Here is a 57671-nt window from a genome sequence, read left to right as displayed (position 1 = left end):
TGACCGAACGGACCGTCGAGAGGGACCGAGCGCTCGGCGCTCGGTCCCTCTCGCCGCGTCGGCGCACTCGTCCAAAGCGCTCGCGCTCTCCTGCAAGGTGTCGCGGCCCCGCAACCTTTCCCGAGACGGGAAACGATGCGAGTGAGCTGCCCGCTACGATATGGCGCGAGACGAACGAGGAGCGCAGTTGGTCGAGCACAACCCCGCCGAGACCGGGATCATGATCGACGCCGCCACCACGGTCGATCGCGACGACGCCATCTGGATCGAGCCCCACGGCGACGGCTTCGACGTCTGGGTCCACATCGCCCGGGTCGCCGACCACGTCACCACCGGCGGCCGCGCCGACACCGAGGCCCACCGCCGCGTCCACACCCGCTACCGGCCCGAGCACACCAAGCACATGCTCCCCGCGCCCGTCGTCGAAGCCGCCTCCCTCGAACCCGGCCGCGAGAACGACACCTTCGCCGTCCACCTCAGACTCGACGCCGCCGGCCGCGTGCTCACCGCCGAACTCGGCCCCGGACGCCTCACCCGGTCGTGGATCATGACCCACGGCGAGGCCGCGACCGCCGCGAACGACGACACCCACCCCCTCCACGGCACGCTCGCGCTCGCCCTGCGCTTCGCCCAGACGATGCTCGCCGCCCGCCGCAACGCCGGCGCACTCGCGTTCTACGACCTCCTCTCCGGCTTCGCCACCAACGAGGAGGGCCAGCTCGTCCGGCTCGACAGCTCGATGCGCAACTCCGGCTACATCATCGTGCAGGAGTTCATGATCGCCGCCAACGCGCAGATCGCCTCCTGGGCCGTGCGCGAGGACCTGCCGATCCTCTTCCGCAACCACCGCCTCGCCGCCGTCGCCGGCGACCCCGCGGAACTGCGCGCCGAGCTCGACTCGATCGCCGCCAGCGGCGACGGCGCCGCCTTCGAGATGCTCCGCGCCCGCATGCGCATGGTCGCCCGCGCCGCGACCTACGGCCCCACCGTGCACGGCCACCACGGACTTCAGCTGCCCGCGTACACGCACGCGACCAGCCCCATCCGCCGCTACCCCGACCTCGTCGTCCAGCGCATCCTGCTCGCCGCCGCCCTCGGCCGCCCGAGCCCCTACCCCGCCGAAGAGCTCGACGCCATCGCGGCGCACGTGAACGAGCGCGTCGAGGAGGAGCGCCGCGCCAAAGCCGAGTACTTCAAGCAGAAGGCCCACGAGCAGACCGCGAAGCACGCCGCGGCCGCCGACTTCACCGCCCTGCCCTACAAGCAGTACGCCCGCGTCCTCCAGTTCGCCGTCGAGCGCGGCGAGCACCCGGCCGGGCTCGCCGAGGACACCGCCCGCCGCCTCGACGCCCGCGAACTCCAGCTCCGCGAGTTCGCCTCCGTCTACCTCTACGGCCGCGGCGAGTTCGAACCGCTGCGCGAGCGCATGAACCGGATGCTCGCCGACGAGCCCCAGCAGGCCCAGTCGATCGTCAACGTCTACCTCCAGGACCGCCTCGGCGGCCCCGTCAGCAACGAGACGAACGTGCTCTGGACCGTCGAGGACGAGCCCGGCTTCGAGGGCCCGCTCTTCTCCGCGCAGGTCTCCATCCGCTACGGCGACGAGCAGGTCGACTCGCCGAAGCGCCTGCAGCGCAACAAGAAGGAAGCCCGCAACCAGGCCGCCCTGGCGCTCGTCGCCGCGCTGGCGGGCCTGCCCGACCCGTCCTCTGACGCGGTGGCCAAGCCGCGCACTGAGGGCCCGAAGAAGCTCCTCGTGGACGCCGCGGTCAACCCGGCCGAAGCGGTCCAGATCTACGCCGCACGCGGTCTGATCAAGCCGCTCACCTGGGATTTCTCGGTCGACGGCCCCTCGCACGAGCGGGTCTTCACCTGCCGTGCGGAAGGGCGGCTGCAGGTCTCCGACGAGCACGTCGCGGCCGAGGGCAAGGGCCCGACCAAGCAGGTCGCGAAGACCAATGCGGCCCTTGAGCTGCGCGTCCAGATCGAGGTCGCGCTGGCGCTCGGCGAGGCGGGGCGGCACGCGGAGGCCTGACGGCAGGGTCACGACCGGCCTCGGAGCCCGAAAAGCGCTTCGCCCGCTAGGGCACAATGAGGGCGTGCATATTCTCGACGACTTCGCATGGCGCGGCCTCATCCAGGACTCCACCGGCATCGACGCTCTCCGCGAGCACATCGACGCGGGCCAGGTGACCTTCTATGTGGGCTTCGACCCGACCGCGGTCAGCCTGCACGTCGGCCACCTCATGCAGGTCATCACCGCCCGCCGCCTCCAGCAGGCGGGCCTGAGGCCGCTGCTGCTCGTGGGCGGCGCGACCGGCCAGATCGGCGACCCCAAGGAGGCGGGGGAGCGCAGCATCAACCCGCCCGAGGTCGTGGCCGGATGGGTCGAGAAGATCCGGGGGCAGCTCGCCCCGTTCGTCACCTACGACGGCGAGAACGGCGCGATCCCGGTCAACAACCTCGACTGGACCAGCGAGATGGGCGTCGTGGAGTTCCTCCGGGACGTCGGCAAGCACTTCCCGGTCTCGAAGATGCTCGCCCGCGAGGTCGTGAAGGCCCGGCTCGAATCCGGCATCTCCTTCACCGAGTTCTCCTACCAGCTGCTGCAGTCCAACGACTTCTACGAGCTGCACCGCCGCCACGGCTGCTCCCTCCAGTTCGGAGGGTCCGACCAGTGGGGCAACATCACCGCGGGCGTGGACTTCGTGCGCCGCAAGGCCGCCGAGCACGTCCACGCCTTCGTCACCCCGCTGGTCCTCAAGGCCGACGGCACGAAGTTCGGCAAGACCGAAGGCGGGGCCGTCTGGCTCGATCCCGAGCTGACCAGCCCGTACGCGTTCTACCAGTTCTGGGTGAACTCGGCCGACGCCGACGTGGTGGGCTACCTGAAGTACTTCTCGTTCAAGTCCCATGAGGAGATCGAGGAGCTGGAGCGGGCGACCGCTGAGAAGCCCGCCGCGCGTCTCGCGCAGAAGGCGCTCGCGGAGGAGATGACCTCGCTGCTGCACGGCGCCGAGGAGACCGCGCATGTCGTGGCCGCCTCGCAGGCGCTGTTCGGCCGCGGCGAGCTCGCCGAGCTGCCCGAGTCGACGCTGCGCGCCGCGCTCGTCGAGGCGGGCCTGGCGGAGTTCACGAAGCCAGGCGTCACGGTGGCCGAGGCCATGAAGGAGTCCGGCGTGGTCGCGAGCCTGGGCGAGGCCCGCCGCGCCGCGAAGGAGGGCGGGGCCTACCTGAACAACGTCCGGGTGAGTGATCCTGCGGCCGTTATCGACCCTTCTGACCTGCTTCACGGACGGTACGGAGTGATCCGGCGCGGCAAGAAGACCGTCGCCGGGTTCGAGGTAGTCGGCTGAGGCATACACTTGGCTGGTTTTGTCGCGGTGAATAGAGGGGGAGAATCGAGTGGCTGAAGACGGCCGCGCCCGCAAGGGTGAAGATGACCGACGAGGCGGCTACGGCCGTCGCGAGGGCGGCGGCTACGGCGACCGTTCGGGCCGCAGCGGCGGGTACAACCGCCAGGACGGCCGAGGGGACAGCCGGGGCGGCTACGGCCGCAGTGAAGGCCGCGATGACCGCCCGCGGCGCTACGATGACCGGGACGACCGTCCTCGCCGTGAGGGCGACGGGGGCCGCAGTGGCGGCTACAACCGCGACAACCGCAGCGGCGGGTACAACCGCGACGACCGGGGCGGCCCGCGCCGCTTCGAAGGCAGCCGTGATGACCGGCCGCGCCGGGACGGCGACAGCCGTGGCGGTGGCTTTAACCGCGACAGCCGCAGTGGCGGCTACAACCGCGACGACCGCCCGCGCCGTGACGGCGACGGGGGCCGCAGCGGCGGCTACAGCCGTGACGACCGCGGTGGCCGCAGTGGCGGGTACAACCGCGATGACCGCGGCCCGCGCCGCTTCGAAGGCAGCCGCGACGACCGCCCGCGCCGCGATGGCGACGGGGGCCGCAGCGGCGGCTACAGCCGTGACGACCGCGGCGGGCGCAGTGGTGGCTACAACCGCGACGACCGGCCGCGCAGCGGCGGGTTCAACCGCGATGACCGCGGCCCGCGCCGCGACGGCGACAGCCGCGGTGGTTACAACCGCGACGACCGCGGACCGCGCCGCGACGGCGACGGCGGCCGCAGCGGCGGCTACAACCGGGACGGCCGCAGCGGTGGTTACAACCGCGACAACCGCGGTGGTGGTTTTAACCGCGACGACCGTCCGCGTCGTTTCGAAGGCAACCGCGATGACCGCCCCCGCCGTGACGGCGACAGCCGCGGTGGCTACAACCGCGACGACCGCGGACCGCGCCGCTTCGAAGGCAACCGTGACGACCGTCCCCGCCGCGACGGTGACAACCGCAGTGGCGGCTTCAACCGCGACGACCGCGGACCGCGCCGCTTCGAGGGCAACCGGGACGACCGTCCCCGCCGCGAGGACGACCGTCCGCGCCGGTTCGAGGACCGTTCCGACCGACCGGCCCGCGATGACGACCGCCCGCGCAAGTTCGAGAACCGCGAGGGCCAGGGCCCGCGCCGGTTCGAAGGCAGTGAGGACCGCCCGCGCCGCGACGGCGACGACCGTCCCCGCCGCTTCGACCGGGACGACCGTCCCCGCCGCTTCGACCGGGACGACCGCCCCCGCCGCGACGACGACCGGCCGCGCAAGTTCGAGAACCGCGAGGGCCAAGGCCAGCGCCGGTTCGACCGCGACGACCGTCCGCGCCGTGACGACCGGGGCGACGACCGCTTCGGCCGCGACGGCAAGGAGCGCCGCGGCAAGGACAACCTGCGTCCGCTCGAGGAGCGCGAGGCCGGGCACGAGGGCCCGATCCGCATGGGCGAGTCCGACGAGGCGCCCGACCTCCCCGAAGGCGTCGAGTACGGCTTCGACCAGCTCGACAAGGAGACCAAGGCCGGGCTGCGCAGCTTGAACAAGCAGCTCGCCGAGGCCGTCGGCAACCGGCTCCTCGCCGCTGCCGCGCTCCTCGCCGAGGACGACATCGAAGGCGCGCTCGAGCAGGCCCGCTACGCCCGCCGCAAGGCGTCCCGCGTGGCCGTGGTCCGCGAGGTCACCGGTGTGGCCGCGTACGGCGCCGAGGAGTGGCAGCTGGCCGTCAACGAGCTGCGCGCCGCGCAGCGCCTGGGCGGCACGCACGACCACGTGGCGCTCATCGCCGACTGCGAACGCGCCCTTGGGCACCCCGAGCGCGCGATCGACCTCTACCGCGAGTTCGGCAGCGACGAGAGCGTCGACCCCGAAGTGCGGGTCGAACTGCTCATCGTCGCCTCCGGCGCCCGCCGCGACATGGGCATGGGCGAGGCCGCGACCGCGATGCTGAAGGTCGGCGGGCTCAACTCGCCGAAGACCGAGCCGTGGGTCGCCCGCCTCCGCTACGCCTACGCCGAGGGCCTGCTGGCCGACGGCCGTGAAGACGAAGCCCGCGAATGGCTCTCGAAGGCGGTCGCCGCCGACGAGACCGGCGACACCGGCGCCGCCGAGCGCCTGCTCGAGCTCGAAGGCATCGTCGTCGAAGAGTACGACGAGGACGACGAGGAATTCGACGACGAGGACGACGACGACCTCGATGACGACGACGACGAGGACGACGAGGACGACGACCTCGAGGACGAAGACGACTACGACGACGACGATGGCGACGACTTCGACGACGACGAAGAAGACTTCGAAGACGACGAGGAGTCCGAGGCCGACGTCAAGGACGACGTGAGGACCGAGACGACGCCCGCGCCGCCTTCGACCACTCCGTTCGCGACGCCGGCGTCCTCCAGCGCCGGGTCGACCCCTGACGCTGAGGAATCTGATGACCCGACTGAAAGGCGCGCCTGAGGCACTCGCCGGCGCTTACGACCAAGCGCTGCTCGACCTCGACGGTGTCGTCTACCTGCTCAGTCAGCCGATCCCGGAAGCGGCCGCGACCCTCGCGGCCCTTCCGGGGCTCGACTGCGACCCGGTGTTCGTCACCAACAACGCCTCCCGGAGCCCGCAGGTGGTCGCCGAGGCCTTGCGCGGCATGGACATCCCAGCCGAGGAGTCCCAGGTGCTCACCTCGGCGCAGGTCGTGGCCGAGATCCTGCGCGAGCGCCTCGGCGAAGGCGCCCTGATCCTCGTGACCGGCTCTGAGGCGCTGCGCAACGCAGTAGAGTCCCAGGGCCTGGTCGCGACGACGGACCCCAAAGCGGCCCAAGGCATCGGCTACGGCATGATCCCGTCGCTGACGTGGCGGGACCTCGCGGACCTGACCATCGCCGCCCGCAACGGCGCGCTCTGGGTCGCCACGAACCTCGACGCCACCCTGCCCACACCGGACGGTCCGCTGCCCGGTACGGGCGCTCTGGCGGGCGCGATCGCCACGGCGCTGGGCCGCGGGCCCGATGTCGTGGCAGGGAAGCCCGAGCCGGGGATCTACCGGTCCGCGCTGGCGCGCAAGCCCGGTGCCCGCGCGGTCATGGTCGGCGACCGGCCGGACTCGGACATCGAGGGCGCCAACCGGGCGGGCATCGACTCCCTGCTGGTGTTCACCGGTGTCGCCTCGCCGCGTTCGGCGCTGGCGCTGCCGCCCGAGCAGCGGCCGACCTACCTCGGCTGGAGCCTTGCGGCGCTGACCGAGCCGCACCCCGAGCCCGACTGGAACGACGCGGTCGACCGCATCGAGTGCGGCGGCTGGACGGCGACCTTGGAGGGCAAGAAGATCAGCCTCAGCGGCGAGGGCGCCGACCTGGACGCGTGGCGGGCGCTCTGCGAGTTGAGCTGGGCCGCAGCCGATATGGCGGGCTACGACCCGACCTCGGCGCCGGTCCCGGTGGGCGCGGCCGCGGAGAAGCTCCTGTCGATCTAGCAGGGGACAAGCATGAAGCCCGGACTGCCGCAGTCCGGGCTTCGTTTTCTTCGGCGGCGCTGTGCCGGTGGGGCGCAGCGCCTTACGTCGATGGCGGGTGCTTAGTCGACCTTGAGGGCCTTGCGCAGCTTGGCGAGGTCCTTGACGGAGGCCTTGATCTTGATCTTGCCGGTCAGGATCGCCTTGGCGGGCTTGAGTTCCTTCTTCGACAGGGCGATCAGGTCGTCAGAGGCGATCAGGATGCGCACCTCAGCGTCGGGGGCGTCGCCGTCGAGCAGGTCGGTGAGCTTGTTGCCGGAGAGCTTGGCGCTGAAGGCCTGCTTCAGGTCGGTGATCTCAACGGCCAGCGTGCGCTCGAAGCCCTCTTCGAGCTCGAGCTCGTCGGACTTCCTGGCGACCTTGCCCGCCATCTTCTCCAGCACATTGCGGCATTCGTCAACAGTGGCCATACGGTCCTCCCGGAATAGTTCTTGAGCTCGAAGCGCTCGACTGCCGAGAGATTACAACGTGGCTCGAATGCCGTTGCGTCCGACCGGGACGCATTGGACCATCCGGACTCTGCCGTGGGGCCTTACGGCTCGCAGCTCTGGGCATGACCGCGCGGGACGGGCCTCACGGCCCGTGCCCGCGCACCTCACGTGCAAGCGGCCCAAAGCGAACCGGAGCCGAGTGGCTACAGCACGCCGCGGAGCTTCATGAGGTCCATCATGTTCGCCTTGATCTTGACCTGGCCCCCGGTGAAGGCCTTCATGAAGTCGAGCTCGCCGGCGACGAGCTTGAGCAGGTTGTCCGAGGAGGTGATCATGCGGATCTCCGCGTCGGGGTTGTCGCCGTCGGTGATGCCGGTCAGCTTGCCCTGGTCGAACTTGCCGTTGAAGGACACCGAGAGGTCGGTGATGTCGGCGGCGAGCGACCGCTGGAAGCCCTGGAGCTTGCGCACCGACTTCGGGTTCGAGGAGAGGTTCTCCGCGAACTGCTCGAGTGCGGTCCGGCATTCGTCGATGGTGGCCATGGGCCCTCCTGTTTCGATCGGCGCGGGCGCGGCGGTGCGCCCCGTCAGAATGTTACCGGCCAGTACGGCCGTGCGGGCACGGCCGGGGACCGGTAGCTTGGCAGTACCGTTGACGCCAGAGCCAGACTACGGCTCGCGAGCCTCACCGAGGCGGGGACGCCAACCCGCGGACTCGGCAGACCCTGAAGGGAGTGGGACCGCCATGACGGACTCCGCCCGCGCGTACTTCGACTCATTTCTAGGCATGGCCGGCGAACCCGGCCGCCGCGCCCGCGAATTCGCGGGCAAAGTCCGCGAGGACCTGCGCTCGGGCTCCGAGCAGATGCGCGAGCACGGCACGCGCACCGCCTCCGACCTCGGCCGCCTCATCCGCTCCGAGGTCGACGCGGGCCTCACCCGCCTCGGCGTCGCCACCCATGCCGACCTCGACGACCTCAACCTGCGCCTCGAGCACTCCGAAGAGCAGATCCGCGACCTCCGGATCCGCCTCGCCGAAGCCGAGGCCCGCGCGAACGCCGCCGAGAAGAGCCCCGGCCGCCCGGCCCCCGCCGAGACCCCCTCGTCCGCCTCCGCCGCCACCATGGAGCCGATCGACGACGAGGAAGAGGACGCATGACCGATACGCCGAGCCCGGGGGCCCTGGCCGACCGCCTGCAGCCCTCCGCCGACACCGACGATGTCGAGATGGAGGTCGAGGAGGCCCTGGGCCGCCTCGAAGCCCTGCCGGACCTGCCCGTCACCGAGCACGTCCAGGTCTTCGAAGGCGTCCAGCAGCGCCTCTCCGAGATCCTCAGCAACGTCGACGACGCCTAGCCTCCAGACCCACTAGAAAGCACCGATCCCGCGCCATGCCGACGCGCTACCGACTCGACGCCGAACTCGTGCGCCGCAAGATCGCCCGCTCCCGCGAGCACGCCCGCGAACTCATCGCGGCCGGCCGCATCCACCTGCGCGGCATCCCCGCCACGAAACCCGCCACGAGCGTCACCGGCGACGACTCCATCCGCCTCGTCGGCGACGTGGACGACTACGTCTCCCGCGGCGCCCACAAGCTCATCGGCGCCCTCGACGCGTTCGGTGCGGACCCGAAGGGCCTGCGCGTGCTCGACGCCGGGGCCTCCACCGGCGGCTTCACCGACGTCCTGCTGCGCCGCGGCGCGGCCGAGGTGCTCGCCGTCGACGTCGGCTACGGCCAGCTCGCCTGGAAGCTCCAGACCGACGAGCGCGTGGTCGTCCACGACCGCACCAACGTCCGCCACCTCACCCCCGAACTGCTCGGCGGGCAGGTGGACCTGACGGTGGGGGACCTGTCGTTCATCTCACTCGAACTCGTCCTGCCCGCGCTCGCCGCGTGCACGAAGCCCGGCGGCATGATGCTGCCGATGGTCAAGCCGCAGTTCGAGGTCGGCAAGGGCCAGGTCGGCGCGGGCGGGGTCGTGGCCGACCCCGCGCAGCGCGCCGCCGCCGTCTGGAACGTCGTCGAGAAGGCCGGACAGCTCGGCTGGACCACCACCGCGGTGGCCGCGAGCCCGCTGCCCGGCCCGAAGGGGAACGTAGAGTTCTTCTGCCGCATGGTCGTCGGCGGCGAGCCGATCGACCGCGCCGGCGTCGACGCGGCCTGCGGCGTGCCCGCCTAGCGAAGGCCCCTAAGCGAAGTCGGCGGCGAGGATCGCCTCCAGGTTCCGCTCCGCCAGCGCCGTGATCGTCACCAGCGGGTTCACGCCGAGCGAGCCGGGGATGAGCGAGGAGTCGGTGGCGTACAGCCGCTCGTAGCCGTTCAGGCGCCCGTACGCGTCCGTGGCCTCGCCGAGGACGCAGCCGCCGAGCGGGTGGTAGCAGAAGTCGGCGGCGAAGGCCCGATGGTCGCCGAACAGGTCGTACCGGTACGACGTGCCGTGCTTCCTGTTGATGCGGTCGAACAGGGACTTCGCGGCGGCCACGCCCGGCTCGGACTGCTCGCCGCTCCAGTTGAGCACGGCCCTGTCGGCGTCGGCGTCGTACGTGAAGTGGCCGCGCTCGGGGTTGTCGGTGATCGCCAGATAGAGGCTGATCCAGGTCTCGATCCCGGCCGGGAGCGGCGCGAGCTCGGCGAAGACCCGCGCCGCGGGGTTGTCCCAGTCGTCGATGCCCATGACGGGGATCGTGGACTGCTTGAGACCCGTGGGGTTCCACGCGTGGTTGGCGCGGGCGGTCATGACGTTCCCGTTGGGGCCCCAGCCGGCGCCGACGGACTCGTCCAGGTCGGGGAGCGCGCCGGTCTCGCGGGCGCGCAGGAGCAGTTCGGTGGTGCCGAGGCTGCCCGCGCCGAGGAACAGGTGACGGCAGGTGAGCCGCTTGGACTCGATGAGCTCGTTCGCGTCGCCGCGGTGCTCGACGGTGAGCACGTAGTTGCCGTCGGCGTCGAGTTCGATGGCGGTGACCTGGTGGCGGGCGGCGATGGTGACGTTCCCCGTCGCCAGCGCGGAGGCCAGGTAGGTCTTGTCGAGGCTCATCTTGCCGTGGTTGTTGCCGTACATGACCTCGACGTCGAGGGCGGACTTCTCGGCGGTGCCGGCGGCCTCGCGCTCCATGTAGTCGAAGTCGTACACGTCCGGCACGAACACGGTCTTCAGGCCTGCGGCCTCGGCCTGGGCGGCGGCCACGCGGCTGAACCGGTAATAGGGGGTGGTCCGGTAGAACTCGGGGTCGATGGTGTTGACCTGGAGTTCGGCTTGCGCGAGCGGGAAGTAGCGGTCGTACATCAGGTCCGCGTCGAGGCCGGGGAGGACTTCGGCGAGGTAGTCGCGGCGGGGGACGACGGCCATGCCGCCGTTGACGAGCGAGCCGCCGCCGACGCCGCGTCCGACGTAGACGGACATGTCCGCGTAGTTGATGCGGTCGAGCACGCCCGGGTAGGGGTCGATGTCGCGGTTGACGACGTCGAGCCAGAGCAAGGTGGAGAGGGGCGCTTCGGTGCGGCGCTTGAACCACATGCTGCGCTCGTCGGGGCTGGTCATGTTGCAGAAGACCTTGCCGTCCCCGCCCGGCTCGTTCCAGAGGCGGCCCATTTCGAGGACGAGGGTCTGGACGCCGGTTTCGCCCAGGCGCAGGGCCGAGACGGCCGCGCCGTAGCCGGACCCGATGACGATGGCGGGGACGTGGGCGCCGTTCGCGGCGGCCGCCCGGGGGCCGACGGTGGCGAGCCCGGCCGCCGCTGCGGCGGTGAGCGCCGAGTAGCCGAGGAGTTGTCTGCGTGTCGCCATAATGGCTCCCTTGGTTCCGGTGGTGTTGGGGACACATTGTGCCGCAATGGATCACACCTGGCCAGATCGCTGAGCGGCTTGCCGCCCAAGGGAAGCCGGGGGCAGGTCTTTCATGCCGAACCGCTCGGTGCAAGCGTTATCCTGGGTATGCTCTCCGATACTCCCGGTGAAGGCGCCTGGAGTACAGTTCGAGGCCCTGTAACCGTCTGAGTAGGAGCGCGAGTGGAGCCGCAGCAGAAGCCGAGCCGAGTCCTCGTGGTGACGCACCCGCTCCGCCAGGACGTGGCCGAGCTCGCGGGCAAGCTCGCGGCCGCCCTGCAGGCGGAAGGCGTCGCCGTGAAGATCTGCTCCGGCGCGACCCGCTCGCTCCTGCGCCCCGACGCGCTCGTGGTCGGCGACGACGTCACCGGCGAGAACGCGGACCTCGTGCTCGCCCTCGGCGGCGACGGCACCGTGCTGCGCGCCGCGAAGGTCGCCGCGGAGGCCGACGTGCCCCTGCTCGGCGTCAACTTCGGCAAGGTCGGCTTCCTCGCCGAGGCCGAGACCGGCGAACTCGAGACCGTCGTCTCGCGCCTCCTCGCCGGCGAGTACACCGTCGAGGAGCGGACCGCGCTGGGCGTCGAGGCCATGGGCACCGACGGCGAGCAGCACCGCTCCTGGGCGTTCAACGACATCGCGGTGGAGAAGGCCGAGCCCGCGCGGATGCTCGAGCTGTACATCGAGATCGACGGCACCCGCATCTCCCGCTACGGCTCCGACGGCGTCGTGGTCGCCTCGCCGACCGGCTCGACCGCGCACGCGATGTCGGCCGGCGGCCCGGTGGTCTGGCCCGATGTGGACGCCCTCGTGGTGGTCCCCATGAACGCGCACGCCCTGTTCGCCAAGCCGATGGTGGTGCACTCCTCCTCGGTGATCCGCATCGGCGTGGAGTCGGTCGGCACCGAGGGCGCGCTCATCGCGGACGGCAAGGAGCTCACCCGCCTCACGAGCGGCTCCACCGTCACGATCCGCCGCTCGGACCGACCGGTGCGCCTGGTGCGCATGTCCGGCCAGCCCTTCGCCTCCCGCCTGGTGTCGAAACTCTCTCTGCCCGTTGACGGTTGGCGTCACGGCCGCATCTGAGACGCATCCGCCGCCGCTCGGCCGCCGATTGTCAGACGGACCGGCTAGGCTTCGAAGCGTGTTGGAGGAGCTTCGCATCCAGAATCTGGGCGTGATCGCTGACGCCACCTTGCCGCTCGATTCCGGCCTGACCTGCATCACCGGTGAAACCGGCGCCGGTAAGACCATGGTCGTGGCCGGTCTTGGTCTGCTGTTCGGCGGTCGTGCCTCCCGTGCTCCCCTCGGTGCTGACCGAGCCCTTGTGGAGGGTCGCTTCGCCGTGGGCGAGCACGCCCTCGAACTGCGGGAGCGCGCCATCGAGGCCGGGGCCGACCTCGAGGACGGCGAGCTGCTGCTAGCCCGCTCAGTGTCCTCTGAAGGCCGTTCGAAGGCCTGGGTCGGCGGCCGCTCCGCGCCCGTCGGCGTACTGGCCGAACTCGGCGAGCTGGCGATCTCGGTGCACGGCCAGTCGGACCAGATGCGGCTGCTGCAGCCCGCCGAGCAGCGGGCCGCGCTCGACCGCTTCGCCGGGGCCGACCACGGCAAGGTCCTCGAGGCCTACCGCGCCGTCTTCCATGAACTCGGCGCCTGCGCCGCCGAGCTCTCCCGCCTGCGCACCAGCGCCCGCGAGATGGCCCGCGAGGCCGACATGCTGCGCCTGGGCCTCGACGAGATCACCGCCGTCGACCCGCAGGAAGGCGAGGACGCCGAACTCGCCGAAGAGGCCCGCCGCCTCGAGAACGCCGAGGCCCTGCGCCTCGCCGCCGCCACCGCGCACGGCGCGATCAGCGGCGACCCGGCCACCGGCGAAGGCGGCGCGACCGACACCGTCGGCGCCGCTGCGCGCGCTCTGGAGCACGACGCCCACGCCGACCCCAAGCTCGCCGAGTTCGCCGAGCGCCTCGCCGAGGCCGGCGCACTCCTCGCCGAAGCCGCCGTCGACCTCTCCGCGTACCTCGACGACCTCTCGGCCGACCCGCAGCGCCTGGAGGAGATCTACCAGCGCCAGGCCGCCATGAAGACCCTGTTCCGCAAGTACGCCGAGGACCTCCCCGGCGTGCTGGCCTGGGCCGAGAACGCCACCAAACGGCTCGGGGAGCTCGACGTCTCCGACGAGCGCGTCGCCGAACTCGAATCGCAGCACGCGGAGCTCACCGCGCGGGCCGCCGAGCTCGCCGGGCAGCTGCGCGCCTCCCGCCGCGCCGCGGCCGAGCGCTTCTCCGCCTCGGTCTCGGCCGAGCTCAAAGGCCTCGCGATGCCGCACGCCGAGGTCACGGCCGCGGTCGAGCCGCGTCCGGCCGGCCGCGGCGGCATCGACCTCACGGTGACCGGCGGCGACGAGATGACCGTCTCCGGCGCCACTGAGGACGGCGCCGACGAGGTCGAACTTCTGCTGCGCCCGCACCCGGGCTCCCTCCCCGCCGCCCTCCACAAGGGCGCGTCAGGCGGCGAGCTCTCCCGCGTCATGCTCGCGATCGAAGTGGTCTTCGCCGAGATCGGCGGCCCGCCCGTCCTCGTGTTCGACGAGGTCGACGCCGGGGTCGGCGGCGGCGCGGCGATCGAGATCGGCCGCTGCCTCGCCAAGCTCGCCCGCCGCCACCAGGTGCTCGTCGTCACCCACCTGCCGCAGGTCGCGGCCTTCGCCGACCGCCACCTGGTGGTCTCGAAGGACACGTCAGGGGCCGTCACGGTCTCGGGCGTGCGCGTGGTCGACGACGCGGCGCGCGCACGTGAGCTTGCTCGCATGCTCGCCGGCATGCCCGATTCGCACCTGGGCGTGGCCCACGCCGAGGAACTGCTGGCAGAAGCGGCGAAGATGAAGTCCTAGCAAAGCGTCGCTCGCGGTGCCCGCCCCGGCGAGCCGTCGCCGCGGCGCGTGCGATCGGATGGCATGATGATGCACGATGCGTGTACCTAGCTTGCGTTTGCCCGGGCGGAGCCCGGAGGGCGACCCCTCCGATGATCGGCTGGTCGGCACCGCCCGCCTCGACCGCCGTACGAAGCGGCTGTGCGGCCGGCTCGAACCCGGCGACATCGCCATCATCGACCACGTCGACCTCGACCGGGTCGCCGCCGACACTCTGGTCGGCACCGGCGTCCCGGTGGTCGTCAACGCCTCGAAGTCGATCTCGGGCCGCTACCCGAACCTCGGCCCCGAAGTGCTCGTCAAGGCCGGGATCGTCCTCATCGACGGCGTCGGCGACGAGATCTTCGACCGCGTCCGCGAGGGCCGGTCCGTCTCGGTGGACATCGAGACCGGGGAGATCTTCTCCGGCGGCGACCTCATCGCCGAAGGCGCGGTCCAGACCGAGGCCACGGTCGGCGCCGACATGGAGGCCGCCAAGGAAGGGCTCTCGATCCAGCTCGAGGCCTTCGCGGCCAACACCATGGAGTACCTCAAGCGCGAGCGGGACCTCCTGCTCGACGGCGTGGGCGTGCCCGATGTGAAGACCTCCTTCAACGGCCGCCACGCGCTCATCGTCATCCGCGGCTACAACTACAAAGAGGACATCGACGTCCTCCGCCCCTACATCCGCGAGTTCAAGCCCGTGCTCGTGGGCGTCGACGGCGGCGCGGACGCGCTCCTGGAAGCCGGCTACACGCCCGACATGATCGTCGGCGACATGGACTCGGTCTCCGACGACGCCCTGCGCTGCGGCGCCGAGATCGTCGTCCACGCCTACGCCGACGGGCGCGCCCCCGGCATGGAGCGGATGGACAAGCTCGGGGTCCCCGCGATCCCGTTCCCGGCCGCGGCCACCTCCGAGGACATCGCGATGCTCATGGCCGACGAGAAGGGCGCCGAGCTCATCTGCGCCGTCGGCACCCACGTCACCATGGTCGAGTTCCTCGACAAGGGACGCGGCGGCATGGCCTCCACGTTCCTCACGCGCCTGCGCGTGGGCGGCAAGCTCGTCGACGCCAAGGGCGTCTCGCGCCTCTACCGCCAGGACATGTCGATCTCCGCCCTGCTCCTGCTCATCGTCTCCGGGCTCGCCGCGATGGCCACCGCCGTGGCCATCTCCACGGTCGGCCGCTCCTTCGTCGACGTCATCGCCGACTGGTGGGACGGACTGCTCTTCCAAATCCAAAGGCTGTTCTCGTGATCAACTTCCGCTACCACCTGGTGAGCCTCACCGCGGTCTTCCTCGCCCTCACCGTGGGCCTGATCCTCGGCACGGCCGCCCTCAACGGCCCCGCCATCGAGGCCTTCGAGAGCAACATCCAGAGCCTGCGCGACAGCAACGAGCAGCTGCGGGACCAGGCCGAGCAGATGGAGAAGGACCTCGAGGACGACCAGGCGTTCGCGAACGCCGTCGCCCCGTCCTACCTCGCCGGGCAGCTCACCGCGAAGAACGTCCTCGTCGTCGCCCTCCCCGGCGCCGACACCGCCCAGGTCGACGGCACCGTCGAGATGCTCGGCTACGCCGGGGCCACCGTCTCCGGCCGGATCTCGATCCTCGACGACTTCTTCGACCCGGCCAACACCGGCACCCTCGGCGACCTCGCCGAGCGCACCACCCCCGACACCATGACCACGCCCGTCACCTACGACGGCGTGACCGCGATGAGCTACGTGCTCGCCGCCGTCACCACCGGCGAAGCCGCCGGGACGACCGTGACGGTCGCCCCCGCCGACATCACCACGGTCATCACCGGCCTCAACGAGCTGGAGATGCTCACCGTCGAGACCGCGCCCACGGGCGTCGCCGACGGCGTCATCATCCTCGCCGGACCCGGGTCCACCGACTCCGACGCCGTCGAGCGCAACGCCGGCATGGTCGCCCTCACCAACGAGTTCGCCGCCGACGACCCCACGGTCTACGCGGCCACGACCGACACCGGCGACGGCAACCCGATCAAGACGCTCCTGGCCGAGAACGCCGACACCGTCGCCACCGTCGACAACGTCGCCATCACCCAGGGTCAGATCGCCGCGGTCGCCGCGCTCGCCGATTTCATCAATACCGGCACGGTCAACCACCTCGGCACCGGGGAGGGCGCTTCAGACCTGCTTCCCGGCGCGGCCTAGTATCGCGCCCATGAGCCAGCTAACGCGCACGGTAGGGCGGGCGTTCATCGGAGGCCTCGCCGCGGGCGGCACGATCGCCGCGATCAGCGCCGTACGCCGCTCCAAGTGGGCGGCCGAACTGGAACGCGTCAACCACAAGGGCGACACCGTGTCCCTGGCCGAAGGCCCGGGGATCACCGTGGGCGCCACCGCAGGCGCGGTGCTGGGGGCGAACTCCCCGGCGTACGCCGCTGCCGCGGCCGCCGCAGGGCTCACCGCCGGAGCGGTCGGCCTTTACGACGACATCGCCGACGCCAAAGGCGAGAAGGCCAAGGGCTTCAAAGGCCACGTCGGCGCGCTCCTCAAGGGCCGCTTGAGCGCCGGCTTCATCAAGATCCTCGGCATCTCCACCGCCGGCATCGCCTCGGCCGCCCTCATCGACCTGCAGAACGGCGAACTCACCGACGAGCGCCGCCCGCTGGTGCGCCGCCTCTGGAACGTCGGCGTGGGCGGCGGCGTCATCGCAGGCGCCGCCAATGTGATCAACCTCTTCGACCTGCGGCCCGGCCGCGCCCTCAAGGTCGTCACCCTCGCCTCCGCGCCCCTGTCGCGCTCGGTCGGCGAGAACTCCCGCCGCCGCACCGCCGCGGGCGGCGCCAACACCGCGCTCGCGGTCTCCGCGGCCGCGGGCGCCGCGATGGCCGACGACCTCGACGGCAAGACCATGCTCGGCGACGGCGGCGCGAACGCCCTCGGCGCGCTCCTCGGCCTCGCCTACATCGCCCGCACCGGCATGATCGGCCGCCACGTCGCCCTCGCGGGCGTCGCCGCCCTCATCGCCGCCTCCGAAAAAGTGAGCTTCACGAAAGTGATAGCCGAGACGCCCGTGCTGCGGGAGTTGGACGAGCTGGGTCGGACGAAGTCTTGACCGAGACCCGACGCGAAGTCGGTCGTGCCGCCTCGGTCATCGGTGCGATCACCGTCGCCTCCCGCCTGGCCGGATTCGGCCGGACGATGGTGTTCACGTGGGCCATCGGCCTCGGAACGCTCGGCACCGCCTACCAGACCGCCAACTCCATCCCGAACATCATCTTCGAGCTCGTCGCCGGCGGCGCCCTCGCCGCCCTGGTGATCCCGCTCCTCGCCGCCCCGCTCGCCCGGAACGACCCCAAACAGGTCAGCCATATCGCCTCGGCGCTGATGACCTGGGCGCTGACCATCCTCATCCCCGCCGGTCTGCTCGTGGCGGCCTTCGCGCGCCCGATCATCGTCCTGCTGATGCCGGACAACAACGCGGTCGCCGACCCGATCGCCAGAGAAGCGACGATCGACGCCGCCACCGAGATGCTCGTCCTCTTCGCCCCCCAGATCCCGCTCTACGGGGTCGCGGTCGTCCTCACCGGCATCCTCCAGTCGCACCGCCGCTTCGCCTGGCCCGCCCTCGCACCGCTCCTCTCCAGCGTCGTGATGGCCCTGGTCTACGTGATCTACGGCGGGATCTCCGGACGCGAGTTCGAGGTCGAGAACCTGGGCCAGAACGGCATCGTGTTCCTCGCCCTCGGCACCACCTGCGGCGTCGCCGTCCTCGCCGGCTGCCTCATCTTCCCGCTGCGCGGCCTCGGCCTCCATCTGCGGCCCGCCTGGCGGCTCGACACCCACGTCGCTTCCGGCCTGAAATCCCTCGCCATCGCCGGGGCCATTACCGTCGGCGCCCAGCAGCTGTGCCAGGCCCTGCTCATCCGCCTCGCCAACGGCAGCTCCGACCCGGGCGCCGTAGCGGTCTTCACCGTCTCGCAGACTTTCTTCCTCCTGCCCTGGGCCATCCTCGCGGTCCCGCTCGCCACCGCCGCGTACCCCGTACTGGCAGAAGCGTTCTCACTCGGCGAGCATGACCGGTATCAGCGCCGCCTCTCCCAGACCGGCCGCGCGATCCTCCTGCTCTCCGGCCTCGGCGTCGCCGCGCTCGCCGGACTCGCCGAGCCCATCGCGACCGTCCTCTCCTCGGTGTCGGCCGACAAGAGCGACAACACCCAGATGCAGATCCAGGGCACCCTCACCGGCCTGGCATTCGGCCTCTTCGGCTACTCGGTCTTCGCGATCTACTCCCGCGGCCTGTACGCCATCGGCCGCAACAAGTACGCCGCCGGAGCTACCTCGATCGGCTGGGCCGCCGCCGCCGTGGCCGCCGTCGTCCTCTCCGAGAACATGCCCCTCGCCGACCGCACCCTCGCCCTCGCGATCGCCTGGTCGATCGGCATGACCGTCATCGGCTTGGCGCTCACCGCCGCCATCGCCCGCCACACCGGCGCCGCGAGCCTGAGAGGCATTCCCAGGGCCGCGCTGGCCACTGTCGTGGCCGCAGTCGCGGCCGTCCTGGCCTCCCGCGAGATCATCGCGCTGTCGGGCCATGCCGGCAACTTCTACTCGGCCCTCTGGCAAGGCGTCGTCGTCGGCGGCGCCGTCGCCGTCGTCTACCTCGGGGTCGCCGCGCTCATCGGCGGATCCGGTGTGGTGCGCCCCGTCTTGCGACGCGCTGGCATAATCCGAGCGTCTGAAGAACCCGACGACAGCGCACTCGACGACAGCGCACCTGACGACCCAGTGCACGACGAGACCAGTGGAGCAGACAAGTGAGCCATCGCCGAATCGCCTTGGTGCTCGGCCCCTCGACAGGCGGCATCGGGACGCACGTCGCGTCGCTCGCGGCGGGCCTGGTCGAACGCGGCGACGCCGTCCTGGTCGTCGGCCCGCCCGAGACCGAGGAGCGCTTCGGCTTCCGCGCCAAGGGCGCCCGCTTCGCGTCCGCGCCGATCACGGCCAAGCCCTCGCCCGAACTCCCGCTCGCCTGGTGGTCGGCCCGGAACGCCCTGCGCGGCATCACCGGCCGCGGCGTCGACCTCGTGCACGCCCACGGCCTCACCGCCGGGCTCACCGCGCTCGCGGCCCGCCCCAACGGCGCCGCCCTCGTCACCACCTGGCACAACCAGCTCATCACCACCGGGATCAAGCGCCGCGTCTCCGACCAGATCGAGAAGCGCCTCGCCCGCGGCGTCGACGTGGCCCTCGCGGCCTCCTCGGACCTCCACGAGCACCTGGTCGACCTCGGCGCCCGCGACGCCCGTCTCGCGCCCGTGGCCGCCCCGCCGCGGGTCGCCGTGAGCGGCGCCGGCGCAGTCCGCGCCGAACTCGGCATCGGCGACCGCCCGCTGCTGCTCTCCGTCGGCCGCCTGCACCCGCAGAAGGACTACGACACGCTCATCAGCGCCGCGCAGCGCTGGACCGCGCTCGACCGGCAGCCGGTCGTCGTGATCGCCGGAGACGGCCCCGAGCGGCCGCGCCTGCAAGGCCTCATCGACGCCTCCGGGGCCGACGTGCGCCTGCTCGGCCACCGCACCGACGTCGCCGAACTCCTCGCCGACGCCGACCTGGCCGTCATCTCCAGCCAGTGGGAGGCCCGCCAGCTCTTCGCGCAGGAGGTCATGCAGGCCGGCGTGCCGCTGGTGACCACCCGCACCGGCGGCATCCCCGAACTCGTGGGCGACGCCGCCCTCTACTTCGAGGTCGGCGACGTGGACGGCCTCGACCGGGCCGTGAGCGACCTCCTCGACGACCCCGCCCGCCTCGCCGCCTACGGGGAGAAGAGCCTCGCCCGGGCGGCCACCTGGCCCGACGAGGCCCAGATGCTCGACTCGCTCGACGCGCTGTACCTGGAACTGACGGGAAGATAGCGCCGCCGTGTCGCGAAAACTCGATGCCGGGCGCTTGACCCGCAAAGCCCGCAAGGCGGTCGCCCGCGGCATCACCGAGAACCTGGGCCCGATCGGGGCCTGGTTCGCCGTCGCGGTCCTCGCCTTCGTGGCGATCTTCCAACTGCTCCCGGAGGACGGCGAGGAGGCGCTGCCCACCACCGTCGACTCGGTCGTGCTCCTGGGCGTCAGCGGACTCACCTGGACCGACATCGACTCCGAGACGACCCCGAACCTCGCCGAACTGGCGAAGGACGGCTCGCTCGCCGAACTGAACACGAACTCGGGCCGCGGCTTCACGTGCGCCCTCGACGGCTGGCTCACCCTCTCGGCCGGCGCTCCCGCCGTGAGCGACCCGTACGGGCAGGGCGCGCAGTGCGACCCGGTCTCGTCCGACCAGATCAGCGTCGAGGACGGCACGGCGACCGTGGGGGACATGACCGACCTCGTGACCCTCAACCGCGACCTCGAGCAGGGCACCCAGCTCGGCACGCTCGCCGCCGGCACCACCTGCGCGACCGCGATCGGACCCGGCGCGGCGTACGCCACGGCGAACTCGGTCGGGCGCGTCGGCGAGTACTGGCCGGGCGTCCCCAGCGGCGACGACCTGGCGGACGCCCTGACCGAATGCCCGCTCACCGTCGTGGACGGCGGCATCCTGCCGGTCGAGACCGCCTCCCGGACCGCGGCGCTCGCGAACCTCGACGAGACCGTCGGCGAGCTGCGGGCCGCCCGCGGCGAGGACTCGGCGCTCATCATCACCGGCATAGGCCAAGTGGCCGAGCCGAACCGACTGCTCGCCACCATCGCGAACTTCGCGACCGAGGAGGGCCACAACCTCCTCGACCTGCCCGCCGAGCGGCCCGGCTACCTCCGGCTCACCGACCTGACCGCGACCGTCCTGACGCTCCTGGACTCGCCGCCGCCGGACACGGTGACCGGCACGGCCGCCGGCGCCGCCGCCGACTCGAAGACCTATGAGGACCGGCAGGCGGTGTTCGACGACACCGACTCGCGGCTCATGGCCGCCGCCGTCGCGGCCCCGGCCACCCAGTGGCTCCAAGTGCTCCTGTTCCTCGCCCTGACCTTCGTGGCCTGGCCGCTGCTGCAGCTGCTGCGCCGCGCCGGGCAGCCCGGCGTCAAGCCGCCGCCGCTGTGGCTCATGCGGCTCAACATCGTCTCGGCGCTCGTGTGCGCCCTCTTCGTGGCCGCCGCGATCCTCGCGGACTTCTTCGGCTGGTGGTCGGCCGCGCACCCGGGCATCGTCGGGCCGCTCACCGCGCTCGGCATCGCCGTCGTGTGCGCGTTCCTCGCGATCGTCCTGCCCGGCCGCCACGGGCCCGCCGGCCTCATGGTCTCCGTGTCGGCCTTCGGGATCATCGTCACGGTCCTGGCGATGCTCCTGCACACCGAGGACCCGCTCGGGACCCTCCTCGGCGACTACACGGTCGCCGACTCCGCCTCGAACGAGCTCGGGCCGGTCGCCACCGGCATGTTCATCGCCTCGCTGTGGCTGCTCGCCGCCACCGTGTCCTGGCGGCTCCCGCGCCGCTTCCAATCCCCGGCGATGGCCGGGATCGGCTGCGTCGGCGTGCTCATCGCCTCGGCCGGGGTCCTCGGCGACTCCGTCCCGGCGGCCGTCGCCATCATCGTCGGCACCTGCCTCGCGGCGGCGCTGGCCACCGGCGGCTGGGTCACGTTCCCGCGCTTCGTGTGGTCGGGCCTCGCGGGCGTCGCGGTGCTCTTCGGCCTCTCCTGGATCGACTACCAGCGTCCTGAGGCCGAGCGCGGCGAACTCGGCTCGTTCCTGGGCGACATGCTGGGGGACACGAACGGGGTCATCGCCTCCGGCATCGGCTCGAACATCGTGGCGGTCTTCACCTCGCCGCTGAGCGTGCTCACCGTCATGGCCGGCGCCTACTGCTGGCTGATCCTCCTGCGCCCGGGCGGCGGCCTGCGCCGCGCCTTCGGCCTGTACCCGCCGCTGCGCGCCGCGTTCTCCGCCGCCGTGGCGGGATCGGCCGTCGCGGGCCTCCTCCTCGGCAAAGGCCTCATGAGCCTCGGCGCGGCCCTGGCCGTGATGGTTCCCTTGGCGGTCATCATGAGTCACCGCGTGCTGGCCCGCGCGCACGTCAAGGACGGCCAGTACTCGGACATGATCGTCGACGCACCGTCGTGGGTCGATGAGGAAAACGACGGTGAAAGTGTTAGTGTGGAATCCCGTGGATGATGCGATCCACCGGTTGCGTTCGACGAAGCTTGCAAGTCGAACAATGGGCTTAGCCCCAGCAGCTCGTTCGCCACGAACATCACGGGAGTCCGCCTTGGCCAGCGCCGCTAATGGTCAGATCCGTTCCACGAAGCACCTCTTCGTCACCGGTGGGGTCACCTCCGCACTCGGCAAGGGCATGACCGCCGCCAGTCTCGGCAACCTGCTGACCGCGCGCGGCCTCTACGTCGTGATGCAGAAGATCGACCCGTACCTCAACGTCGATCCCGGCACGATGAACCCGTTCGAGCACGGCGAGGTCTTCGTCACCGATGACGGCGGTGAGACCGACCTCGACATCGGCAACTACGAGCGGTTCCTCGACCGGAACCTGTCGAAGCAGGCCAACGTGACCACCGGCCAGGTGTACTCCGACGTCATCGCCAAGGAGCGCCGCGGCGACTACCTCGGCGCGACCGTGCAGGTCATCCCGCACATCACCAACGAGATCAAGTCCCGCCTGGCCGCGATGGCCGATCCGGACCCCGAGACCGGCCGCGTCCCGGACGTGGTGATCACGGAGGTCGGCGGCACCGTCGGCGACATCGAGTCGCTGCCGTTCCTCGAGGCGATCCGCCAGTACCGGCACGACATCGGCCGCGACAACTGCTTCTTCCTCCACGTCTCGCTCGTGCCGTACCTGGCCGCGTCCTCGGAGATGAAGACCAAGCCCACGCAGCACTCGGTGGCGCAGCTGCGCAGCATCGGCATCCAGCCCGACGCGATCGTGTGCCGCTCGGACCGGCCGCTGCCGGACGGGCTGAAGGGCAAGATCGCCGGGTTCTGCGACGTGGACGACGCGGCGGTCGTCTCCGCGCCCGACTCGAAGTCGATCTACGAGATCCCGAAGACCCTCCACTCGGAGGGCCTGGACGCCTACGTGGTCCGCAAGCTCGACCTGCCGTTCCGCGACGTCGACTGGACCGCCTGGGACGACCTGCTCGACCGCGTCCACAACCCGGTCGCCACCGTCGAGGTCGCGATCGTCGGCAAGTACGTCGAGCTGCCTGACGCGTACAAGTCCGTGGTCGAGGCGCTGAGCGCGGCCGGCTTCGCCAACCGCGCGAAGGTCAAGGTCCGCTGGGTCGTCTCGGACGACTGCGACACCGCCGAGGGGACCGCGAAGGCCCTCGCCGGGGTCGACGCCGTGGTGGTCCCGGGCGGCTTCGGCGACCGGGGGGTCCCCGGGAAGCTGCACGCCCTCACGTGGTCGCGCACGCGGCTCGTGCCGACTCTGGGCCTGTGCCTGGGCATGCAGTGCATGGCGATCGAGGGCCTGCGCGAGGTCGCCGGGCTCGTGGGCGCGAACTCCGAGGAGTTTGACCGCGAGGCCGAGCACCTGGTCATCTCCACGATGGCCGACCAGACCGACATCGTCGCCGGCCGCGGCGACATGGGCGGCACGATGCGCCTGGGCACCTACCCGGCACAGCTCGCCGAGGGCTCCATCGCCGCCGAGGTCTACGGCGCGACGGAGGTCAACGAGCGCCACCGCCACCGCTACGAGGTCAACAACGCCTACCGCGACCAGCTGCTGAAGTCCGGCTTCGTGATCTCGGGCCTCTCGCCCGACGGGCGCCTGGTCGAGTTCATCGAGCTCGACCGCGAGGTGCACCCGTACTACATCGCGACCCAGGCCCACCCGGAGCTGAAGTCGCGCCCGACCCGCCCGCACCCGCTCTTCGCGGGACTGGTCGAGGCGGCGCTGAAGCGCCAGGCCGCCGAGCGCCTGGATCTCGAAGCGGCGTAAGCGAACACGTAAAAGGCGGGCCGCTCCCCTCGGGGAGCGGCCCGCCTTTCGGCACTACTGTTGCGCGGGCTGCTCCCGCAGCGCCCGGCCGACCGCCACGGTCGCGAGGAGCACCAGCACCGCGGCGATGAGCGCCACGGTCCGCAGCCCGTCGGTGAACGCGGTCCTGGCGGCCTCCATGAGGGCGTCGCCCGTGGCGGCGGGCAGCTTCGCGGCGATGTGCGCGGCCTCGCCGAGCGTCTCGGCCTGGACCGGGGCGTCCGCCATCTCGCTGCGGTAGATCCCGGTCGCGAGCGAACCCAGGAGCGCGACGCCCATCGCGCCGCCGAGCTCGTACGCGGTCTCGGAGATCGCCGACGCCGCGCCCGCCCGGTCGGCCGGGGCCGCGGCGAGGATCGCGTCGTTGGTCACGGTCTGCGCGAGGCCGGCCCCGATGCCGATCAAGATGGAGGCGACCACGACCACCAGCGCGCCCTGCTCGACGCCGACCAGCGACATGCCCGCGAAGCCGGCCATCACGAACACCAGGCCGCCGATGATGGTGCGCACCATGCCGACCCGCTCCGAGAGCCGCACGGCGAACAGGCCCGCGACCACGGAGACCGCCATCTCGGGCAGGAGCAGCAGCCCCGCCTCCATGGGGGAGAAGCCGAGCACGAGCTGCAGGTACTGGGTGAGCAGGAACAGCGACGAGATCATCGCGAACACGATCGTGAAGTTCGTGGCCAGCGAGGCGCTGAAGCGGCGCAGCCGGAACAGCCCCACGTCGATGAGCGGGTGCTCCAAGCGCAGCTGCCGTGCGATGAACGCCGCGCCGAACGCGAGGCCCGCGATGAGCGACACGACGGCCGTCCACGTCAGGCCGTGCTCGGCGATCGTCTTGACGCCGTAGACGAACGGGAACATCGCCAGGAACGACAGGGCCACGCTCGGCAGGTCGATCCGGCCCGGGTTCGGGTCCTTCGACTCCGGCACGAGCAGCGGCGCGACGACCACGACCGCGAGCGAGACCGGTGCGGCCATGAGGAACACCGAGCCCCACCAGAAGTGCTCCAGGAGCCAGCCGCCGATGATCGGCCCGGCGGCCGCGCCCGCGGAGAAGCCTGAGGCCCAGATCGCGATGGCGAACTTGCGCTGGCGGTCGTCGTGGAACAGGTTCCGCATGAGCGCCAGGGTGGTCGGCATGAGGGTCGCTCCGGCGAGGCCGAGCAGCGCCCGGGCGGCGATGAGCGCTTCGGCGGTCGGCGCGTAGGCGGCGAGGACGCTCGCGGCGGCGAACGCGGCCGAGCCGATGACGAGGAGCCTGCGGCGGCCCACGCGGTCGCCGAGGGTGCCCATGGTGACCAGGAGTCCGGCGAGCATGAACCCGTAGACGTCGACGATCCACAGGAGCTGGGAGCTGGTGGGCGCGAGGTCTTCGGACAGGAACGGCACGGCGAAGCCGAGCACGGTCATGTCGATCGAGATGAGCAGGACGGGGAGCACCAGCACGGCCAGCGCCCAGCCCTGTTTGGGGGTGATGCGGGCGCGGGGCTCCTGCGGTGCTCGAAGCGTAGCGGCCATGGGTTTCACTCTTTCTTGACGTGAGCCGCGGCGCGGCTCGCGAGGCGGCATCCCCGGACACCGGGCGTGCCGGAGGCCGACACGCCCTTCGACTGTACCGTCCGGACGGTACAGTTGGCATCTGGAGGAAACATGAAAGAGCCGGAGATCACCACCCGGGACCGCATTCTCAACGCGCTCCAGCGCATCCTCGTGGACCAGGGCTCCTCGGGCGTGACCTTGGAGAAGGTCGCCGCCGAGGCCGGCGTCTCCAAGGGCGGGCTGCTGTACCACTTCAAGTCCAAGTCCGAGCTGTACGACGGCCTGGCCCGCCGCCACCGCGCTGTGGAGGAGGCCAACATCGCCCAGGCCCGCGAACGCGGCGTCGTCGAGATGTTCCTGGAGGTCTCCTGGGTCGAGTCCGAGGAGTCGGCGGCCGGGCTCTGGGCGCTGCTCACCGCATTGCGCGGCACCGGCGAGCTCTCCGAGCAGGCCCGGGCCGACGTGCTGTTCATCTTCAACGGCTGGCGCGACCTCATCCACGAGCAGGTCCCCGACCCGGTGACCGCCGAGATCGTGCGCCTGGTCGGCGACGGCCTGTTCCTCTCGGCGCTCGCCGGCGCCCCGCTGCCGGATCGCGCGGTCGTCGAGCAGATCCTTCGGCGCCTCAGCGGCGAGGCCGCGGAGCCCGATCCCGAAACCTGAGCCGACTAGTGTGGCCCTCGTGCATGAGTACCGAGTCCTCGACAGCGAAATCATCCACCGCGGCTGGGCCTACGACCTGACCGCCGAGACCATCGCGATGCCCGGAGGCGGCACCGCCAAGCGCGAATACCTCCAGCACGTCGGCGCGGTCGTCACCGTCCCGCTCGACGAGCAGGGGCGGGTCGGCCTGATCCGCCAGTTCCGGGTCCCGGCGAAGGAGCTCCTGTGGGAGCTCCCGGCGGGCCTGCGCGACGTCGAAGGGGAGGACCCGGCCGTGGCCGCCCGCCGCGAGCTCGCCGAGGAGGCCGACCTCCTCGCCGCCGACCTCGTGAAGCTCGGCGAGTTCTACTCCACCCCGGGCATCTCGAGCGAGATGATCCACTACTACCTCGCCACCGGCCTGAGCCCCGTCCCCGAGGCCGACCTGCACGAGCGCACCGACGAGGAGACCCACATCGAGCTGGTGTGGTGGGACCTCGACAAGGCCATCGCCGCCGTCGCGGACGGGGAGATCCGCAACGGCGTCTGCGCGCTGGCGCTTACCCTTACGAAACTCCACCTCGACCGAAACTGACCCGCAACATCCAAGGCGCACGCTCACATGGCCCGTCGCATCATGGTGCGACGGGCCGCCTTACGATCACGGCGACGACGCCGTCCGAACCGCTGAACCCACAAGGAATGCGGGCTCCAGGACACCCGGCGTCCTAGACTGCCCGTGCGGGATGCCGACCGGCCCCGAACTGGCACAACGCTTCGGAAGGAACCCGCACGTGAAAGTCGCCGTCCCCCGCGAGATCAAGAACAACGAGTACCGCGTCGCCCTCACCCCCGCCGGGGTCCACGAACTGGTCGCCGCCGGCCACGACGTCTTCATCGAGACCGGCGCCGGCCTCGGCTCGGCGATCACCGACGCCGACTACCGCACCGCCGGGGCCCTCATCTACCCCGACGCCGAATCGACCTGGGACGCAGGCGATCTCGTCCTCAAGGTCAAGGAGCCGATCCAGGCGGAGTTCCACCGGATGCGGCCCGGCCAGACCCTCTTCACCTACCTCCACCTCGCCGCGGGCCCCGAGTGCACCGACGCGCTGCTGGAGCACCACGTCACCGGCATCGCCTACGAGACCGTGCAGACCGCCGACGGCCGCCTGCCGCTCCTGGCGCCCATGAGCGAAGTGGCCGGGCGCCTCGCCGTCCAGGCCGGCGCCTACCACTTGCAACGCCCCGAAGGCGGCCGCGGCACCCTCATGGGCGGCGTCCCCGGGACCGCGCCCGCGCGCGTGGTCATCATCGGCGCGGGCGTCTCGGGGATGAACGCCGCCGCCATCGCCGTCGGGATGCGCGCCGACGTCGAGCTCCTCGACCTCAACGTCGACCGGCTCCACGTCGCCGACGACCTCTACCAGGGCCGTCTGCGCACCATCGTCTCCAACCGCTTCGAGGTCAAGCGCGCCTGCAGCGAGGCCGACCTCGTCATCGGCGCAGTCCTCGTCCCGGGCGCCAAGGCCCCCACCGTGGTCGACGACGACGTGCTCGCCGAGATGAAGGACGGCGCGGTCCTCGTCGACATCGCCATCGACCAGGGCGGCTGCTTCGCGCACTCCAAAGCCACCACCCACGACGACCCCACGTTCACCCACGCGGGCAAACTCTTCTACTGCGTCGCGAACATGCCCGGGGCCGTGCCGAACACCTCGACGTACGCGCTGACGAACGCCACGCTCCCGTACGTCATGAAGCTCGCCAACCTCGGCTGGGCCGCGGCCCTCAAAGCCGACCCGGCCCTCGCGCGCGGTCTCAACACCTACGCCGGGCAGGTCGTCAACGAACCCGTCGCGATCACGCATCACCTGCCGCTCATGCCGATCGCGCAGGTGCTCGCGGAGAACTGACGTCCCAACAGGACTCGGGCCCCACTCTGCACAGCGGGCGATCTCACGCCGGGTGCCTCGGAGTCTCCCAAGCCGTCGACAGCCTCGATACACTGACGTACAGTCGCTAAGACAGGCAATGGTGAGACGCCCGGCACCCGGTGTCGACCTCGCACCCGGAGGCGCGAAGAAATGAGCAGTGTGGACAGCAACGACAAATGGGCGGCCCTGCGAGGCGCCGCGCAGATGCCTCCCGCTGACGGCACGGAGGACCTGACCTCGCCCGACCCGGAGTCGTACACCAACAAGCGCGAGATCCCCCAGCCCCAACCCCTGGAGCGCCACGGCCCGGCCCGCGTCATCGCCATGGCCAACCAGAAGGGCGGGGTCGGCAAGACCACCACGACCATCAACCTCGGTGCGGCCCTTGCCGAGTACGGCCGCAAGGTCCTCATGGTCGACTTCGACCCGCAGGGCGCGCTCTCGGTCGGCTTCGGCACCAACCCCCACACCCTCGACCTGACGGTCTACAACCTCCTCATGCAGGACGACGTCGACATCGACGACGTCATGGTCAAGACGAACGTCGCGGGCCTGCGCCTCCTCCCGGCCAACATCGACCTCTCGGCCGCCGAGATCCAGCTCGTCAACGAAGTCGCCCGCGAGCAGACCCTCGCCCGCGTCCTGCGGCCGGTCATCCCCGACTTCGACTACATCCTCATCGACTGCCAGCCCTCCCTGGGGCTCTTGACGATCAACGCGCTCACCGCCGCGCACTCCGTGCTCGTCCCGCTCGAGTGCGAGTTCTTCTCGCTGCGCGGCGTCGCCCTCCTCCTCGACACCGTCGACAAGGTCCGCGAGCGCCTCAACTACGACCTCGAACTCGACGGCATCCTCGCGACCATGTACGACTCGCGCACCACGCACTCGCGCCAGGTGCTCCAGCGCGTCGTGGAAGCCTTCGGCGACAAGGTGTTCTCCACCGTCATCACCCGCACGGTCCGCTTCCCCGAGACCACCGTCGCCGGCGAGCCCATCACCACCTGGGCCCCCGCCTCCTCCGGCGCCCGCGCCTACCGCCAACTCGCCCGAGAGCTGATCGCCGCAACGGATAAATAGGGTGCCGAAGTCCTTACGCCCCATGAAACCCGGAGTTCACCCCGTAGTGGCCCTGGCGCCCGTCTAAGCTGGCGTGCGTGACCGACCAGCAGCCGCCCCAGCTCCCGACCCAGCGGGAGGGCGAACCGGAGGAGGCCGAGACCGGCTTCCACGTCCGGCTCGCCAATTTCGAGGGCCCGTTCGACCTGCTGCTCCAGCTCATCGGCAAGCACAAGCTCGACGTCACCGAACTCGCCCTCCACCAGGTCGCCTCCGAGTTCATCACCTACGTCACCGGCCTCGACGACGCCTGGAACCTCGAGGAGACCTCCGAGTTCCTCCTCATCGCCGCCACCCTCCTCGACCTCAAGACCGCCCGGCTCCTGCCCGGCACCGTCGTCGACGACGAAGAGGACCTCGCCCTCCTCGAGGCCCGCGACCTCCTCTTCGCCCGCCTCCTGCAGTACAAGGCCTACAAGGAAGCCGCCGGCGCCATCGCGATGTTCGTCGAGTCCGCCGCGACCCGCATCCCCCGCAACGTCGGCCTCGAAGAGCGCTACAAAGGCCTGCTCCCCGAACTCGTCCTCGACCTCACCCCCGAGGAGTTCGCCGCCCTGGCGGGCAAGGCGATGCAACCCAAACCGCCCCCCACCGTCGGCACCGGCCACATCCACATGCAGCGCGTCTCCGTGCGCGAGCACGCCGTCATCATCTCCCGCCGCCTCCAGCGCGTCCAGACCGCGACCTTCCGGGCCCTCACCTCCGACTGCGAATCCCACCTCGAAGTCGTCGCCCGGTTCCTCGCCCTCCTCGAGCTCTACCGCGAAGCCCTCGTCGGCTTCGAGCAGATGCAGGCCCTCGGCGAACTCACCGTCCGCTGGCTCGGCGGGAACGTCACCGAGATCGACGTCGACGAGTACGCGGGAGCACCCGCAGAACCGCAAGCACCACCGGGGGAGGAACCGAGCACATGACCGAGCACCTGGGAGAGTCCCTCGAACACGACCTGGCGACCTGGAAGATGCCCGGCGCGCGCCAAGAGGCCGCGCCGCTGCGGCCCGACACGCCCGCCGACGAACCGGTCGCCGAAGGCGACGAGTACGCCGCCGCGCTGGCCGCCGCCCCCGCCCCCGCGGCATCGGACGAAGAACCCGAGGTCACGGCCGTCAGCCCCGTCCCCGACGACGTCGACCTCGGCGCCGTCCTGGAGGCGATCCTCATGATCGCCGAAGAACCGCTGAGCGAGGAGTTCCTCTCCTCGGTATTGGAGCGGCCACGTTCACAGGTGCGCGAGCAACTGGGTCGACTCAGCGCCGAATACACTGGTGACGGACGCGGATTCGATCTGCGTCGCCAAGCCGGCGGCTGGCGCTTCTACACCCGGGCGGACTACGCCCAGTACGTGGAGCGTTTCGTCACCGACGGCGCCTCCGCCCGCCTCACCAAGGCGGCACTGGAGACGCTCGCCGTGGTGGCCTACAGGCAGCCGGTCACCCGCGGCCGCATCTCGGCCATCCGGGGCGTGAACTGCGACGGCGTCATGCGCACGCTCGTCGCGCGCGGCCTGGTCGAGGAGTGCGGGACCGACCCGGACTCGACGGCGACGCTCTACCGCACCACCACCCTGTTCTTGGAGAAGATCGGACTGGACACGGTCGCACAGCTCCCCGAGCTGGCCCCGTTCCTACCGGACGACGTGACGGATATCGAGGAAGATGAACAACGCTGACGAAGAGGGCATCCGCCTGCAGAAAGTCCTGTCGCAGGCCGGGATCGCCTCCCGCCGTGCCGCAGAGGACCTGATCACCCGCGGCAAGGTGAAGGTCAACGGCGAGCGCGCCCACCTGGGCCAGCGCGTGGACACGTCCAAGGACGTCATCCACGTCTCCGGCAAGCGGGTCATGACCGACGTCGACAAGGTGTACTTCGCGATCAACAAGCCGCGCGGCATCGTCTCGACCATGGAGGACGAGGAGGGCCGCCGCTGCCTCGCCGAGTTTGCCAAAGGCATCGACCAGCGCGTCTTCCACGTGGGCCGGCTCGACACCGACTCCGAGGGCCTCCTGCTGCTCACCAACGACGGGGAACTCGCCAACCGCATCATGCACCCCTCGCACGGCCTGCCGAAGGTCTACCGGGCCCAGGTCGCCGGGATCATGGACCGCGCCACCTGGAACAAGCTGCTCAAGGGCATCGAGCTCGACGACGGCATCGCGAAGGCCGACAAGCTCAAGATCATCGACGAGCACGCCGGCCAGTCGTTGATCGAGATCACCATCCACGAGGGCCGCAAGCACATTGTGAGGCGGCTCATGGACGAGGCCGGCCACCACGTCTCGCGCCTCGTGCGCACCGAGATGGGCCCGGTCAAGCTGCGCAACCTCAAGCCGGGGACGCTCCGCAGGCTCACCCCGAACGAGGTGGGGGAGCTGTACCGCGAGGTCGGACTCTAGCTGGCTGTACTGACGGAAGCACATGGCCCGGTTAGGGTTCGGGCATGTCAACGATTCTGAACGTGATCTGGTTCGTGCTGGCCGGGCTCTGGCTCGCGATCGGCTACTTCTTCACGGGTCTGCTCTTCTGCATCTTCATCGTGACCATCCCGTTCGGCATCGCGAACATGCGCCTGGCCGGGTACGTGCTGTGGCCGTTCGGGCGGACCGTCGTCTACGACCGGGACGCCGGCTGCTTCTCGCTCCTGGGCAACGTCCTGTGGCTGATCCTGTTCGGCTGGGAGCTCGCGCTGGCGCACCTCGTCACCGGGTTCCTCCAGGCGATCACGATCATCGGCATCCCGCTCGCGGTGGCGAACTGGAAGATGATCCCGATGGCGCTGTGGCCGATGGGCGCGCGAGTCATCGAGAAGCGCTGATCCGGCGAGTCCCCAATAGTGAGGTCATTCCACACCTCACCAGGTATAACCGGGCATGATGTAGGTTTGCTTGGTTTGCAGTTGAAGAACGGAGCGCGACAGTGCCTGAGCAGAAGAGCGGACCGGTCGTCGCGATCGACGGCCCGTCCGGGGCCGGGAAGTCGACCGTGGCCAAGACTTTGGCGACCGCGATCGACGCCGCGTACCTCGACACCGGCGCCATGTACCGCGCCGCGACGCTGGCGGTCCTCAACGCCGGCGTCGACCCCTCGCAGACCGCACTGGTCACCAAGACCGTGAAGAACGCGAAGCTCGAGTTCGGGACCACCCCCGAAGACCCGTTCACCCGCGTCGACGGCGAGGACGCCGACCTGGCGATCCGCGGCGACGAGGTGACGAAGGCGGTCTCGGCGGTGGCCGGGAACAAGTCGGTGCGGAAGCACCTCATCGACGAGCAGCGGCGGATCATCGCCGACGCCAAGGCGGGCATCGTGGTCGAAGGCCGCGACATCGTCTCGGTGGTCGCTCCCGACGCCGACGTGAAGGTCTACCTGACCGCCGACCCGGTGGAGCGCGCCAAGCGGCGCGCCGCCGAGAACGGCGCCGACGCGAACACCACCGCGAAGGACATCGAACGGCGGGACACCGCCGACTCGAAGACCACCAGACCCCTGGAGGCTCCGGAAGGGGCCGTGGTGATCGACTCCACGACGCTGCCGATCGTGGAGGTAGTGGCCAAGATTCTGGCCTTGCTGAGCAACAGGGAAATTGATGACTGACGAAGTGACCTGGACCGGCGACGACGGTTGGAGCGAGAGCGACGACGTCGACGAACGCGGTCCGGTCCCGACGGTGGCCGTCGTCGGCCGCCCCAACGTGGGCAAGTCGACGCTGGTGAACCGTATTCTGGGCCGCCGCGCCGCGGTGGTGCAGGACGAACCGGGCGTGACCCGCGACCGCGTGGCGTACGACGCCGAATGGGCCGGGCGGGAGTTCAGCCTGGTCGACACCGGCGGCTGGGACCCGGACGCCGAGGGCATGGCGAAGTCCATCGCCCTGCAGGCCGAGCTGGCGATGCGCACCGCCGACGTGATCGTGTTCGTGGTCGACTCCCGCGTGGGCCCCACGGACGCCGATGAGGCGGCCGTGCGCATTCTGCGCTCGACCCGCAAGCCCGTGATCCTCGTGGCCAACAAGGCCGACTCGGAGCGCCAGGAGGCCGAGGTCCACGAGCTGTGGAGCCTGGGCCTGGGCGAGCCGTTCCCGATCTCGGCCCTCCACGGCCGCAACTCGGGCGACCTGCTTGACAAGATCGTCTGGGCGTTCCCCGAGGAGCCCACGGGCCAGCTCAAGGAGCGCGGCCCCCGCAAGGTGGCGCTCGTGGGCCGTCCGAACGTCGGCAAGTCGAGCCTGCTCAACCGCATCGCGGGCGAGGAGCGCGCGGTCGTCGACAACGTCGCGGGCACCACGGTCGACCCGGTCGACTCCCTCGTGGAGATCGACGGCGAGGACTGGGTCCTGGTCGACACGGCGGGCCTGCGCAAGCGCGTCAAGTTCGCCTCGGGCACCGAGTACTACGCCTCGCTGCGCACTGAGGCCGCCGTCGAGGCCGCCGAGGTCGCCCTGGTCCTCCTGGACGCCTCGGAGCCCATCAGCGAGCAGGACCAGCGGGTCCTGACCCAGGTCACCGAGTCCGGGCGCGCGATGGTCCTGGCGTTCAACAAGTGGGACCTCGTGGACGAGGACCGGCGGTACTACCTCGAGAAGGAGATCGACCGCGAACTCGGCCAGGTCTCCTGGGCCCCGCGGGTCAACGTCTCGGCCACGACCGGCCGGGCCGTCGAGAAGATCGCCCGCGCCCTGCGCGAAGCGCTCGAAGGGTGGGGTCAGCGCGTCAGCACCGGCGAGCTGAACAAGTGGATCAGCGACCTCCAGGCCGCCACGCCGCACCCGGTGCGGGCCAACAAGGCCCCGAAGGTCATTTACGCGACCCAGGCCGCCGCCGAGCCGCCGCGCTTCCTGCTCTTCACGAACGCGCCGTTCGACAAGCAGTACCTGAAGTTCATCACGCGCAAGCTTCGCGAGGACTTCGGCTTCGTCGGGACGCCCATCGACCTGGTGGTCAAACCCCGCGAATCCCGCAAGAAGGACAAGCGGAAATAGCCATTCTCACACCGGGGACCTCGCCTCAGAGGCCCCCGGGACCATAGGCTAAAGTTGTGTCCGCCGCGGACAACGCGGCGGAAAACGGGCTGTGGCGCAGCTTGGTAGCGCACTTGACTGGGGGTCAAGGGGTCGCAGGTTCAAGTCCTGTCAGCCCGACAAGAGAATAATCGTTCGAACCCTGGGCACCTTTTTAGGGGCCCGGGGTTCTGACGTTTTACCCGACTGGTAGCCGCAGGTCCTGGATTCTTGCAGGTGGTCGCAGAGGCCGGAAGTGACTGGCGGGCTCGTCTTGCTCGATGTGGGGGCTCTTGGCCCCGTCCACGGCGAGAAAGGCCTTCTCGAAACACAGGGCACCGAGGGTCGACACCAGGTGAAGCCCGTGAGCGCCTGGACGGCGTCGTTGCAGAGGTGATGTCAGGGTCAGTGACCCTTGACGACCTACCACCAGATCTACCACCGGTCATGTCCACCAAGGGCTGTCGGGCGGGCCCCTGCCATCGAGTGGGATCCTCGCTGTGGGGTGCATATCCGTATCCTTGACGGATGTGGTGGTGGCTGGCGGGTTCTGGCCTCGTTGCGGCGGGGATCGCTTTTGTGCAGTCGCTCGCCGCGGCACAATTGGGCGCCGTGACGCTTGTGCGGACCGCTATCGTTCTGGCACCCACCGGGACTGGTCTCGACGCCGTGTTCGGGCCGATCGTGGACCGGCCGCAGCTGGCACGCGGACTCGTCGGTCAACTCGCAATACCGGTGAGCCTGGGGTGCTTCCTGTCGCTCGCGGCCGCACCGGTGGTCGGCAACACCACGGCGCTGGTGCTCAAGCACGGGACGGGGTACACGGCGACATGGGCTGAGCTCTACCCCGAGCCTGGCCGATGGCTCGTCGGCGCCGCGCTGTTCGCGGTCGTCGCCGCACACGCTGCCGCCCACATTGCCTTGGACATGCACCTGCGCGGTTGGGGTTTGGTGCGGAACACGGGGTGCCTTTGGTGGGCCGGGGCGCTTCCCGGGCTCGCGCTCTTCTCCTGGGCGTGGCGGTCGATCACCGGCGCCGACGCGCTCACCGCCGCGCTGGCCCTGGCGGCAATGTCGCTCGCGCTGGCTTGGACGGCGAACCGTGCAGTGTGGGGCTGTTACGCGGAGATGGGTTTCGTGCCGCCAGTAGCCACCGCTGCTGATGGGACCGACCGTTCTCGCGTGATGGCCCGTCTGGGGACCTGGATGCTGATCCTGACCGGTGCCGCACTCGCCGCGTTGGTGCGCGGACTCGACATCGGCGCATACGGCTCTGGGCCGGGCATAGCACTGCTCACGCCCGCAGTGATCTTGGTGGCCACCGTCGTCAAGGACTTGATCGGCGACGTCGGAGAGGCGTTCGCCCGCCGCCATGGGCTCCCGTATCACCGAGACTAGGTCGGCGCTATTGATGTCCACGGCGGCTCCGTGGGTGCGCCGCCGCTCTAGAAGATCAGAACCCTGGCGATGCCGATTCGATCGTTTGCTGACGAACTTCCTGATCGCCTGGCCCGCAGGCTCCGACGGAGCTGGAGGGATTTCGGGGCACCTCGCATCGCCTTGCTCGTCGCCTTCGCAGCGGGTCGCGCCGGATTCCCGCCGGTCTCCCGCCGGGATTCCGCCTGGTGGCACGGGCCGCCCGCGAGAAGACTGTCCTGGATGGGATGCGCGACGGCATCCACGACCCCAGCGCGAATCCGGCGGTGCAGCTCACGGCGGATCGCGGCATAAGGAGTGATACCCCGATGTTCCAAACCCTGAAGGGCCGCATGCGGATCGCCTCGGCGACCATCGCCGCGCTCACACTCGCGCTCACGGGATTCGCCGTCTTCGGCACCGCCACGGCGGCATCGTCCCAGGCCGTCGACGACAGCGCGGTCACCCCCGCTGAGGACGCTGGGATCCTGGGCATCCCCTGCGAGACCGGCACCGGCTGGAACGGGGACAACCCCACCTCGCAGATGTACGCCTGGGCGAGCTGCGACGAGCCCGGCTCCGACGACATCAACCTGTGGGCGTTCAGAGTCAAGTTCAGCTGCACCAGCGAGGCGGGCTACCGCTACAGCTACTGGTACAGGGCCGACGGCCGGACCATTCGCGGTTACTGCCCCAGGGGCAAGCGCGTCGACATCTCGTCGGTGGAGACGCTGTACAACGGAGGCCTGGAAACCGCGGGAACGCTCGACGGGACCCGGTAGCCAAGGCCTAGAGCACACCCGGAAGGTGCGGGGGATCGCGGGCCGGAGCTGCCACTCCGGCCCATTCCTTTGCGACGGTGGCTCCTAGGGGCGCGTCTCTCGAATGACCAGGCCCGGGCGGTCGGTCGAATATCGACGGTCGCCGGTGCCGTCGATTTCCGCTTCAAAGAGGCCTCACTCCTGGAGGTTCTCGCGTTGGGCTTGGCTCAGGCGATCTTCTCTGGTGGTGATGGTGTAGCTGTCTGGGTCGACGGGTTGCAGGTTTAGGGGATCGGCGATCTCCGGGTGGTGCCGGATCGCCTCAAGTGCGGCGGTGGTGCGGTCCGGGGGCCATTCGAGGGCGGTGGTCAGTGCGCCGAGCGTGATCGGTCGTCCTACGTGAGCGAGGGCGGCGACCACGGTCAGCGCGTCGTCAACGACCGAATCGGCAAGGGTGCTGCCGCTCATCTGTTCGCTAAGCCGAGAGAAGAACCGGCCCATCGTGGCCAGTCGGACACCGGCGACCGAGTCGGCGCCGAAGATCGCGACGCCTCGCTCGGCGGCGGTCGCGACCCGGCCGTGGGCACCGGTGTCGGCCTGCCAAGCGCGGAGCCAGACCTCGTCGTCGATGACGTATCGCTCGCGTCGGCTGCCGGGATCCGGTCGGCGGGCCACCAGCTCCATGTCTTCGAGGAAGGCGATGGACTTGGACACCGACGCCGGACTGACCCGCAACCGCCGCACCAGGTCGGCGGCGTGCAGGCCGCCGGAGTCGGCGGTGAGCAGACAGACGAAGACACGGGAGGTCATGCGGGGCATACCGGTCGCGGCCAGCAAGGTCGCGAAGTCGTCCACGAATTCGCTCCCTGCCGCAGCCGGCCGCTCGTCGGCCGCCGGGTCGGTGGGCCGGGACGGCCGGCGGCGGCGTGCGCGGTCATCGGCGGCCCGCTGTGCGCGATCGGCCCGGTAGGCACCGGGGACGCCGTTGCGGACGACCTCGCGGCTGACGGTGGACGTCGGGCGGCCGAGGCGTCGGGCGATCTCGGCGTACCCGAGTCCCTCGGCCAGCCATGCCTCGATCCGTCGGCGATCCTCATCGGTCAGCCTGCCTCCGGGCACCGGCATACCTCCTCTGTTGCGTTCGCCAACAGTACATTGCAACGAGCTGGTGGATGCTATTGCATTCACCGGCATATCTGTTGCAATGATTGGCATTCAACCAGCAATATTGTTCCGATTATGTTGACACTTCTTGAAACGCAACGTAGCTTTTCCTCATTCGGAAACCAGAGGAGAACACCATGAAGCACGTAATGGCAGTGTCGACCATCATCGATGAAGGCGAGTTCTGGAGCCGCCTGAAGCAGGCGTACACCAAACTTCCCGAAGGCGCCCAATGGAAACTCGCGGTCGCCGCCAAAGACGGGACCACAGTGGTGAACATCATCGTCGGCGACTCGGTCGAGACCGTGCGGGACTTCTTCGAGTCTCACGCCGGAGCCTTCGCCACGACCGAGTACTTCGAAGCCGACGCCGCCAACGCGATCGGTCTGCCGCGATGAGCATCGACGTACCGCGGATTCGGGCCAGGACGACCGAACTCCTCGCCGAATACGGCATTCCCAGCGCCGCGATCGGCGTACTCCACGACGGGGATCTCACCGAACTCGCCGTCGGCGTCACGAACATCGAGACACGCGCACCCGCGACGCCGGAGACCGTCTACCAGTGCGGCTCCATGACCAAGACCTGGACCGCGCTGGCGCTCATGCAGCTGGTCGACGAGGGCAAGGTCGACCTGGACGCGCCGGTACGGGCCTACCTGCCGGACTTCTCCGTGGCCGACCCGGAAACGACCGCCAAGGTCACCCCGCGCCATCTGCTCTTCCACACCAACGGAATCGAGGAGGACTTCGGCGATCCCGGCGAAGGCGACGACGTCTACGAGCGCATGGTCGCCAACATCGCCGACGCCCCCCAGGTGTTTCCCCTGGGCCGCACCCACGGCTACAGCGCGGCGCTGGGGTACGGGATTCTCGGACGAATCCTCGAGGTGCACGACGGCAAGCGGTGGGACGACCTCATGCGGGACCGCCTCTTCGATCCGCTCAGGCTGACCGGGACGAACAGTCGGCACGAGGACGTCGATCCCACCAGGGCCGCGGCCGGACACCTGATCCGTTCCCTTGAGGAGGGCCCCATCCTCACGCCGATCGATCACCTGCCACGGGCCTACGGTCCCAGCGGCAACATCACCTCGACGGTCCTGGAAGTCCTCGCCATGGCGCACGTCCTCCTGACCGAGGGCTCGGGGCCGGACGGCACCCGCATCGTCTCGGCCGAGAGCGTCCGGGAGATGATGCGATCGCGAGTGCCCGTACCGGATCCGTACATGTTCGGGCCCGAATGGGCACTCGGGCTCATCGTCTGCGACTGGCACGGCCGGACCGTCTACGCCTCCGACGGCAGCACGATCGGCCAGAACGCCCGACTCAGAATCCTGCCGGACTCGAACACCGCCATCGTCATGCTGACCAACGGCGGACCACGGGAAAGCTTCTACCGCAAGGTCTTCAATGAGATCCTGACCGACCTGGGCACGGCGACGATCCCGGAACCGCCTGCGCCCCATCCCACACTGCACCTCGACCCCTCCAGGTACGAAGGCGTCTACGAACGCCCCGGCGCACGCTTCGAGGTCGCCGCCGAGGACGGCGACCTCTTCCTGACCCTCGCCCTGGACCCGATGGAGGCGGCGTTCCTGCAGCGGCCGGACCGCATCAGATACCGACTGCTCCCCATCGACGAGACGCATTTCCTCATGCCGCCGGCGGGTCCGCTGGAAGACACCCAGACGGTCGCGATCTACGACTTCACCGACGGCCCCGCCAGATACCTGCACATCAACTCCCGCGTACACCCGCGGCAAGTGTGACGGGCCTGGTGGACGAGGCTTTGACGCTGCGGATGCTTGCTCGTGGGCGAGGTCTGGCTGAACCGGTGACTTCATGAGGAACGTATGAGCGGGTGGCCCCTCCGGGCCACCCGCTCATAGGTTCCTATGCCGATGGGGAAGCGGCGTGATCCTTTAGTGGGCCCATCGCTGGTTGGTCCCGCCATGGCAGGTCCACAGGTGGACCAGGGCGCCGTTGGCGGTCGAAGCGCTGGACACGTCCAGGCACAGTCCCGATTGCACTCCGGTGATGGTGCCGTCGGCGTTCACGTTCCATTGCTGGTTGGTCCCGCCGTTGCAGCTCCAGGTGACCACCTGCGTGCCGTTGGCCGTGCCGTTGTCCCAAGCGTCCAGGCAGAGCCGGGAGCCGCCGGAGTAGACGGAGAGTTCGCCGGTGTCCGAGCGGGTCCACTGCTGCCCGGGGCCGCCCGAGCAGTCCAGGATCTGCACCTGGACGCCGGGCTGGGTCGAGGCGTTCGGCACGTCGAGGCACTTGCCGGCCCCCACCGCCCGCAGGTCGCCGCCGCTCCCGTCCGTGGCGTCGAACCGCCACCAGTCCACGTTGAAGAGGAAGCCGCTGCCGCCGGTGAACGTCAGGTACAGGTCGCGGGTGCCGGTCGCGCCGCTGACCGGGCAGGAGACGTCCGTCCAGGTCTGCCAGCCGCCGGTGCCCGAGACCGTGCAGGTGCCGACCACCTGGCCGTTCGGTCCGTCGAGCCGCAGCTCGATGTTCCCGCCGCTCGTCGCCGAGGCCACCCGCGCGGTGAACTGGCGGGCTCCGGTGCCGAAAGCCGCGCCCTTGACCTTGATCGAGTCCCCGTTCTCGATCCAGCTCACGTTCATCCCGCCGGCGGCGGTCCACTCGGTCTCAACGCCGTTCGCCCAGGCGATCGTCTCGGCCTCCTGGCGCACATAGGGGTTGAGGGTGCCCACTTGCGGCGCCCCGGCCGTGGTCATGTTCATCTGGGGGATCGTGCCGTCGGCGTTGTAGGTGAACTGCTCGACCGCCACGGACCTGGTGAAACCGCTGCCGCCCGGAAGCGCTCCATTGTGGTAGAAGAAGTACGAGTTCCCCTTGAAGTCGATCACCCCGGCGTGGTTGGTGAAGCTGCCGCCCTGCGCGGGCATGACCGTCCCCCGGTAGGTCCACGGCCCGGTCGCGGTCGGGGCCGTCGAGTAGGCGATGAACTCCTGGCAGCACTGCGCCGCGAAGACGTTGTAGTACAGCGATCCACGCTTGTAGACCCACGGCCCCTCCTCGTAGAGGGTCGGCCGTTCCGTGCTGCCGGGGCGGGCGCCGAAGCCCTCCGCGGTGAGGGGGACCCTGGTCACGGCGCCCGAGTAGGAGACCATGTCGGCGTTGAGCTTCACGTACGAGAGGTTCGGGTTGCCCCAGTAGAGGTAGGCCTGCCCGTCGTCGTCGATGAAGACCGTGGGGTCGATCTCGCCGTTGACGACGAGCGGGTGCCCGAGGGCGTCCCGGAACGGCCCGGTGGGGCTGTCGGCGACGGCCACGCCGATCGCGAACTGACCGGTGGCCCGCTCGCTCACGGGCACGTACCAGTAGAACTTGCCGTCGCGCTCGATGGCCTGGCCCGCCCAGGCGTTCGCGCCCGCCCAGCTGAACGTCTCGAGGCTCAGCGGGGAGCCGTGGTCGGTCCAGTTGACCATGTCGTCGGAGGACCAGACCCGCCAGTCCCTCATGTCGAAACCGGTGGAGCCGTCCTCGTCGTGTCCGGTGTAGAGGTAGACGCGGTCATTGTGGACCAGCGGCGCGGGGTCCGCGGTGTACATGGTCTGGATGATCGGGTTGTCGGCCTGCGCCGGGGCGGGCGACGGCTCGGCGACCGGGCTCAGCGCGGCTGCCGCGAAGGCGAATGCCAGCACGAGCGCCGCCGTTCGCTTCCGGTGTGGATTCGACGTTTTCATGGGGAACCTCTCTGGTCGCGCGGCGCGCGACTGATCTATGAGGGACCTTCATGGTGAAGGTCCCTTCCTTGCAGGACACTTCTTAGACGGCGACCGAGAATCGCTTGACGGTGACGGCGCCGCCGAGGGCTTGCGTGGCGTGGTTGAAGACCGCGAATCGGGGGCCCATGAAGAACGCTGGGCTGGTGCCGAGGGTGAGCGCGGTCCCGAGCGGGATGAAGTCCGATCCGTCCTCGCTGTAGGAGAAGTGCGCCAGGCGTTCGGCGCCGGGCCTGATGTCGGCGGTGACCCGCAGCCAGACGGTGGACCCGCACAGTTCGGCGCTCGCGCGTTCGGTGCCGGTGCCGACGGTGTTGAAGCCCGAGTCCATGGTGTGGCCGTCGGTCATGGAGATGCGGGTGACGCCGTTCTCGCGGCGCACGCCGATCCAGGCCGAATTGTTGCGGAGCACCGCCAGGCCGGCGCGGTCGCCGTCGGCCATCTGGGCCGGATCGAGCTCGATGGTGGCCGTGGAGGAAGGGCCCTGGATGCGGTGGGTGAGCGTGTTGCGGGCGCGGTAGAGGTCGTTGGTGACCGTGGCGGTCTGGAGCCGGAGCCCGTTGCCGGTGCTCCACTTCGAGTCGTCCGGGTTGTGGTTCCACTCCCACTTCGCGGCCAAGGTCGCGGCGGTGAACTCGTCAGTGCCGATCATGGACGGCACGGGGTGCGGGGGGAGGTCCGGGAACGGGTACGTCTGCCCCCAGGCGCCGTTCACCGTCTGCACCTGCGGCCAGCCGTCCGCGGTCCAGGTGATCGGCGCGAGGGCCGGCACGCGGCCGCCGGGGGGCGTCCACGAAGCCCATGTAGTACCAGGCGCCGTTCGGCGTCGAGACGAGGCCGCCCTGGTGGGGGATGCCGCCGCCGGGGATCGGTCCGGGCATGTCGAGCAGGACCTCCCTGACTTCGTAAGGGCCCCAGGGCGATGAGGATTTGAGAATGTACTGGCCGTTCGGGGGCTTGGTGAGGAACATGTAGTAGCTGCCGTTGATCTTGTAGAACCGGGCGCCCTCCATGCCGCCGATCTCCGGCGGGCTGGAGAAGACGTGCTCGTTGCGGACCTCGGTCTTGCCGTCGGCCGAGAGCTGCGCGACGTAGAGCTCGGTGTTGCCGTAGGCGACGTACATCGTGTCGTCGGTGTCGACGAGCATCCCCGCGTCGTAGTAGGAGCGGGGGAACTCCGCGTGGCGGGTCCAGGGCCCGGCCGGATCGGCGGCGGTGTACATGAACGAGCGGTGGAAGTCGATCTGGCCGAGCCAGTAGAAGCGGTTCTCGCTGGCGCGGTGGGTGAGCGAGGAGGCCCAGATGCCGACGATGTAGCGGTGGCCGCCGTTCAGGTCGTACCAGTCGCTGAAGTCGAGCCGCGGCACGGAGTGGCCGATGAACTCCCAGTTGACGAGGTCCCGGGAATGCAGGACGGGCGCGCCCGGCGAGTAGTGCATCGTGGACGCGGTCATGTAGAAGTCCGAGCCGACGCGGATGATCTCGATGTCGGCGAAGTCCTGCCAGACGACGGGGTTGGTGTAGCCGGTCTGCTGGGCCTCGGCCTGGCCGAGGGCGTAGGGGGCGTGGACGGCCGCCGTCGCTCCGGCGGCCAGTCCCGCGCCGGCGATGAACAGTCCGCGGCGGCTGGTGGTGAGGTCAAGGGCGTGGTGCATGCGTTCCACGGTGTGCTCCTCAATCGAGGTCGGCGCCGTGCGCGACAGGGCCTCGGGCCGACGGCCGGAGTGCCTATGTCGTTGCAGGCGAATGGATCTGGGCGGTGATGCAACTGCCGAGCCGGGCGGTGGGCATGCCGAGGGCGGTCATGCCGCCGGGGAGGGCCCGGTCGCGTTCGGTCGCCGGATCGGGGCGGGGCGGCCGGTTTCGGTATCCCTGGGAAGCACCGGCCGCCCCTTGGGGAATCAGGCGTTGGAATCCTGGCGGATGTCGGCGAGGACGGTGTCGGCGCCGCAGGTGGAGCCGACCGGGGTGAGCTGCCACTGCTGGTTCGCGTAACCGCTCACACTGTGCTGCACGATCGGCGAGCCCGCGGTGGTCGACCAGTCCCGGACGTCGAGTGCCTTGCCGGAGAAGCGGCTGACGATCGAGTAGTAGCCCTCGCCGTTCGCGGTGACCTTCCACTGCTGGTTGGTGTCGCCGGTGTCGTGGTACTGGGCGACGGTGCCGCCGTCGGCGGTGCTGTGGTTCCACACGTCGAGGAAGAGTCCGGAGTGGCGGACCTGGATCTTGTGGTAGCCGTTGCCGACGTCGATGAACCGGAACTGCTGGTTCGTGTTCGCCCAGTTGGTGTACTGGGTGAGGATCGCCCCCGGCTCGGTCGAGACGCCCTGGATGTCGAGGGCGAGGCCCGAGTGGCGCGACTGGACGGTGTACCAGTCGCTGGCGGTCGGCTGGGCTTCGGCGCGTTGCGCGCCGAAGCCGAGCAGGCCCGCCGTGGCGAACACGGCCGCGACCGCCAAGGCGGTGGCGATGCGGGACCAGCGGTGGAGGAGTGCGAGGTCGGGTGCCGCTTGCATCATTGACTCCCTAGTGGATTCAGTGGCCGGGGACGAGGGGTTCCGGGGGGTCAGCACGAGGCGCCTCCCTTGAGGGTCAGCAGCGCGAGGCGGTACGGCAGCTGGGAGTACTCCATGCCGTCGGTGCTCGGGTCGCGGCCCTGGTAGAGCATCTGGAGGTTGCCGGTGTCGATGTTCATCTTCTGGTCGTTGCCGGACCGGATGAGTTCGCCGTGGCTGATGTCGGCCGTCCACTGGCCATCGGGGAACGTCACGTTCGCGATCCCGGCGAACGGGGCGCTCTGGTCGCCGGCCTGCAGCCGCCACTGCCCGGTGATGCCGTCGGCCAGGTACGAGCGGTAGTAGCGGCCGTTCGAGCCCATCGCCTCCCAGATCAGCAGGTACTGGTCGGAGTCGTCGACCTGGTAGACCGCGCCGCCCTCGAAGAGGAGGTCGCGGGTGTCCTGCAGGACGATCTGGGTGTTGCGGAAGTTGTTCGGGAACTCGCCGATCGTGGTCTCCGAGCGGTACACGCGCCCGTCGTCGTCGGCGGCGAACAGGTAGCACATGCTGTCGTCGCAGATGTTCCAGAAGTCCAGCCAGCCGCCGCTGTTCTCCTCGACGATGGGAGGCGTCTCGTCGATGAAGTTCTTCGGCGCCGACCAGCTCTGCGGGTCGGCGGGGTTCTCGCTGGTGGAGTACGTGGGCGGGCCGGTCTGGTACACCAGGTACCACAAGTCGTCCGGCGCGAAGTGGAACAGCTGCGGCGCCGCCGCATACCTGTCCCCGATGTTCGGGTTGGTGTCCAGGTAGCTCACGGGGGCGGCCGCGGCCTGGTCCCAGTCGGAGAACTTGGAGAAGGCCAGGCTCCAGTGCCCCTCGGGCGTGTTCGCCACGGTGTAGTAGGCGAGCCACTCGTCGTTGTGGCGCACGATCGTCGGGTCCTTGGCCGAGACGACGTTGTGCGTCGCGTCCGGCTTCGGGCCGATCAGCGGCCCGCTGGACTCCCACTGGTAGGAGCTCGGGAGGCCCTGCGCCCCGACCTCCTCGCCGCCGCCGGCACCGTCAGTGGTCTGGGCGTTGGCGATGAGCGCGCTCGAGGCCAGGGTGGTGGCCACGGCGAGCGCGGTCGCCGCTCCCAGCACGCGATTTCGCAGTTTTCGTTGCATGAATATCCCTTCGGCGAGCACGTGAACGTGTCTGTTATCGTTCACATGCCGCAGCTCGGCGCCGAAACATCTGATGATTTTTGCGGCGACTCGAACTATAGAGAGCGCTCGATATGCAGTCAACGGGTCGGAGGAAAGTTTGTCGGCGCGCCTAGCGTCAACCTGCCGCATCGAGTCTCGGGCTCGACTTCGTTTCGCCAAGGCCCCCAACGACATTCATGTCATGACAGGATTCCGGCAAGGGAGGGGCCGAGAATCTTCCCTTGACAAAGTTTGGTCGTCCAACTTAGTGTGGAGCCGCACAAGGAGATCGACCCCCCTCCTGCGGCCGCCGCCGCGCCCTCACGGAATCCACCGTCCCACAAGGAGATCCGTGAAGAGTTCAGACACCGTCCATAGAAGACGAATGCGCCTCGGCGTGACCGCCGCCGCCGCAATCACCGCCCTGACCGCGGGGCTGATCGGCGCTGTCAGCGCCAACGCAGCCTCGGAAGGCTGCGAGGTCGAATACCAGGTCACCGGCCAATGGTCGGGGGGCTTCAACGCCAACGTCCAGGTCACCAACCTCGGCGACCCGGTCAACCACTGGGACCTGGAGTGGACCTGGGCCGACGATCAGGCCGTCACCCACATGTGGAACGCCAAGGACAAGAGCAAGGCCGCCACGGCCAAGGCCTCCGGCCAGGGACACAACGGCGCGCTCGCGACCGGCGGAACCACCTCGTTCGGGTTCTCCGGTTCGTGGTCGGATGCGAACACCGACCCCACCGACTTCCGCCTCAACGGCCGCCTCTGCGACGGCACGGTGAGCGAACCGCAGCAGCCGATGACCGCCATCGAGCAGGTCGCGGCCATGCAGCCGGGCTGGAACGTCGGCAACTCCCTCGACGCCTTCGGCGGCGACACCGGCGGTGAGACCGCCTGGGGCAACCCGCCGATCACCGAGGAGCTCCTCCAGACCATCAAGGCGGAGGGCTACAACTCGATCCGCCTCCCGGTGGCCTGGGATTACGAGCACACCGGCCCGGGACCGGACTACACGATCTCCTCCGAGCGCATGGAGCGTGTCGCGCAGGTCGTCGACTGGGCGATCGCGAACGACCTCCAGGTGCTGGTCAACATCCACGACCAGATGTTCACCAAGGAGCTGCCGGACGACCGCGAGAACGTGCTGGCGAAGTTCAACTCGATGTGGACCCAGATCGCCGAGCGGTTCAAGGACTACCCGTCCGAGCTGTCCTTCGAGAGCATCAACGAACCGCAGTTCCCCACTGACACGGCCAACCAGGACGCCCACACCGCCACGCTCAACGTCAACTTCTACGAGACCGTCCGCGCCACCGGCGGGAAGAACGCCGACCGGCTCCTGGTGCTGCCGACGTGGGTCACCAACTCCGAGCAGCCGCACCTGGACGCGCTCAAGGCCACCATCGACGAGCTCGACGACGACATGATCGCAGCGACCGTCCACTTCTACGGGTTCTATCCCTTCGGCGTCAACGTCGCCGGGGTCACCACCTACGACGAGGAGACCCGGCAGGACCTCGAGAACACCTTCCAGCGCACCAATGACACCTTCGTCGACAACGGCGTGCCGGTCATCGTCGGCGAGTGGGGTGTCCTCGGCTACGACTACACCCGCGGCGCCGTGCCCAACTCGCCGCAGTACGGCGAGTTGCTGAAGTTCTTCCAGGCCACCACGCACCAGGCCGTCGAAGAGCAGCTGACCTTGATGCTGTGGGACGCCGGCTCGTACCTCAACCGCCACACCCTGGAATGGCGCGACCCGCTCCTGAAGGCGTACATGGACTCAGGTTTTACGACGCTTTCGGGCACCGCCTCGTTCGACTCGATCTACCTCGAGAAGGCCGGGACCATCGCGGACGAGTCGCTCACCCTCAACCGCAACGGCCTTGACTTCGAAGGCCTGTGGCAGGGGGACACCGCACTTACCGAGGGCACTGACTACACCGTCTCCGGTGACACGGTCACCCTGACCGCCGCCGCGCTCACCCGTCTCGCGGGCGACCGCGCCTACGGCACCAACGCGACCATCGAAGCCCGCTTCTCGGACGGCCTGCCGTGGCAGATCCACATCATCAGCTACGACACGGCGCAGATCTCCGACCTCACCGGGACCCTGGACGGCGCACCTTGGTCCCAGTGGTGGGCTTGCAACTCCTCGTGCTTCGCGATTCCGACCGAGTTCAACGGCGACCAGATCGCCACGATGGAGGCCAAGTACGCCGACGGCACCAACGCCGGACCCCACACGTGGACCGCCTTCAAGGAGCTCTGGGCGACCTACCGGCCCGACTACGACGCCGGCACGATCAGCCTCACCCCTGACTTCTTCAACGAGGTCAGGGACGACGAGCCCGTCACCCTCACGTTCCACTTCTGGGGCGGGGGGACGATCGAGTACATCGTCACCAAGACCGGCACGACCGTGACCGGCACCAACGCTTGATCAGCGACCTACCCGGCGGCGGGGGGGCCCCCCGGGCCCCCCCCCCCCCCCGCCCCCCCACACCCCCCCCACCCCCCCCCCCCCCGCCCCCCCCCCCCCCCCGCGGGGGGGTGTGGGGGGGGGGGGGCCCGGGGGGCGGGGGGGGCCCGGCGCCCCCCCCCCCCCGGTCGGGGTTTCCCGGAGGTGAGGTCTATGCGGCGAGGCGCTCCTGGATGCGGGTGACCTCAGCGTTGATCGTGGCGGTGCGGACCGGGCCCTGGGGTGCGTCCGACTCGGTGAGCGAGGCGAGCAGGCCCTTGCCGAGCGAGGCCTGGGTGATCGCGAAACCGCGCAGGACCAGCGGCAGCAGCAGGGCCATGACCAGGCCGCCGAGGACGGCGAGCAGGGAGGCGGCGGCGTACGAGTCGCCCCAGCCGAGCCAGCGGGTCGCGTACTCCAGGCCGTCGCCCCCGCCGCTGCCGTCGACGGCGCGGATGATGATCCAGCCGTACAGGGGGTAGGCGAGCGAGGCGACCGTGGCGGCCCACCAGCTCAGGGCGACGCAGAAGCCGGCGACGGCGAGCGGGAAGTTCACCAGGCCCCAGAGGAGGTTCAGCCACGACTGGCCGTCGGTGACGGGCGTGAGGGCGCGGCGCAGTGCGGAGGCGTTCTCGGGGGCCCGCTTGTAGTGCGGCTGGTTGATCGGCTGGCGCAGGACGGCACTGAGCTGGCTGCGTCCGGCGGCGGCGAGGCCGCGCATGGCGAAGAGGGTCGCGGCGAGGATGGGGACGCCGACCCAGACGACGGCGGTCCCGATGCCGGCGGCGAAGCCGGCGACGGTGATGACGAACGCGGGAAGCGCGATCGGAAACGCGGAGAGCAGGTACGCGGAGTCGGCGCCGAGCTGCTTGAAGATCTTGTTCATGTCACTAATCTTCGTCCGATCCGGGCGCCGCAACGACCCTGCGAGCAGGCATTTCACGGGTAGGGACAGCCCTACCCGGGTTGTGGGGCCTGCCCTTGGCGGTGGGGACGGAGCGCGTCGGCGGCCGTTTCGGGCCGCCGACACGGTGTTGCCGTCTCTGGGGCGGAGCACGGGTTCGCGGCGGCGCCGCTAGGTCCGCCGGGCCCACCACGGTCCGGGCGGCTTGCTCGGCAAGGGGATCGTCAGTCGCAGGAACCGCTCGTCGAGCGGTGCGACGAGATGCCGCAGCTCCTGGGCGGAGCGTCGCGGCAGGAGGTGCAGGGCCAGTTCGAGGACGTCGCGGCTCGGTGGATTGCAGAGCTCGCAGTCGGCGTGCACCGCATGGTCTTGGGCGCGCCGGGCCGGGCCGCCGGTGACCCGCTGCCAGACGCGGAACGCCGAGGCCACATCGCCTGGGTGGAAACGGGAGTCATCGGTCTCGAGGCGCGCGATCGCGCCTTGCAGGGCGCTCGAGGCGCCGGGGATGCGGGGGAGCGGCCGGTCCGCCGAGGGGGAGGCGTAGCGGCGCTGCTGTGCGCGTACTCGCGCGGGCGGCCTACGCGGCATCGCCCTTTCTGTTGTCGCTCATGGCGACCATTGTGCCGTGCCCGCCGTGTCCGTGCAATGGGCATAGGTGCGGCCCGGGTCGTTGACCTCGACACCGGGCCGCCATGTGCCACATAGTGGCCGCTGCGATCTGCGGTAGCCGTTGAGTCTGCTGCTAGCACCGTGCTCTGCCATTGAGCTACCGCCGCATGTGGTGCGGCGGGGAGGATTCGAACCCCCAACATCGATGTCCCAGAGGAGCTACTCGCGGATACGCGCGGCGTGGCGAATGCTGAAGCTGGAGCGAGAGTCTCAGGTTCGGCGGTGAACGGATCCGTACGCTGCGGGGTTAAATTCCGCAGGGGACCGTGTTCCCGCGTGATACTCGGACTGAATCTCAGTTTCAGCGTGTTCGGCGCTTTTCGGGCGCCACCCCTGTCGCTCAAAACAGGGGCGTCTGTGGGCCTATTCGCCGAGCAGGTAGCCGAAGACCTTGGCGCCGATCTGCTCGTCGGCGACTTCGGTCCCGTTGGCCTCCTCCCGGGCGAACTTGACGGCGATCTGGAGCTTCTCGAGCCGCTCGGAGAGCTGCGCGACCCGCTTGGCGGGGGCCGCTCCGGAGAACTTCACGGTCGTCCAGTACCCGACCGGGATGTCCTCGTAGTACACCTCGACCTGCGCCGGGTGCTCCTCGGTGGCTTCGGCCTTGACGTGGTTGCGCGGGATCTTCTTGGTGCGCACCGTCTTCACCGGGTCGGTCGCGAAGGCGTCGGAGGCGTCGTTGTACGTCCACGACTCGCCCGCGTCCAGCACGGGCAGGGCCTTGACGAACGACTGCAGCTCGGCGAGCTGCTTCTCCAGGAACAGGAGGTAGGTGACGGGGACGTCGGCGACGAGCACCTCACCGTCCACGGTGATGTCGGCAGTGGCGAGGGCGTTCGTGCGGTCCTTGGTGGCCGTGACGTCGAACAGTCGCGTCATCGCCGCTGACACCTCGCGCAGCTGTTCCTCGACGCGGCGCTGCACCTTCGTCGACTCGGGCGGCAGCTGCTCGCCCTCCTCGTCCTTGGGCTGGTAGGTCCGGGAGATGCCGGACAGCAGCGGCGCCTTGGCGAGCTCGCGCCCGGCGTCGCCGAGCGCACGCGCGGCCTTCGCCTTGACGCTCTTCTCGATCGCGATGATCTGGTTCAACTTGGTCACGGAGCAACCCTCACTTTCGGGCTTCACCTTAGGACCTTCGCGCCACCCCGGGCAACGCGTTAACCGCAGCGGCCGCCGGAGGACCGAGTCCTCCGGCGGCCGCGTGGCGCTGCTACTCGTTGCACCAGCGCTTGGAGTCCGCAGTGGACAGCAAGCCGATGATGATGGCGGCCAAGGCGATGCCGATGACGGCGCCGATGACGGTGCCCGCCGTGTTGCCGGCGGTGCTGGCACCGGTGACCTCGACCTCGGGGGTGAAGATCCACGACACGACCGCCAGGGCCAGGCCGACGAGCTCGAGGATGATCGCGCCCTTGCGGGCGCCGGCGCTGCGCTTGGCGATCCGCACGGCGAAGATAGCGCGCAGGACCGTCCAGATCAGGATCTGGACGATCGACGCGATCAGGAACGGCATGAACGACGAGGGGATGACCACGTCACCGGTGTCCTCCAGCGCCACGAGCGCGGTGTAGCCGAAGACGGAGAGGGCGCCGCCGCAGATGCCGAAGCCGAACAGGATCCACAGGAGCACCACGGCGCCCTTCGTGGAGCCGGGAATCGTCTCGGGACCGGACCCGAGCGGCGGGCCGGGCGGAGGAGCGGGGGGAAGCGGGGGATTGCTCATTCGGGGGTTCTCCTAACAATGGGCGGAACAAAGGGGTCTCAGCGGTCGCACCACCAGAGCGACCGTGAAGCGGAGAGGAAGCAGATGACCAGGATGGGGAGCACGAGACCGGTGCAGTCGAAGGTGAAGTTGTAGCTGTACCCGCTTTCGCGCGGGGCGGAGGAGAACGCGGCGACCGAGACCGCCAGGTACGCCACCTGGAACACGAGCGCGATCGACTCGGCCCAGATCGCGCCGCGGCGGGCCCGAGCGCTGCGCCTGGCGATCCCTACCGCGAAGTACGCGCGCAGCCCCGCCCAGACCAGGCCCTGCAGGGCGCCGAACGCCAGCAGCCACACCGCCCACTCCCCGAGCGGTCCGAGCAGCGCCGATGAACTCACGTCCTGCAGCAGCAGGAGCGGCACCACCGCCAGGAAGCCGCCGACCACGGCCAGGGCCACCATCACCCACATCAGCACGATGGCGGTGATCGTCAGCCCCGGCATGCGCGGCGGCGGAGGGGGCTGCTGCCAGTACAAGTAGTTCGGAGGAGGGTAGTGGTGGTGGGCTGGGGGCTGCGGGGGGACGGCCAACGGCGGATCTCCAGGGGCAGTGAAGGGTCTGGTTGCTCATTGTAGGTGCTTCGAGCCCGAAACGGGGTACCCCAAGGCCGCAACCGTTAAGCGCGCATACAGAACGCCCAGGTCAAAGCAGTGGTGTTCATGCGTTTCGCGAAGGGGTACTAGGCTGGACGGAGGCCCGCGCCGCCCGAAATGACGGGGTTCGTCGCGGCAGGCGGCGAGTGCGAACGCCGCGCGGGCCTGGCGGCCGACGGTTGGACGGAGGAGCAGATGATCACGCGATTGGCAGAGTCTCTCGGATACCAGGTGCTCGAGGTGCAGGACGGGGACGGCACCTTGTCGGTCGGAGGCCACGACGGGGCGAGCGCGCTCCGCGTCGGCTGGAAACCGCTCATAGTCGAGGGCTACACCGGCTCCGGCTCGATCGACCGCTTCGCGATCCGCACGCGCGACGCGGCCTTCCGCGGATCCCTGCGCGACCTGCGCGGGCGCCTGCGCCACGCCACCCGCGACACCGACCCCGTGGATCTCGCGCGGCCGATCCTCAGGCTCCTGCAGCCCGGCCACTACGGCGTGCGGATCTGGCGCGATGCGAACATCCACATCGAACCGTTCGGCGAGAACGGCACCGCCTGGTGGTACCCGTACGAGCCCATCGGCACCGAAGGCACCGCCGTCATCCCCACGGACGTGTGGCCGCCCCGCGACGAGGGGACCATCGCCGGGTACGTGGACGCCATCGAGGAGGGCGACCGCCCGCTCGCGGTCATCCTCCGCTCCGAACCGCCCGGCGACGAGCAGGACTGCGCGTCCTTCCTCATCGACGGCCACCACAAGCTGGCCGCCTACCGCCGCACCGGCATCAACCCCCACTTCCTCGACATCGCCCGCCTCGCCGACCGGCGCCCGTGCAAACCCGCCGACCTCCGCGACGTGATCGACGGCGACGAGAAGCTCAGGCAGTCCGCGGCGAACCTCATGCGCTACTTGGAGGACCGGGGCAACTGACCCCTGCGCCCTGCGCCCCCCGCGCACGGCCGGCCGGCGGGAACTTCGCCCACGGCACTCACGATGCGATCCCGGCCGGGCGCAGGCTACCGCCCCGCGGGCTTGCGCAGGTATGCCAGCAGTCTGGCGGTGGCCTCCCGCAGCACCGGGTCCTCACCGGCCACCGCGTCGAGGTCCGCAGGGTCGCAGGCGGTCTCCTCCGACACCCGGGCGATGTCCAGGCAGTGCGGGGCCACACCGAGGCGCTGGTAGGCCGCCAGCTTGTGGTGGCCGTCGACGACGAACGCGACCGCGTCGTCCTCGTCCTCGGGCGGGGCGGCCCGGAGGGTCACGACCAGGGGCCGCTCGCCGCGCTTGATCCTGCGGCAGTAGTCGGCGACCGTGGCGGCGTCCCGGGGCGGCCACTGGTCGGTCGGGAGCAGGACCGCGCCGAGGTCCGGGGTCGTGATGCCCACATACCAGCTCTTGATCCGCTCGGGCTGCACCGCTTCGACGTAGTAGGTGCCCGGCACCCACCGGCGGAGGCCGTAGCGGCCCGGCGCGAGCAGGGGCCACAGCGCCCGCGACATCTCCAGCGCCGAAGCCTGCGCGGGCTCGCGGAGCGCGGCCCGCAGCCGCCGCACCTTCCGGCGCACCCACGGGTCGCCCGAACGCACAGCCAGGCGGTCGGCGGTCCCCGAACCCGTGTACCCCTCGACCAGGCAGGGCTTGCCGCCGATCCGCAGGGCGCTCGCCCCGTCGCGGCCCACGACATGGAGCACGCCGGTCCCGGACTCGTTCTCGGAGAACCGGTACTCCTCCGACGGCTCCTCAAGATAGGAGAGGTAGTCGCGGCGCGCCGTGTAGGCCTCGATCACCACGCACACCGGATCGCGTTCGAGCGCAAGGTAAGCGGCGAGTTTGTGGTGCCCGTCCAGGAGGTAGTACGCCTCCGATTCCGGGTGCGTGACGAGGATGAGCGCCGGCTGCGCCCGCGCGTCGGCGATCTGCTCCCGGTAGGCGGCCACGGCCGCCTTGTCCGGCGGCGGCCAGTGATGCGTCGGAATGATCGTGTGCCCGAAGAACGGGATGGAGCTGTCGGCGTACCACCGCGCCTCCTTGCCGGTCTTCACCGCCCGCACATGGGCGTTCGGCAGGGTCCCCAGCCCGACCCCGTACCGGCCGGACGCGAGCAGCCCCAGGAGCGGGCGCAGCGGCACTACGGGGTCGTCCTCCGGTTCGACATGGCGCACCCATTGGCGAAGCACGTCCCACTCCGCCGGTTCCGCCCATGCCTCCGGACGGTGCAGCGGTTCGTCATCCGGCTGCGGCGCAATGCGTCTGGCGAGCCACATGATGGAGCCGCCGCGCTCGTCCCAGTCCCGGGCGATCGGATCCCCGGCGAGCTTCAGCGTGACACGGCCTACCCCGGCGTCGAAGTCGATGACGCCGAGCCCGTCCGGCACGTCGACGCGGTTGCAGGGGAGCGGAAAGTCGAAGGGCATAGTGGACCGACCGTACTCGGAGACGGCAACTCAGCCGAGGACCAGCTGCGGGGCGTACGCGATCGCGATGAAGCGGATCGAGCGGCCGACCAGGCAGGCCGCGACGAACAGCGGGAGGTTGATGCGCGTGCCCGCAGCGTAGATGCTCGTGGCCATCAACGGCGGCAGACCCGTTGTGGCGCTGAGGAGCAGGATCGGCACGGCGAGGGACGGGCGGTCCAGCAGCGCGAGAAGCCTGCGACCGAACGCGATCAGCGCCGCGAGCGGGCCGCGGCGCACCCGCACAGCGGTCGAAGCGGCCCCGTCGCCCTCCGCTGCGGCCCCTTCGGGACTCCGGTCGGCACGCCGCCGGTCGCGCCGCTCCTCGGCGGCCTCGACCCACCGGCGCAGCCGAGCCGACCGAAACGCCCCGCGGGCCCCCAGGAAGAGCGTCGTCTTCCCGAGCGTCTGGCCCACGGCGGCCGCGATGCCGAGCGCGATCGGGCTGTACGAGGTCGCGGCGGCCAGCGCCAGCAGGTAGGGCTCGACGGGCGTGATCGGGAAGAACGCCGACACGAACGCGGTGAGCGCGGCCGTCAGGCACGCGGCGATCACCGGCGCGCCCTCGGCGCGAGGGCGGGCGGCGGGGGCGCGTCGTTCACGCGGTCGCGGGGGGCCCTCGGGGCGGGGGTTGCGGGTCGCTCGATCATTCCAAGTTCATGTTCGCTGGCGGGGGGTGTGGCTTGGCGCACTGGGAGCGACTGTAGTGCACCGATGCAGGCCCGGGAACCCCCACCGCTTCGCTCAGTGCTGAGTTGCCGTGCGCCCCATGGGAATACCGCCTTCGCGGTCGATCGCTTCGAACAGGGTCCTCGCGTCCCAGTCGGTCGGCCTCGCGCCTTCGGCCGATTCGAGGTACGCCTCCATGAACGTGCGCAGCGGCCGCCCTGAGAGGCGGTCCGGGCGTCCCTGCGTGAAGGACGGGTCCGCGTGGAGCACCAGCAGGAGCATGCCCCGCACGCGCCGAGAGGGGCTGCCGATGCCCGGCTGGAAGTACGGCAGGTCGAGGACGCGGGCGCCGGCCGCCTCGTAGAACGCCAGGCGGCGGCGCGGGTCGCCGTAGGCCTCGTGCACCGTGGGCGCGTCCGGGGACTCGACCTCGGCGACGATCGCGCACGGGTCGTACCGCTCGCGCCACGCCTCGATCGCGTCGCGCAGCAGCCGCCCGCCGAGGCCGTGCCCGCGCGTGCCCGGCTTCACCGCCAGGTACGCCAGCAGCTGCACCCGCGACGCCTCCGACCAGCGCCCGAACGCCGCCCCGGCAGGCCGGCCCGCCTCGTCGACCGCCACGAGCAGGCTCCCGAGCCCGGCCTCCAGGGTCTCTGTGACACCCGATTCGCTCTCCAGCTCCTCAGCGGGGAACGCGGGCGCCAGCACCTCGCGGTACACCTGCTCCACCAGCCCGCCGGGCCGCGTCTGCTCCATGATCCGGTACTTCATCCCCAGCCCCCTCACGCGCCAGTATTCCAAGCGAACCCAGCTCAGGAGGCCACTCGCCAAGACCGCGCGGAGCGCGCATCCGACGGGGGAGCGCCACGACCCGCCAATGCCGCTAACGCCAGTTAATGAGACGGTGGAGCGCCAGGCTGGACCTTACAGATCATAATGAACCGCATGAAAAAGGACAAAGAACCTGTCACTCGCACCTGATTGCCTCGAAATCTAAGAGGTGATGCTTGGCCAGGTTCGGTGGCTGTCGTCCTCAACGCTCCGCGAGGCGGACCCGTCGGGCGAAGGACGCGGCGGGAGTCGGCGGCTTGTGGTTGAGGTCGGTGGGTCCGGTCCAATAGGGTGTGGTCATGGGTAGGTTGTTCCGGCGTGTCGTTCGCACCGCTCGAGGTCCGCGCCGTGCTAGCCGCGGGTCCACGGTCCGCAGCTCCGACGGCAAGCAGTACCGAGTCGTCGCGGTAGACCAGACCGAGGACACCGAATTCGCCGACCCGCCAAGAAAGTGGGGCCGCGTCGGAGCAATGGCAGCCCTCTGGGCTGTCGCCCTGGGTTTCGGCGCCTGGGCCGCTCCTGGCATCGCAGCGAGCGGGAATCCGGAGAACGTTGACCCGCGGGACGAAGCTGCCACTGACGCGATCGGTGCTGCCTTGCGCTATCTCAGCAACGGCTCTAATGAGGATCCGGAGCGGGCAAACGCAGCACTCTGTGAAGACGCCTCCCCAGAAGTGACAACTTCTGATCTCGATGACATTCGCCAAACTCATGCAGATGACCTAGGAGGAATCACTCGAGTCGACCTCGACGCAGGTGACGCTGTGCCCACTACCGATGGCATTGGGGTCGGGATCACGGTCTTCTACATCTACGACGGCAAGCAGCAGTTCGAGGACTTTGTTGTCACGGTCCAAGAAGACGACGGCACCTTCTGCGTCTCCGACGCTGTTCTGGCGGCGGTGGAAGAGGAGCCAAGCTCAGACGACGCCACGGGTGAGGCTGTCGATCCGCAGGCGCTGGCTACTGACTTCTTGCGCACAATCGTCGTCGAGCGCGAGCCGGCCACGGCAGCTGACTTCCAATGCGGTTCCTACACAGGTGTAACGCCACAAGACCTAGATACTGCAATCACCGAATGGGCTGTGTCCAACGGTGAAACGACCGCCTTCCTAAACGGAGCCGAACCCGCAGAGACCTCAGGGACGTCCATCACGAACATCGAGGTGGAAGTTTCCCTCGAAGGCGACTTGAACAATGAAACGTTTGTCTTTGTCGTTGCAGTGCAAGGTGATTGCGTCGCCTCGCTCGCGGGCGGAGAGGGACTGATCTGACCGCCCCGCAGAGAAGCACCACTTAAGACTTCACGACACACCGAGAGTGACGGTTGACAACCATCCGATGTTCGCTCACCATTTGGTCAGCACGTCTGTGCACCTTCGGTTGATCCGGCTGTGCGAAGATTCGCTGAACATGGCAGAGATGGCACTGCCGCCCGGTGGCCCTAGTCGCCAAACAAGATCCACCGGGCGGCCCCTAAACCAGAGGAGCAAGCTCCCTTGGCAACTACGACCATACTCGATTTCGGGCTGCCCGCAAACAGCCATTCCGGGGCGAATCAGAACCGTCGACCGGGCGTTCCCACCTACCTTGAGCAGGTGGTTTATGTCGTCGCTGGCGACCACGACTCACTCGGCGCGTACCGCTACGACCCCGACTCGTCCGACCCGGCGCTCCCCGAATCGGACCCGCGTTCCCCGCGTTTCGAGCCGCCGCATCTGCGGCATCGGCCCGGCGACACGTGGATTATCGACCGCGAGCGCCCGCATGATCCGCTCGATCACGGCCCATTCGACTCGCCGGACTGGCGTCCTGACAACCGCACTGGCCGACACCGCCGAGGCGAACAACCTGACCCACCCCACACGGCTGAGACGGGCCGACCCCGCTCCGGACACGCGGATCGGCCATCGCCCGGCCCCACCTCCGAAGGGGCCGCGGGGCGTCGCCCTGCACCTTGCCGCAATGGCGACGAACCACCAGAGCCGCCGGAGCGGCCCCGCCGCCGGTTCTGGGAGGACGATCGCGAGGACCGCTACGACTTCGGCAAGCTCCGAGAAGACGCCTGGGCGCGGTTCCTGGTCGGTTCACAAGAGCTGCACCATGCTCACCTGACCGCAACGACCACCTTCGCCGACCGCTGTGTCCAGCTCTGGGTGGGGCTGCTCGCCTTCCTCCGGCGCGCGCTCGGCGTCGACTCGGCCGAGGCCCCGGCACTTTTCGAGAGCCCGACAGTGCCGCTCCGTATCGTGTCCGCGCTTGTCCCGACAGCCT

General features: G+C 69.8%; 51 protein-coding genes, 1 tRNA gene and 1 pseudogene (2 of these 53 cut by a window edge). 36 read left to right on the top strand and 17 right to left on the bottom strand.

All coding sequences use genetic code 11. From position 1 onward, the window contains the following. The 5 genes from QWI33_RS16690 to QWI33_RS16670 all read left to right on the top strand — a co-directional run. On the top strand, positions 1–3 hold the final stretch of the coding sequence (locus QWI33_RS16690) for a cupin domain-containing protein (RefSeq protein ID WP_289958273.1). The gene continues 717 nt to the left of window position 1, outside the view; only the last 3 of its 720 coding nucleotides appear in the window; its start codon lies beyond the left edge, outside the window; it ends in the stop codon at positions 1–3. Positions 4–187: 184 nt separating this feature from the next. Next, the gene (locus QWI33_RS16685) at positions 188–2035 is read left to right on the top strand and encodes an RNB domain-containing ribonuclease (RefSeq protein ID WP_289958272.1); all 1848 of its coding nucleotides are present in this window, start codon (positions 188–190) and stop codon (positions 2033–2035) included. A 64-nt stretch (positions 2036–2099) separates the two neighbouring features. Further along, complete coding sequence (gene tyrS, locus QWI33_RS16680) at positions 2100–3356, top strand: tyrosine--tRNA ligase (protein ID WP_289958271.1); 1257 nt, start codon at positions 2100–2102, stop codon at positions 3354–3356. 49 nt (positions 3357–3405) lie between these two features. Beyond that, positions 3406–5847 carry a hypothetical protein gene (locus tag QWI33_RS16675; protein ID WP_289958270.1) on the top strand — a complete coding sequence of 814 codons (2442 nt, stop codon included), beginning with the start codon at positions 3406–3408 and terminating at the stop codon, positions 5845–5847. Continuing rightward, positions 5822–6856, top strand: coding sequence for an HAD-IIA family hydrolase (locus QWI33_RS16670; RefSeq protein ID WP_289958269.1), 1035 nt, complete (start codon positions 5822–5824; stop codon positions 6854–6856). The genes QWI33_RS16675 and QWI33_RS16670 overlap by 26 nt, the downstream gene beginning before the upstream one ends. Positions 6857–6957: 101 nt before the next feature. On the opposite strand, the gene QWI33_RS16665 is transcribed toward QWI33_RS16670, so the two are convergent. Next, positions 6958–7305, bottom strand: coding sequence for an SCP2 sterol-binding domain-containing protein (locus QWI33_RS16665; RefSeq protein WP_289958268.1), 348 nt, complete (start codon positions 7303–7305; stop codon positions 6958–6960). A 224-nt stretch (positions 7306–7529) separates the two neighbouring features. After that, positions 7530–7868: an SCP2 sterol-binding domain-containing protein gene (locus QWI33_RS16660; RefSeq protein WP_289958267.1), complete on the bottom strand. Its 339-nt coding sequence runs from the start codon at positions 7866–7868 to the stop codon at positions 7530–7532. Between the two features lie 202 nt (positions 7869–8070). On the opposite strand from QWI33_RS16660, the gene QWI33_RS16655 reads away from it, so the two are divergent. From QWI33_RS16655 to QWI33_RS16645, 3 genes are read left to right on the top strand one after another with little or no spacing between them, the layout of a single operon-like run. After that, a complete protein-coding gene (locus QWI33_RS16655; RefSeq protein ID WP_289958266.1) occupies positions 8071–8484 on the top strand; it encodes a phasin family protein in 414 nt (137 codons plus the stop codon). After that, entirely contained in the window at positions 8481–8681 is a 201-nt protein-coding gene (locus QWI33_RS16650; protein WP_289958265.1) for a hypothetical protein, read from the top strand. Before QWI33_RS16655 ends, QWI33_RS16650 begins: the two co-directional genes overlap by 4 nt. 35 nt (positions 8682–8716) lie before the next feature. Next, on the top strand, positions 8717–9505 hold the full coding sequence (locus QWI33_RS16645; RefSeq protein ID WP_289958264.1) for a TlyA family RNA methyltransferase: 789 nt from the start codon (positions 8717–8719) through the stop codon (positions 9503–9505). A gap of 9 nt (positions 9506–9514) precedes the next feature. Here the strand turns inward: QWI33_RS16645 and QWI33_RS16640 are convergent, their stop codons facing one another. After that, positions 9515–11110 (bottom strand): GMC oxidoreductase, encoded by a 1596-nt coding sequence (locus QWI33_RS16640; RefSeq protein ID WP_289958263.1) that lies wholly within the window; start codon positions 11108–11110, stop codon positions 9515–9517. Positions 11111–11332: 222 nt separating this feature from the next. Here QWI33_RS16640 and QWI33_RS16635 point away from each other — a divergent pair, with 222 nt between their 5' ends. The 9 genes from QWI33_RS16635 to pyrG all read left to right on the top strand — a co-directional run bounded on the left by QWI33_RS16635 (position 11333) and on the right by pyrG (position 23988). Next, the gene (locus QWI33_RS16635; RefSeq protein WP_289958262.1) at positions 11333–12232 is read left to right on the top strand and encodes an NAD kinase; all 900 of its coding nucleotides are present in this window, start codon (positions 11333–11335) and stop codon (positions 12230–12232) included. 58 nt (positions 12233–12290) lie between these two features. Further along, complete coding sequence (gene recN / locus QWI33_RS16630) at positions 12291–14039, top strand: DNA repair protein RecN (protein WP_289958261.1); 1749 nt, start codon at positions 12291–12293, stop codon at positions 14037–14039. Positions 14040–14115: 76 nt separating this feature from the next. Then, positions 14116–15318: a putative cytokinetic ring protein SteA gene (gene steA / locus QWI33_RS16625; RefSeq protein ID WP_289958260.1), complete on the top strand. Its 1203-nt coding sequence runs from the start codon at positions 14116–14118 to the stop codon at positions 15316–15318. Further along, positions 15315–16244 (top strand): copper transporter, encoded by a 930-nt coding sequence (locus tag QWI33_RS16620; protein ID WP_289958259.1) that lies wholly within the window; start codon positions 15315–15317, stop codon positions 16242–16244. Before steA ends, QWI33_RS16620 begins: the two co-directional genes overlap by 4 nt. A gap of 10 nt (positions 16245–16254) precedes the next feature. After that, on the top strand, positions 16255–17151 hold the full coding sequence (locus tag QWI33_RS16615) for a hypothetical protein (protein WP_289958258.1): 897 nt from the start codon (positions 16255–16257) through the stop codon (positions 17149–17151). Next, positions 17148–18857: a murein biosynthesis integral membrane protein MurJ gene (murJ, locus tag QWI33_RS16610; RefSeq protein WP_289958257.1), complete on the top strand. Its 1710-nt coding sequence runs from the start codon at positions 17148–17150 to the stop codon at positions 18855–18857. The genes QWI33_RS16615 and murJ overlap by 4 nt, the downstream gene beginning before the upstream one ends. Further along, positions 18854–19951, top strand: a complete 1098-nt coding sequence (locus QWI33_RS16605) for a glycosyltransferase family 4 protein (RefSeq protein WP_289958256.1) — start codon at positions 18854–18856, stop codon at positions 19949–19951. Before murJ ends, QWI33_RS16605 begins: the two co-directional genes overlap by 4 nt. Positions 19952–19985: 34 nt before the next feature. Further along, positions 19986–22199, top strand: a complete 2214-nt coding sequence (locus QWI33_RS16600) for a hypothetical protein (RefSeq protein ID WP_289958255.1) — start codon at positions 19986–19988, stop codon at positions 22197–22199. 178 nt (positions 22200–22377) lie between these two features. Further along, positions 22378–23988, top strand: coding sequence for a CTP synthase (gene pyrG / locus QWI33_RS16595; protein WP_435367592.1), 1611 nt, complete (start codon positions 22378–22380; stop codon positions 23986–23988). A 54-nt stretch (positions 23989–24042) separates the two neighbouring features. Here the strand turns inward: pyrG and QWI33_RS16590 are convergent, their stop codons facing one another. After that, positions 24043–25551, bottom strand: coding sequence for an MFS transporter (locus QWI33_RS16590; protein WP_289958253.1), 1509 nt, complete (start codon positions 25549–25551; stop codon positions 24043–24045). 132 nt (positions 25552–25683) lie between these two features. Between QWI33_RS16590 and QWI33_RS16585 the strand changes: the two genes are divergently transcribed. The 13 genes from QWI33_RS16585 (at position 25684) to QWI33_RS16525 (ending at position 36458) form a co-directional block, all read left to right on the top strand. After that, a complete protein-coding gene (locus tag QWI33_RS16585; protein ID WP_289958252.1) occupies positions 25684–26235 on the top strand; it encodes a TetR/AcrR family transcriptional regulator in 552 nt (183 codons plus the stop codon). 19 nt (positions 26236–26254) lie between these two features. Further along, positions 26255–26809: an NUDIX domain-containing protein gene (locus QWI33_RS16580; protein ID WP_289958251.1), complete on the top strand. Its 555-nt coding sequence runs from the start codon at positions 26255–26257 to the stop codon at positions 26807–26809. A gap of 199 nt (positions 26810–27008) precedes the next feature. Beyond that, positions 27009–28130 (top strand): alanine dehydrogenase, encoded by a 1122-nt coding sequence (ald, locus tag QWI33_RS16575; protein ID WP_289958250.1) that lies wholly within the window; start codon positions 27009–27011, stop codon positions 28128–28130. Between the two features lie 225 nt (positions 28131–28355). Then, positions 28356–29228, top strand: a complete 873-nt coding sequence (locus QWI33_RS16570; protein ID WP_353895498.1) for a ParA family protein — start codon at positions 28356–28358, stop codon at positions 29226–29228. A 77-nt stretch (positions 29229–29305) separates the two neighbouring features. Continuing rightward, positions 29306–30181, top strand: coding sequence for a segregation and condensation protein A (locus tag QWI33_RS16565; protein ID WP_289958249.1), 876 nt, complete (start codon positions 29306–29308; stop codon positions 30179–30181). Next, positions 30178–30936, top strand: coding sequence for an SMC-Scp complex subunit ScpB (gene scpB, locus QWI33_RS16560; RefSeq protein ID WP_289958248.1), 759 nt, complete (start codon positions 30178–30180; stop codon positions 30934–30936). The genes QWI33_RS16565 and scpB overlap by 4 nt, the downstream gene beginning before the upstream one ends. Further along, entirely contained in the window at positions 30923–31660 is a 738-nt protein-coding gene (locus tag QWI33_RS16555; protein WP_289958247.1) for a pseudouridine synthase, read from the top strand. Before scpB ends, QWI33_RS16555 begins: the two co-directional genes overlap by 14 nt. Positions 31661–31704: 44 nt before the next feature. After that, positions 31705–32079 (top strand): YccF domain-containing protein, encoded by a 375-nt coding sequence (locus tag QWI33_RS16550; protein WP_289958246.1) that lies wholly within the window; start codon positions 31705–31707, stop codon positions 32077–32079. Positions 32080–32180: 101 nt separating this feature from the next. After that, positions 32181–32858 (top strand): (d)CMP kinase, encoded by a 678-nt coding sequence (gene cmk / locus QWI33_RS16545; RefSeq protein ID WP_289958245.1) that lies wholly within the window; start codon positions 32181–32183, stop codon positions 32856–32858. Further along, on the top strand, positions 32851–34242 hold the full coding sequence (gene der / locus QWI33_RS16540) for a ribosome biogenesis GTPase Der (protein WP_289958244.1): 1392 nt from the start codon (positions 32851–32853) through the stop codon (positions 34240–34242). The genes cmk and der overlap by 8 nt, the downstream gene beginning before the upstream one ends. Before the next feature lie 85 nt (positions 34243–34327). Next, positions 34328–34401: transfer RNA gene (locus QWI33_RS16535), tRNA-Pro, on the top strand. 387 nt (positions 34402–34788) lie between these two features. Further along, positions 34789–35658: a hypothetical protein gene (locus QWI33_RS16530; RefSeq protein ID WP_289958243.1), complete on the top strand. Its 870-nt coding sequence runs from the start codon at positions 34789–34791 to the stop codon at positions 35656–35658. Between the two features lie 347 nt (positions 35659–36005). Continuing rightward, the gene (locus tag QWI33_RS16525; RefSeq protein ID WP_289958242.1) at positions 36006–36458 is read left to right on the top strand and encodes a hypothetical protein; all 453 of its coding nucleotides are present in this window, start codon (positions 36006–36008) and stop codon (positions 36456–36458) included. A gap of 174 nt (positions 36459–36632) precedes the next feature. On the opposite strand, the gene QWI33_RS16520 is transcribed toward QWI33_RS16525, so the two are convergent. Further along, a complete protein-coding gene (locus QWI33_RS16520) occupies positions 36633–37556 on the bottom strand; it encodes a GbsR/MarR family transcriptional regulator (protein WP_435367591.1) in 924 nt (307 codons plus the stop codon). 182 nt (positions 37557–37738) lie between these two features. On the opposite strand from QWI33_RS16520, the gene QWI33_RS16515 reads away from it, so the two are divergent. Both QWI33_RS16515 and QWI33_RS16510 read left to right on the top strand, forming a co-directional pair. After that, complete coding sequence (locus tag QWI33_RS16515) at positions 37739–37999, top strand: hypothetical protein (protein ID WP_289958240.1); 261 nt, start codon at positions 37739–37741, stop codon at positions 37997–37999. Beyond that, a complete protein-coding gene (locus tag QWI33_RS16510; RefSeq protein ID WP_289958239.1) occupies positions 37996–39372 on the top strand; it encodes a serine hydrolase domain-containing protein in 1377 nt (458 codons plus the stop codon). The genes QWI33_RS16515 and QWI33_RS16510 overlap by 4 nt, the downstream gene beginning before the upstream one ends. 153 nt (positions 39373–39525) lie before the next feature. Here QWI33_RS16510 and QWI33_RS16505 read toward each other — a convergent pair whose 3' ends face one another. The 4 genes and pseudogenes from QWI33_RS16505 to QWI33_RS16485 form a co-directional block, all read right to left on the bottom strand. Then, complete coding sequence (locus QWI33_RS16505; RefSeq protein ID WP_353895478.1) at positions 39526–41319, bottom strand: family 43 glycosylhydrolase; 1794 nt, start codon at positions 41317–41319, stop codon at positions 39526–39528. Positions 41320–41401: 82 nt separating this feature from the next. Continuing rightward, positions 41402–43013: pseudogene (locus QWI33_RS29410) on the bottom strand (glycoside hydrolase family 43 protein). Between the two features lie 246 nt (positions 43014–43259). Next, complete coding sequence (locus tag QWI33_RS16490; protein ID WP_289958236.1) at positions 43260–43874, bottom strand: RICIN domain-containing protein; 615 nt, start codon at positions 43872–43874, stop codon at positions 43260–43262. A gap of 50 nt (positions 43875–43924) precedes the next feature. Continuing rightward, complete coding sequence (locus QWI33_RS16485) at positions 43925–45022, bottom strand: glycoside hydrolase family 62 protein (protein ID WP_289958235.1); 1098 nt, start codon at positions 45020–45022, stop codon at positions 43925–43927. 373 nt (positions 45023–45395) lie between these two features. On the opposite strand from QWI33_RS16485, the gene QWI33_RS16480 reads away from it, so the two are divergent. Then, the gene (locus QWI33_RS16480) at positions 45396–47492 is read left to right on the top strand and encodes a cellulase family glycosylhydrolase (RefSeq protein ID WP_289958234.1); all 2097 of its coding nucleotides are present in this window, start codon (positions 45396–45398) and stop codon (positions 47490–47492) included. 190 nt (positions 47493–47682) lie between these two features. Here the strand turns inward: QWI33_RS16480 and QWI33_RS16475 are convergent, their stop codons facing one another. The 5 genes from QWI33_RS16475 to QWI33_RS16455 form a co-directional block, all read right to left on the bottom strand. Next, entirely contained in the window at positions 47683–48396 is a 714-nt protein-coding gene (locus QWI33_RS16475; protein WP_289958233.1) for a sensor domain-containing protein, read from the bottom strand. A gap of 189 nt (positions 48397–48585) precedes the next feature. Further along, the gene (locus tag QWI33_RS16470; RefSeq protein WP_289958232.1) at positions 48586–49002 is read right to left on the bottom strand and encodes a hypothetical protein; all 417 of its coding nucleotides are present in this window, start codon (positions 49000–49002) and stop codon (positions 48586–48588) included. Positions 49003–49446: 444 nt separating this feature from the next. Continuing rightward, entirely contained in the window at positions 49447–50181 is a 735-nt protein-coding gene (locus QWI33_RS16465) for a DUF7873 family protein (RefSeq protein WP_289958231.1), read from the bottom strand. A 112-nt stretch (positions 50182–50293) separates the two neighbouring features. Then, positions 50294–50806, bottom strand: a complete 513-nt coding sequence (locus tag QWI33_RS16460; protein WP_289958230.1) for a hypothetical protein — start codon at positions 50804–50806, stop codon at positions 50294–50296. 38 nt (positions 50807–50844) lie between these two features. Beyond that, entirely contained in the window at positions 50845–51291 is a 447-nt protein-coding gene (locus QWI33_RS16455; protein ID WP_289958229.1) for a hypothetical protein, read from the bottom strand. A gap of 357 nt (positions 51292–51648) precedes the next feature. Between QWI33_RS16455 and QWI33_RS16450 the strand changes: the two genes are divergently transcribed. Continuing rightward, positions 51649–52374, top strand: coding sequence for a hypothetical protein (locus tag QWI33_RS16450; RefSeq protein ID WP_289958228.1), 726 nt, complete (start codon positions 51649–51651; stop codon positions 52372–52374). 86 nt (positions 52375–52460) lie between these two features. On the opposite strand, the gene QWI33_RS16445 is transcribed toward QWI33_RS16450, so the two are convergent. From QWI33_RS16445 to QWI33_RS16435, 3 genes are all read right to left on the bottom strand, one after another. Next, positions 52461–53858 carry a hypothetical protein gene (locus QWI33_RS16445; RefSeq protein ID WP_289958227.1) on the bottom strand — a complete coding sequence of 466 codons (1398 nt, stop codon included), beginning with the start codon at positions 53856–53858 and terminating at the stop codon, positions 52461–52463. Positions 53859–53888: 30 nt separating this feature from the next. Then, complete coding sequence (locus tag QWI33_RS16440) at positions 53889–54452, bottom strand: hypothetical protein (protein WP_289958226.1); 564 nt, start codon at positions 54450–54452, stop codon at positions 53889–53891. Between the two features lie 189 nt (positions 54453–54641). After that, positions 54642–55337, bottom strand: coding sequence for a GNAT family N-acetyltransferase (locus QWI33_RS16435; protein ID WP_289958225.1), 696 nt, complete (start codon positions 55335–55337; stop codon positions 54642–54644). A 530-nt stretch (positions 55338–55867) separates the two neighbouring features. Between QWI33_RS16435 and QWI33_RS16430 the strand changes: the two genes are divergently transcribed. Both QWI33_RS16430 and QWI33_RS16425 read left to right on the top strand, forming a co-directional pair. Then, a complete protein-coding gene (locus QWI33_RS16430) occupies positions 55868–56671 on the top strand; it encodes a hypothetical protein (RefSeq protein ID WP_289958224.1) in 804 nt (267 codons plus the stop codon). A gap of 225 nt (positions 56672–56896) precedes the next feature. After that, positions 56897–57671: the 5' portion of a hypothetical protein gene (locus QWI33_RS16425; RefSeq protein ID WP_289958223.1), read on the top strand. The gene runs 212 nt beyond the window's last position; 775 of the gene's 987 nt are visible here — the first part of the coding sequence; it begins with the start codon at positions 56897–56899; the stop codon falls past the right edge of the window.

This window comes from Glycomyces tritici (assembly GCF_030403505.1).
The sequence above is the reverse complement of the archived record's forward strand: the minus strand, read 5'-3'. Positions and strand labels throughout refer to the sequence as shown.

Excerpts from the sequence above, each read along its gene's own strand:
- pyrG (WP_435367592.1), top strand. The coding sequence starts at position 22,378 with ATGACCGCCGCCAGTCTCGGCAACCTGCTGACCGCGCGCGGCCTCTAC.
- scpB (WP_289958248.1), top strand. The coding sequence starts at position 30,178 with ATGACCGAGCACCTGGGAGAGTCCCTCGAACACGACCTGGCGACCTGG.
- QWI33_RS16645 (WP_289958264.1), top strand. The coding sequence starts at position 8,717 with ATGCCGACGCGCTACCGACTCGACGCCGAACTCGTGCGCCGCAAGATC.
- QWI33_RS16435 (WP_289958225.1), bottom strand. The coding sequence starts at position 55,337 with ATGAAGTACCGGATCATGGAGCAGACGCGGCCCGGCGGGCTGGTGGAG.
- QWI33_RS16445 (WP_289958227.1), bottom strand. The coding sequence starts at position 53,858 with ATGCCCTTCGACTTTCCGCTCCCCTGCAACCGCGTCGACGTGCCGGAC.
- QWI33_RS16475 (WP_289958233.1), bottom strand. The coding sequence starts at position 48,396 with ATGAACAAGATCTTCAAGCAGCTCGGCGCCGACTCCGCGTACCTGCTC.
- QWI33_RS16655 (WP_289958266.1), top strand. The coding sequence starts at position 8,071 with ATGACGGACTCCGCCCGCGCGTACTTCGACTCATTTCTAGGCATGGCC.
- QWI33_RS16505 (WP_353895478.1), bottom strand. The coding sequence starts at position 41,319 with ATGAAAACGTCGAATCCACACCGGAAGCGAACGGCGGCGCTCGTGCTG.
- QWI33_RS16650 (WP_289958265.1), top strand. The coding sequence starts at position 8,481 with ATGACCGATACGCCGAGCCCGGGGGCCCTGGCCGACCGCCTGCAGCCC.
- QWI33_RS16590 (WP_289958253.1), bottom strand. The coding sequence starts at position 25,551 with ATGGCCGCTACGCTTCGAGCACCGCAGGAGCCCCGCGCCCGCATCACC.
- QWI33_RS16485 (WP_289958235.1), bottom strand. The coding sequence starts at position 45,022 with ATGCAACGAAAACTGCGAAATCGCGTGCTGGGAGCGGCGACCGCGCTC.
- QWI33_RS16510 (WP_289958239.1), top strand. The coding sequence starts at position 37,996 with ATGAGCATCGACGTACCGCGGATTCGGGCCAGGACGACCGAACTCCTC.
- QWI33_RS16530 (WP_289958243.1), top strand. The coding sequence starts at position 34,789 with ATGTGGTGGTGGCTGGCGGGTTCTGGCCTCGTTGCGGCGGGGATCGCT.
- der (WP_289958244.1), top strand. The coding sequence starts at position 32,851 with ATGACTGACGAAGTGACCTGGACCGGCGACGACGGTTGGAGCGAGAGC.
- QWI33_RS16470 (WP_289958232.1), bottom strand. The coding sequence starts at position 49,002 with ATGCCGCGTAGGCCGCCCGCGCGAGTACGCGCACAGCAGCGCCGCTAC.
- QWI33_RS16460 (WP_289958230.1), bottom strand. The coding sequence starts at position 50,806 with ATGAGCAATCCCCCGCTTCCCCCCGCTCCTCCGCCCGGCCCGCCGCTC.
- QWI33_RS16615 (WP_289958258.1), top strand. The coding sequence starts at position 16,255 with ATGAGCCAGCTAACGCGCACGGTAGGGCGGGCGTTCATCGGAGGCCTC.
- QWI33_RS16570 (WP_353895498.1), top strand. The coding sequence starts at position 28,356 with ATGCCTCCCGCTGACGGCACGGAGGACCTGACCTCGCCCGACCCGGAG.
- QWI33_RS16550 (WP_289958246.1), top strand. The coding sequence starts at position 31,705 with ATGTCAACGATTCTGAACGTGATCTGGTTCGTGCTGGCCGGGCTCTGG.
- QWI33_RS16490 (WP_289958236.1), bottom strand. The coding sequence starts at position 43,874 with ATGCAAGCGGCACCCGACCTCGCACTCCTCCACCGCTGGTCCCGCATC.
- QWI33_RS16515 (WP_289958240.1), top strand. The coding sequence starts at position 37,739 with ATGAAGCACGTAATGGCAGTGTCGACCATCATCGATGAAGGCGAGTTC.
- QWI33_RS16665 (WP_289958268.1), bottom strand. The coding sequence starts at position 7,305 with ATGGCCACTGTTGACGAATGCCGCAATGTGCTGGAGAAGATGGCGGGC.
- QWI33_RS16430 (WP_289958224.1), top strand. The coding sequence starts at position 55,868 with ATGGCAGCCCTCTGGGCTGTCGCCCTGGGTTTCGGCGCCTGGGCCGCT.
- QWI33_RS16585 (WP_289958252.1), top strand. The coding sequence starts at position 25,684 with ATGAAAGAGCCGGAGATCACCACCCGGGACCGCATTCTCAACGCGCTC.
- steA (WP_289958260.1), top strand. The coding sequence starts at position 14,116 with ATGCGTGTACCTAGCTTGCGTTTGCCCGGGCGGAGCCCGGAGGGCGAC.
- QWI33_RS16660 (WP_289958267.1), bottom strand. The coding sequence starts at position 7,868 with ATGGCCACCATCGACGAATGCCGGACCGCACTCGAGCAGTTCGCGGAG.
- QWI33_RS16455 (WP_289958229.1), bottom strand. The coding sequence starts at position 51,291 with ATGCCGGGGCTGACGATCACCGCCATCGTGCTGATGTGGGTGATGGTG.
- QWI33_RS16555 (WP_289958247.1), top strand. The coding sequence starts at position 30,923 with ATGAACAACGCTGACGAAGAGGGCATCCGCCTGCAGAAAGTCCTGTCG.
- QWI33_RS16640 (WP_289958263.1), bottom strand. The coding sequence starts at position 11,110 with ATGGCGACACGCAGACAACTCCTCGGCTACTCGGCGCTCACCGCCGCA.
- QWI33_RS16670 (WP_289958269.1), top strand. The coding sequence starts at position 5,822 with ATGACCCGACTGAAAGGCGCGCCTGAGGCACTCGCCGGCGCTTACGAC.
- QWI33_RS16525 (WP_289958242.1), top strand. The coding sequence starts at position 36,006 with ATGTTCCAAACCCTGAAGGGCCGCATGCGGATCGCCTCGGCGACCATC.